The 57,671-nt window shown below is 36.1% G+C and carries 55 protein-coding genes, 1 pseudogene and 1 riboswitch (1 of these 57 running past the window's edge); of the genes and pseudogenes, 17 read left to right on the forward strand and 39 right to left on the reverse strand.

Annotated elements, in window-relative coordinates:
• The 4 genes from COE49_RS06045 to COE49_RS06065 all read right to left on the reverse strand — a co-directional run.
• Positions 1–1,569, reverse strand: a 1,569-nt coding sequence (locus COE49_RS06045; protein ID WP_098858852.1) for a Cna B-type domain-containing protein, incomplete at its 3' end; no start/stop codon positions are given.
• A gap of 561 nt (positions 1,570–2,130) precedes the next feature.
• Positions 2,131–3,687, reverse strand: coding sequence for a fatty acid--CoA ligase (locus COE49_RS06050; RefSeq protein WP_088232450.1), 1,557 nt, complete (start codon positions 3,685–3,687; stop codon positions 2,131–2,133).
• A gap of 285 nt (positions 3,688–3,972) precedes the next feature.
• Positions 3,973–5,463 (reverse strand): coproporphyrinogen III oxidase, encoded by a 1,491-nt coding sequence (locus COE49_RS06060; RefSeq protein ID WP_140417477.1) that lies wholly within the window; start codon positions 5,461–5,463, stop codon positions 3,973–3,975.
• 247 nt (positions 5,464–5,710) lie between these two features.
• On the reverse strand, positions 5,711–6,580 hold the full coding sequence (locus tag COE49_RS06065) for a Cof-type HAD-IIB family hydrolase (protein ID WP_098945763.1): 870 nt from the start codon (positions 6,578–6,580) through the stop codon (positions 5,711–5,713).
• A gap of 134 nt (positions 6,581–6,714) precedes the next feature.
• On the opposite strand from COE49_RS06065, the gene COE49_RS06070 reads away from it, so the two are divergent.
• Positions 6,715–7,329, forward strand: a complete 615-nt coding sequence (locus COE49_RS06070; RefSeq protein ID WP_088232447.1) for a DNA-3-methyladenine glycosylase — start codon at positions 6,715–6,717, stop codon at positions 7,327–7,329.
• A gap of 197 nt (positions 7,330–7,526) precedes the next feature.
• Here COE49_RS06070 and COE49_RS06075 read toward each other — a convergent pair.
• The 4 genes and pseudogenes from COE49_RS06075 to COE49_RS06090 form a co-directional block, all read right to left on the reverse strand.
• Positions 7,527–7,757: pseudogene (locus tag COE49_RS06075) on the reverse strand (glycosyltransferase); the annotation flags it as partial.
• Positions 7,758–7,780: 23 nt separating this feature from the next.
• On the reverse strand, positions 7,781–8,860 hold the full coding sequence (locus COE49_RS06080; RefSeq protein ID WP_088232446.1) for a glycosyltransferase: 1,080 nt from the start codon (positions 8,858–8,860) through the stop codon (positions 7,781–7,783).
• Between the two features lie 266 nt (positions 8,861–9,126).
• On the reverse strand, positions 9,127–9,483 hold the full coding sequence (locus tag COE49_RS06085) for a YlbF/YmcA family competence regulator (protein ID WP_016089162.1): 357 nt from the start codon (positions 9,481–9,483) through the stop codon (positions 9,127–9,129).
• A gap of 143 nt (positions 9,484–9,626) precedes the next feature.
• Entirely contained in the window at positions 9,627–10,763 is a 1,137-nt protein-coding gene (locus tag COE49_RS06090) for a DUF445 domain-containing protein (RefSeq protein WP_140417476.1), read from the reverse strand.
• Between the two features lie 129 nt (positions 10,764–10,892).
• On the opposite strand from COE49_RS06090, the gene COE49_RS06095 reads away from it, so the two are divergent.
• Together COE49_RS06095 and COE49_RS06100 are read left to right on the forward strand one after the other, a co-directional pair.
• Positions 10,893–11,945 carry a YheC/YheD family protein gene (locus COE49_RS06095; RefSeq protein WP_088232444.1) on the forward strand — a complete coding sequence of 351 codons (1,053 nt, stop codon included), beginning with the start codon at positions 10,893–10,895 and terminating at the stop codon, positions 11,943–11,945.
• 20 nt (positions 11,946–11,965) lie between these two features.
• Entirely contained in the window at positions 11,966–13,423 is a 1,458-nt protein-coding gene (locus COE49_RS06100; protein ID WP_088232443.1) for a YheC/YheD family endospore coat-associated protein, read from the forward strand.
• A 19-nt stretch (positions 13,424–13,442) separates the two neighbouring features.
• Here the strand turns inward: COE49_RS06100 and COE49_RS06105 are convergent, their stop codons facing one another.
• Complete coding sequence (locus COE49_RS06105) at positions 13,443–13,688, reverse strand: hypothetical protein (RefSeq protein ID WP_088232442.1); 246 nt, start codon at positions 13,686–13,688, stop codon at positions 13,443–13,445.
• Between the two features lie 449 nt (positions 13,689–14,137).
• On the opposite strand from COE49_RS06105, the gene sasP reads away from it, so the two are divergent.
• A complete protein-coding gene (gene sasP, locus COE49_RS06110; protein ID WP_000013349.1) occupies positions 14,138–14,341 on the forward strand; it encodes a small acid-soluble spore protein, SasP family in 204 nt (67 codons plus the stop codon).
• 50 nt (positions 14,342–14,391) lie between these two features.
• Here the strand turns inward: sasP and COE49_RS06115 are convergent, their stop codons facing one another.
• The 7 genes from COE49_RS06115 to racE form a co-directional block, all read right to left on the reverse strand.
• Complete coding sequence (locus COE49_RS06115; protein WP_088232441.1) at positions 14,392–15,126, reverse strand: amino acid ABC transporter ATP-binding protein; 735 nt, start codon at positions 15,124–15,126, stop codon at positions 14,392–14,394.
• Positions 15,127–15,154: 28 nt separating this feature from the next.
• The gene (locus COE49_RS06120; RefSeq protein WP_088232440.1) at positions 15,155–15,853 is read right to left on the reverse strand and encodes an amino acid ABC transporter permease; all 699 of its coding nucleotides are present in this window, start codon (positions 15,851–15,853) and stop codon (positions 15,155–15,157) included.
• Entirely contained in the window at positions 15,840–16,637 is a 798-nt protein-coding gene (locus COE49_RS06125) for an amino acid ABC transporter substrate-binding protein (protein ID WP_088232439.1), read from the reverse strand. Before COE49_RS06125 ends, COE49_RS06120 begins: the two co-directional genes overlap by 14 nt.
• 288 nt (positions 16,638–16,925) lie before the next feature.
• Complete coding sequence (locus COE49_RS06130; protein ID WP_088232438.1) at positions 16,926–18,926, reverse strand: ABC transporter ATP-binding protein; 2,001 nt, start codon at positions 18,924–18,926, stop codon at positions 16,926–16,928.
• Positions 18,923–20,683 (reverse strand): ABC transporter ATP-binding protein, encoded by a 1,761-nt coding sequence (locus tag COE49_RS06135; protein WP_088232437.1) that lies wholly within the window; start codon positions 20,681–20,683, stop codon positions 18,923–18,925. The genes COE49_RS06130 and COE49_RS06135 overlap by 4 nt, the downstream gene beginning before the upstream one ends.
• A 568-nt stretch (positions 20,684–21,251) precedes the next feature.
• Entirely contained in the window at positions 21,252–22,343 is a 1,092-nt protein-coding gene (locus COE49_RS06150) for a DUF3626 domain-containing protein (protein WP_088232436.1), read from the reverse strand.
• A gap of 262 nt (positions 22,344–22,605) precedes the next feature.
• Positions 22,606–23,436: a glutamate racemase gene (racE, locus tag COE49_RS06155; protein ID WP_098945764.1), complete on the reverse strand. Its 831-nt coding sequence runs from the start codon at positions 23,434–23,436 to the stop codon at positions 22,606–22,608.
• Between the two features lie 199 nt (positions 23,437–23,635).
• Positions 23,636–23,817, forward strand: a riboswitch (Lysine riboswitch).
• Positions 23,818–23,964: 147 nt separating this feature from the next.
• Between racE and COE49_RS06160 the strand changes: the two genes are divergently transcribed.
• Entirely contained in the window at positions 23,965–25,389 is a 1,425-nt protein-coding gene (locus COE49_RS06160) for an amino acid permease (RefSeq protein ID WP_088232434.1), read from the forward strand.
• A 60-nt stretch (positions 25,390–25,449) separates the two neighbouring features.
• Complete coding sequence (locus COE49_RS06165; RefSeq protein ID WP_098945765.1) at positions 25,450–26,649, forward strand: ABC transporter permease; 1,200 nt, start codon at positions 25,450–25,452, stop codon at positions 26,647–26,649.
• Positions 26,650–26,771: 122 nt separating this feature from the next.
• Here the strand turns inward: COE49_RS06165 and COE49_RS06170 are convergent, their stop codons facing one another.
• The gene (locus COE49_RS06170) at positions 26,772–28,028 is read right to left on the reverse strand and encodes an MDR family MFS transporter (protein WP_098945766.1); all 1,257 of its coding nucleotides are present in this window, start codon (positions 28,026–28,028) and stop codon (positions 26,772–26,774) included.
• A gap of 107 nt (positions 28,029–28,135) precedes the next feature.
• Between COE49_RS06170 and COE49_RS06175 the strand changes: the two genes are divergently transcribed.
• Positions 28,136–29,875 (forward strand): SgrR family transcriptional regulator, encoded by a 1,740-nt coding sequence (locus COE49_RS06175; protein WP_088232431.1) that lies wholly within the window; start codon positions 28,136–28,138, stop codon positions 29,873–29,875.
• 58 nt (positions 29,876–29,933) lie between these two features.
• Here COE49_RS06175 and COE49_RS06180 read toward each other — a convergent pair whose 3' ends face one another.
• The 5 genes from COE49_RS06180 to COE49_RS06200 all read right to left on the reverse strand — a co-directional run bounded on the left by COE49_RS06180 (position 29,934) and on the right by COE49_RS06200 (position 33,496).
• Positions 29,934–31,136 (reverse strand): MFS transporter, encoded by a 1,203-nt coding sequence (locus COE49_RS06180; protein ID WP_088232430.1) that lies wholly within the window; start codon positions 31,134–31,136, stop codon positions 29,934–29,936.
• Between the two features lie 210 nt (positions 31,137–31,346).
• Positions 31,347–31,925, reverse strand: a complete 579-nt coding sequence (locus COE49_RS06185) for a TetR/AcrR family transcriptional regulator (protein WP_088232429.1) — start codon at positions 31,923–31,925, stop codon at positions 31,347–31,349.
• Positions 31,926–32,060: 135 nt separating this feature from the next.
• Entirely contained in the window at positions 32,061–32,375 is a 315-nt protein-coding gene (locus tag COE49_RS06190) for a DMT family transporter (RefSeq protein WP_088232428.1), read from the reverse strand.
• A 2-nt stretch (positions 32,376–32,377) separates the two neighbouring features.
• Positions 32,378–32,722 carry a DMT family transporter gene (locus tag COE49_RS06195; RefSeq protein WP_088232427.1) on the reverse strand — a complete coding sequence of 115 codons (345 nt, stop codon included), beginning with the start codon at positions 32,720–32,722 and terminating at the stop codon, positions 32,378–32,380.
• Positions 32,723–33,136: 414 nt separating this feature from the next.
• The gene (locus COE49_RS06200; protein WP_088232426.1) at positions 33,137–33,496 is read right to left on the reverse strand and encodes a MerR family transcriptional regulator; all 360 of its coding nucleotides are present in this window, start codon (positions 33,494–33,496) and stop codon (positions 33,137–33,139) included.
• A 244-nt stretch (positions 33,497–33,740) separates the two neighbouring features.
• Here COE49_RS06200 and COE49_RS06205 point away from each other — a divergent pair, with 244 nt between their 5' ends.
• Complete coding sequence (locus COE49_RS06205; RefSeq protein WP_098945767.1) at positions 33,741–34,511, forward strand: SDR family NAD(P)-dependent oxidoreductase; 771 nt, start codon at positions 33,741–33,743, stop codon at positions 34,509–34,511.
• Positions 34,512–34,584: 73 nt separating this feature from the next.
• Here the strand turns inward: COE49_RS06205 and COE49_RS06210 are convergent, their stop codons facing one another.
• Both COE49_RS06210 and COE49_RS06215 read right to left on the reverse strand, forming a co-directional pair.
• Positions 34,585–35,040, reverse strand: coding sequence for an N-acetyltransferase (locus tag COE49_RS06210; protein WP_088232424.1), 456 nt, complete (start codon positions 35,038–35,040; stop codon positions 34,585–34,587).
• Positions 35,041–35,168: 128 nt separating this feature from the next.
• Positions 35,169–35,663 (reverse strand): Lrp/AsnC family transcriptional regulator, encoded by a 495-nt coding sequence (locus tag COE49_RS06215; protein WP_088232423.1) that lies wholly within the window; start codon positions 35,661–35,663, stop codon positions 35,169–35,171.
• Positions 35,664–35,867: 204 nt separating this feature from the next.
• On the opposite strand from COE49_RS06215, the gene COE49_RS06220 reads away from it, so the two are divergent.
• Positions 35,868–36,779: a DMT family transporter gene (locus COE49_RS06220; RefSeq protein WP_098252348.1), complete on the forward strand. Its 912-nt coding sequence runs from the start codon at positions 35,868–35,870 to the stop codon at positions 36,777–36,779.
• A 40-nt stretch (positions 36,780–36,819) separates the two neighbouring features.
• On the opposite strand, the gene COE49_RS06225 is transcribed toward COE49_RS06220, so the two are convergent.
• The 5 genes from COE49_RS06225 to COE49_RS06245 form a co-directional block, all read right to left on the reverse strand.
• A complete protein-coding gene (locus tag COE49_RS06225; protein ID WP_098840769.1) occupies positions 36,820–37,881 on the reverse strand; it encodes a DUF871 domain-containing protein in 1,062 nt (353 codons plus the stop codon).
• Between the two features lie 55 nt (positions 37,882–37,936).
• On the reverse strand, positions 37,937–39,301 hold the full coding sequence (locus tag COE49_RS06230; RefSeq protein WP_097904028.1) for a PTS transporter subunit EIIC: 1,365 nt from the start codon (positions 39,299–39,301) through the stop codon (positions 37,937–37,939).
• Between the two features lie 24 nt (positions 39,302–39,325).
• The gene (gene murQ / locus COE49_RS06235; protein WP_098252349.1) at positions 39,326–40,210 is read right to left on the reverse strand and encodes an N-acetylmuramic acid 6-phosphate etherase; all 885 of its coding nucleotides are present in this window, start codon (positions 40,208–40,210) and stop codon (positions 39,326–39,328) included.
• A 240-nt stretch (positions 40,211–40,450) separates the two neighbouring features.
• Positions 40,451–41,314: a MurR/RpiR family transcriptional regulator gene (locus COE49_RS06240; RefSeq protein ID WP_098357043.1), complete on the reverse strand. Its 864-nt coding sequence runs from the start codon at positions 41,312–41,314 to the stop codon at positions 40,451–40,453.
• A 149-nt stretch (positions 41,315–41,463) separates the two neighbouring features.
• Positions 41,464–42,591 (reverse strand): cation:proton antiporter, encoded by a 1,128-nt coding sequence (locus COE49_RS06245; protein WP_141524740.1) that lies wholly within the window; start codon positions 42,589–42,591, stop codon positions 41,464–41,466.
• A 278-nt stretch (positions 42,592–42,869) separates the two neighbouring features.
• Here COE49_RS06245 and bcaP point away from each other — a divergent pair, with 278 nt between their 5' ends.
• Positions 42,870–44,273, forward strand: a complete 1,404-nt coding sequence (gene bcaP / locus COE49_RS06250; RefSeq protein ID WP_098252352.1) for a branched-chain amino acid transporter BcaP — start codon at positions 42,870–42,872, stop codon at positions 44,271–44,273.
• Positions 44,274–44,426: 153 nt separating this feature from the next.
• Here the strand turns inward: bcaP and COE49_RS06255 are convergent, their stop codons facing one another.
• On the reverse strand, positions 44,427–44,630 hold the full coding sequence (locus COE49_RS06255; protein ID WP_088232485.1) for a hypothetical protein: 204 nt from the start codon (positions 44,628–44,630) through the stop codon (positions 44,427–44,429).
• A gap of 80 nt (positions 44,631–44,710) precedes the next feature.
• Complete coding sequence (locus COE49_RS06260) at positions 44,711–47,170, reverse strand: LamG-like jellyroll fold domain-containing protein (RefSeq protein WP_141552127.1); 2,460 nt, start codon at positions 47,168–47,170, stop codon at positions 44,711–44,713.
• A gap of 317 nt (positions 47,171–47,487) precedes the next feature.
• Between COE49_RS06260 and COE49_RS06265 the strand changes: the two genes are divergently transcribed.
• Complete coding sequence (locus COE49_RS06265) at positions 47,488–47,955, forward strand: S-Ena type endospore appendage (RefSeq protein ID WP_088232414.1); 468 nt, start codon at positions 47,488–47,490, stop codon at positions 47,953–47,955.
• A gap of 111 nt (positions 47,956–48,066) precedes the next feature.
• Here COE49_RS06265 and COE49_RS06270 read toward each other — a convergent pair whose 3' ends face one another.
• From COE49_RS06270 to COE49_RS06290, 5 genes are all read right to left on the reverse strand, one after another.
• On the reverse strand, positions 48,067–48,420 hold the full coding sequence (locus COE49_RS06270) for a DUF3992 domain-containing protein (RefSeq protein ID WP_088232413.1): 354 nt from the start codon (positions 48,418–48,420) through the stop codon (positions 48,067–48,069).
• A 15-nt stretch (positions 48,421–48,435) separates the two neighbouring features.
• Positions 48,436–48,813, reverse strand: a complete 378-nt coding sequence (locus tag COE49_RS06275) for a DUF3992 domain-containing protein (RefSeq protein WP_088232412.1) — start codon at positions 48,811–48,813, stop codon at positions 48,436–48,438.
• Positions 48,814–48,922: 109 nt separating this feature from the next.
• Positions 48,923–49,528, reverse strand: a complete 606-nt coding sequence (locus tag COE49_RS06280; RefSeq protein ID WP_088232411.1) for a DedA family protein — start codon at positions 49,526–49,528, stop codon at positions 48,923–48,925.
• 10 nt (positions 49,529–49,538) lie between these two features.
• On the reverse strand, positions 49,539–49,820 hold the full coding sequence (locus COE49_RS06285; RefSeq protein WP_088232410.1) for a YkvA family protein: 282 nt from the start codon (positions 49,818–49,820) through the stop codon (positions 49,539–49,541).
• Positions 49,821–50,095: 275 nt separating this feature from the next.
• Positions 50,096–50,470 (reverse strand): VOC family protein, encoded by a 375-nt coding sequence (locus COE49_RS06290; RefSeq protein WP_088232409.1) that lies wholly within the window; start codon positions 50,468–50,470, stop codon positions 50,096–50,098.
• 108 nt (positions 50,471–50,578) lie between these two features.
• On the opposite strand from COE49_RS06290, the gene COE49_RS06295 reads away from it, so the two are divergent.
• The 4 genes from COE49_RS06295 (at position 50,579) to brnQ2 (ending at position 53,183) form a co-directional block, all read left to right on the forward strand.
• On the forward strand, positions 50,579–50,794 hold the full coding sequence (locus tag COE49_RS06295) for a spore coat associated protein CotJA (protein WP_088232408.1): 216 nt from the start codon (positions 50,579–50,581) through the stop codon (positions 50,792–50,794).
• Positions 50,795–50,802: 8 nt separating this feature from the next.
• Positions 50,803–51,066: a spore coat protein CotJB gene (locus COE49_RS06300; protein WP_136699588.1), complete on the forward strand. Its 264-nt coding sequence runs from the start codon at positions 50,803–50,805 to the stop codon at positions 51,064–51,066.
• Positions 51,067–51,078: 12 nt separating this feature from the next.
• Positions 51,079–51,648 (forward strand): spore coat protein CotJC, encoded by a 570-nt coding sequence (gene cotJC / locus COE49_RS06305; protein WP_002170510.1) that lies wholly within the window; start codon positions 51,079–51,081, stop codon positions 51,646–51,648.
• A gap of 218 nt (positions 51,649–51,866) precedes the next feature.
• Positions 51,867–53,183, forward strand: a complete 1,317-nt coding sequence (gene brnQ2 / locus COE49_RS06310; protein ID WP_098840761.1) for a branched-chain amino acid transport system II carrier protein BrnQ2 — start codon at positions 51,867–51,869, stop codon at positions 53,181–53,183.
• A 43-nt stretch (positions 53,184–53,226) separates the two neighbouring features.
• Here brnQ2 and COE49_RS06315 read toward each other — a convergent pair whose 3' ends face one another.
• The 3 genes from COE49_RS06315 to COE49_RS06325 form a co-directional block, all read right to left on the reverse strand.
• Positions 53,227–54,240, reverse strand: a complete 1,014-nt coding sequence (locus COE49_RS06315; RefSeq protein WP_088232405.1) for an ABC transporter permease — start codon at positions 54,238–54,240, stop codon at positions 53,227–53,229.
• Position 54,241: 1 nt separating this feature from the next.
• Entirely contained in the window at positions 54,242–55,108 is an 867-nt protein-coding gene (locus COE49_RS06320) for an ABC transporter permease subunit (RefSeq protein WP_088232404.1), read from the reverse strand.
• An 87-nt stretch (positions 55,109–55,195) separates the two neighbouring features.
• Positions 55,196–55,930: a YwaF family protein gene (locus tag COE49_RS06325; RefSeq protein ID WP_088232403.1), complete on the reverse strand. Its 735-nt coding sequence runs from the start codon at positions 55,928–55,930 to the stop codon at positions 55,196–55,198.
• A 211-nt stretch (positions 55,931–56,141) separates the two neighbouring features.
• On the opposite strand from COE49_RS06325, the gene COE49_RS06330 reads away from it, so the two are divergent.
• Positions 56,142–57,245, forward strand: a complete 1,104-nt coding sequence (locus tag COE49_RS06330) for an efflux RND transporter periplasmic adaptor subunit (RefSeq protein WP_088232402.1) — start codon at positions 56,142–56,144, stop codon at positions 57,243–57,245.
• Positions 57,242–57,671: the 5' portion of an ABC transporter ATP-binding protein gene (locus tag COE49_RS06335; RefSeq protein WP_000609103.1), read on the forward strand. 245 nt of this gene lie beyond the right edge of the window; the window shows 430 of its 675 coding nt (coding positions 1–430); it begins with the start codon at positions 57,242–57,244; its stop codon lies beyond the right edge, outside the window. Before COE49_RS06330 ends, COE49_RS06335 begins: the two co-directional genes overlap by 4 nt.

A 57,671-nucleotide genomic window follows, 5' to 3' on the forward strand; every position in this document is an offset into this window, starting at 1 on the left:
TTCTTCTGTTGTTTCTTCTTTACCTTGCTCTTCTACTTCTGTTGCTTCATGGATCTTTACATTTGTAATATCATATCCATTAACTTTCGACTGATATCCCGATACAGGTTGTTCTTTCACTTCATACTTATGAGCTTTTCCTTCAATATCAACTGCTGGTAAATTTTCAAACTCATATTTCCAACCATTTGCCGCAGTAACTTCTTTCGTTGCAATAACTTTACCATTTTGCAGTAAATCTACTTTAATGTTTTCTGGACGATCGTTTACTTTGTCGTCTTTCCACGTTTTCGTTCCTATAACAGATGTAGTTTTTAACTTATTTGGGATCATAAGTTTTATTCCGTTTACATCATCCTTCTTAATTGTGAAAGGAATTTTGGCTTTCGGATCAAACTCTACGTAGTTCGGGGCAGAAATTTCTTGCACATAGTAATTGCCTGGAGTAAGATTCGGAGCTTCAACTATTCCTTCTTCATTTGTTGTATAAGTGCCACCAATTTTCTGTCCTGACTCTGTATACAATTCAAAAGAAACACCTGGGATAACTTTCCCTTCGTTTCCTTCAATATGCTTAACAATTTGCAGCGTTCCTTTCGCAGGTAAATCCCCTTCAGCTCCGCCGCCAAATGATATATTTTCAACCTTTACACTATTAGATTCTGAAATAGGTTTCTCATATAAAATTTGATAATCAAGTTTATAGTCATTCTGTAAATGTTTTAACTTCTTCCCACTATCAGTAATAGTTGACGTGTAGAAAACAGTAAAGGAATTAGCGTTCCCCATATGTCTATAAATTACAACTTCAAATGAATTATCACCAGTAAACTTAATATATCCATAACCTCGCTGTTGAAATTGCTCAAGAGACAAAGATTCTTTATTATTAATAGTTATCTTAAAACTATCTTTATTAAGCATTTGTCCTTCTTGTAAAGTATCTTTCAAAACAATATTGTCATGTAAATATTGTTTCTTTAAATTGAAATTTAAAAACCAACGTACTTCATCACTTTTGTTTGGCTGAATATCACCAGCTTTATAGAAAAAGATTCCCGGTTCTGTACCTCCACCTTTCGGGTGTGTAACACTTACCGTTTGTTTTTCTAAATTTGTTCCTAAATTCGTTTGTACATCTTTCGTTTTTCCTGATTCTACATTCGTACCTTGAACAGTGAAATTAAAGTTCCCTCGAATATTTTCAAGCTTCTCTACTGTATCGTTAAATGTACAAACTACATTATTTGTATTAATCTGACACGTACCAAAAACACGTCCTGATTCATCCTTTAATGCAATCGTGCCACTATAGCCCATTAATTCTGGAGGAAGCGATAGTGTTAATGTGTCCCCTGACTTCATTTTCTTTCCAGGTTTTTCACTAAAGTTTACATGTATACTAGTCTTTTCCCCATAATTTAATTTTGTTTTTTCAAATGTAAAACTATCAACAAATCCTGCCGTGTTTAACTCTTGAGCATGCCCTATGATAGGCAGAAAAACCTGCCCAATTATAACGGTAAAAATAAAACAAATTACAGATATTCTTTTTAAATATGTACTCATAACGCCTCCAATTTTAATTGTCATTTTGTTTTGTTGTTAAATCTTCTCTACCCTAAACCACCTAAAAAAGAGTTCCGACTAAAAAATATTTGCAGCATCAAACGATCTTTAATCATGTAACATACAGCGATAAAACAACACGATTCATTAACCATTCACTTACTTAGCCATATTATTCCGCTATACGTCTTTTTTGGGCAGCCAACAATAAATATTAATACTTATAAAAATATATTACAAGACTAGTTATCTAAATTATTTTTTGTTACTATGTTAGTAGTAACCATTTTTACTAGATGACTACTTTATTCATAAGGTCATCTGATGACCAACTATCTTTCTTTTCCAATATGTCCCCAACATTCTCCCCCAATTTATTTATTCAACTCATACTAAAATATGAATATATTTCATAATCACAAAACACTTCTATTCAAAACATAAAATAAAATGTATATATTTTTTTAACCAAACTACCTCACTTGATCATTCTAAAAAAACAAGGCTATCTCTCCTTGTTAAGAAAGATAGCCTCGTTTATATACGTAACCACTCTACCACTTACTTTTTCGCGCCTTTCAACGACTCTCTTAGTACAAATTTTTGTAATTTCCCACTCGCATTACGAGGAAGTTCATCCACAAATAAATAATGACGTGGACGTTTATAATCTGCTAATTCATCACTTTCTTTGCAATATGTTTCTAAATCAACTTCTGTTATTGTTTCATCTTTCTTCACAACGACCGCAACAACACGCTCTCCCCATAGTTCATCTGGCTCACCAAGTACTGCAACATCTAATACACCAGGATGGCTATGAAGGAAATCTTCAATTTCACGAGGATAAATATTAACTCCGCCACTAATCACCATATCATCTACGCGATCTGCAACGAATAAATAGCCGTCTTTATCGAAGTAGCCTAAATCACCTGAATGATACCATCCTTTATACATCGATTTTGCATTTGCTTCTTCACGGTTATGATAGCCAGCCATCATAGTTGGACCTCGTAAAATAATTTCTCCTACTTCATAAGGAGGCAATACATCATCTGGTTCTGCCGGTGCATCTTCATTCGGTTTTACAATACGAATTTCATGACTAAAACACGGCGTCCCCGCTGAACCAGCTTTCGTAATTTGATCCTCTTCTACTAGAAATGCAACAACTGGTCCCATTTCTGTCATTCCATATATTTGAACAAGATCAATATAAAGACGTTCTTTACATTCCTTCACCAGTGCTGGTGCCATTGCAGCCCCGCCATAAACACCGATCTTCATCGAAGTTAAATCATACTGTGCTAAATCTTTTTGCAGTAACATATTCCACATCGTCGGTGCTGCAAAGAAAGTTGTGATCTTCTCTTCTTGAATAGTATGTAATACTGTTTCTGTATCAAAATGATGTAAAATAACATTCTTTCCGCCAACTTGAATGCGCGGGATAATTCCAGCGTTTAACTCACCGCAATGATATAAAGGTGCTACTACAAGCCCAACGCTATCTCTATTATATTTTATAAAATACGTACAAATCATACTATGCTCCGCCATATCACGATGACGATGCAACACGCCTTTCGGATGACCAGTCGTACCGCTCGTATAAAGCATAGAACAATAATCCATTTCATCGACTACAATATCTACTTGTTCAGCTGATGCTTCATTTACTTTTTCATGGTAAGAACTAGCATAGGAAGGTGTATCGTCTTCTACATACCAAAAAGACGAATTCGGAAAATCTCGTTCAATCATAGCAACAGTTGATTCAACTGCTTTTTCAAAGACAACTACTTTCGAGGCTGCATCTTGGAGGATATACGATAATTCTTTTGCTTTTAAGCGGAAATTAATCGGGTTAAAGATCGCCCCAATTTTCGCACAGGCTAAGTAAACGTTTACAAATTCACGACAGTTATATAAGTAAACAGATACACAATCTCCCTTTCTTACCCCTTCTTCTAATAGGGCGTGCGCCGTTTTATTTATTTGTTCATCCCACTGTTTATATGTCCAGCGAATATTTTTTTCCGGTTCCACTAACGCCTCTTTATTCGGATACTTACCAACAGCTAAATCGAAAATTCTCCCTATCGTCATGTACATGCCAACATTTTCCCCCTTTTCTCTTTCATAATTCTATCATTTCGTCTATAAGTAGACATTGTCCTCTAATAATTTGACTAATTTTTCTGATTATTATCGACATAATTTTACAAACGACGTTACTTTTTCATCCACTTCTTGGGAAGTGAAATTATATCGGCGATTTTCCGGATATATCGACCGTAACTCCATTTATATCAGCGATTTTTCGAATATATCGACTTACCGACAAAAACTGACAACATAAAGAAGAGACTGTTCCAAATCGGAACAGTCTCCACCTCCTTACACAAATAGCTCTTCTAATATTTTCAGCTTATCTTCTGTATATTTCACAAAGCCATCGTTATATGATTTTGGATCTTTCGGATTCGCAAAGTGCGTAATTGCACCTGTCTTCGGATGAACGAACTTACTTGAAGCACCGCATCCAAGTCCGATAATCGATTGTACTTCTTCCATAATCACAATGTTGTAAATACTTTCTTGCGTCGGAATCGCATAACCAACGTTTTCTAAGTTACCTAAAATATTCTTTTGACGGTATAGGTAATATGGTACGTAATTATGCTTTTGCGTCCATTCTTCTGCTTCGTGCATCATCGCTGTAATTTCTTCACGACCTGCTACTTTATATTTACGTTTGTTTTGCGTCATTTCAGAAGCACGTTTAAATGATAACGTATGAACTGTTAATGACTCTGGCATTAACTTTTCAGTTTCATCTAATGTGTGCTTGAAGATTTCTAACCCTTCACCAGGAAGACCAATAATTAAGTCCATATTAATATTGTTCATTCCCATTTCACGAGCTAAATGATACTTCTCAATTGTTTCTTCTACAGTATGATGACGTCCAATTGCTTTTAGTGTTTCTTGATGGTATGACTGCGGATTAATACTAATACGGTCAATATTCCATTTATTTAACACTTCTAACTTCGCTGGCGTAATCGTATCTGGGCGACCTGCCTCAACTGTTACTTCACGCACGTTTTCCACATCTGGGAACGCTTCATACATTTCTTCATACAGCATATCCATCTCTTCTGCTGTAATACTTGTCGGTGTACCGCCGCCGTAATAAATCGTCGTAACTTTTACACCTTTTTCTTTTAAAAACTTACCAATTTTACGAACTTCATAATGTAAACCGCCTAAGAATGAATCAACTGATCCTTGGCGTCCATTAATTGCGTAAGCCGGGAATGTACAGTATGCACATTTCGTCGGACAAAACGGAATACCGATATAAATACTTACTTCCTCTTTCAAGCGGTATAAATCCGGAACAACCGCTAATTGGCAATCAACAATACGCTGAAGAAGTTCAATTTTCTCTTCATGAATTAAATAGCTTTCACGAAGTTCTTGGTGCGCTTCTTCTTTTGACATACCATTTTGAAGCATTTTGTGAAGAAGTTTCGTTGGACGTACTCCTGTTAAAATACCCCAGCTTTGTTCAAGTCCCGTTAACTGCTGAAGGACAGAAAGATATACATAAGAAACAACGTGCTTCACTTGCTTCATACGCTCTTTTTCATCTGTAAAAGCAGATAAATCTTTCGCGAATGTTTCTTCATACACATTTCCAGTAGCCACATCCGTTAAACGAGCTGATGCTTTCACATTATCTTCAATGTGAATATCTACGATAAGATTTGCTTCCTCTTGTTCAAATCCAATCGTACTATCTTCAAAAAATAAGCCGCCAATATTTTGTAGCGGACGTAAAAAACGATCATCTTGTAACGTTTTAATTGAAATTAACAACATTATCACCTTTTCATTTGCAAACTCTCTTTAGTTTACTTGAAGGGCGTTTATAGGTCAATACAGAAGCTTTTACCTTATTTCTACATCCTATTTACCACTTATTGAATGTTGATTCTTTACGCATATCCTCTATTATAAATGACTCTTGTTACAATTTAGAACGTATCGTAAGACATAAGCAGCTACATCTTTTAATCAAATGCTTAAACACAAAAAAACGTAGCCAAAAAGCTACGTTTTCCTTTTATCATCTCGGTGTATTTTTATGATTTTTCAAAAACGGAAGCGGGAATTGCTTACGGAAGTGTTCTTTAATCATATACTCTACACCATTCTCACTATTTGAACGTGTAACCCAATCTGCAGCTTTCTTTAATTCTACAGGTGCGTTCCCCATAGCTACCCCGAGTCCTACATTTTCAATTATTTCTAAGTCTTCCATACTATCCCCAATCGCCACCATTTCATTTAGCGAAATATTTAAATGCTCTCCAAGCAATTGTAATCCACGTAATTTTGATACATTTAGCGGTAAAATCTCTACTCGTTTTGAATCACACTCCACATACTCTATATCTTTGAACGCTTTTCGGAGTGTATTTAGCCCTCTTTCTTTTTCACCGTTACTATGGAAAATCACATCAATTTTTGGCGCTGCTACTGGATGATCACGAAGCGCATCACCTAACGAATCTACAAATTGAACTGGATAAAATAACGGATCTGCGCTTGATAATACAGTACGCGCAATTATGTTTGGTGTATTTCTTTCACGATTTCCTATCGAAAACCGTTCATGCGAAATACGTACGTTACAATCAAAGTGCTCTAATACTTGCACAATGTTAAACGTCTTCTCTTCGGATAATCTTCTTTGAACGTACGGCTTATCTAACGTTGCTGAAACGAAAGCACCACCATGTGTCACTAATATAGAATCTAATTTTAACGCCTTTGCTACTTTATGAGCGGACTGAAAATTACGGCTCGTAAATAATGTAACGTATACATCTTTTCTTTTCACAAATTCAATTGTTTCGCGTAATCCTTTTGCGATTTTACCGTTGTTGTATAGTAGTGTCCCATCTATATTAAGAGCTAGTAAGCGATAAATCATGTCGCACTCCCCCTCTTCGCTGTTGTACTCTATCCATAATTTATGAAATAAATGTAGCAAATAGAACGAGTTAGAATTACTACTGAAAATTTGGTTTACTATATACATATACACTTAGCAAAGGAGATAGTACAATGCAAGCACCACCTTCCTTTTATGAAGGCGATACGTTAAAAGTCGCAAAAAAGTTACTCGGACAAAAACTTGTACATGTTGTAGATGGAATAAAACGAAGCGGCATCATTGTAGAAGTGGAAGCATATAAAGGACCAGATGATAAAGCCGCACATAGTTATGGCGGCAGACGAACGGATCGTACAGAAGTTATGTTTGGCGCGCCTGGGCATGCTTACGTATATTTAATTTACGGTATGTACCATTGTTTTAATGTCATTACAGCGCCAGTCGGCACCCCGCAAGGTGTTCTCATTCGTGCACTTGAGCCTGTAGATGGGCTAGAAGAAATGAAACGAGCGCGCTACAACAAAACCGACATTACAAAAGCGCAGTACAAAAATTTAACAAGCGGTCCTGGCAAGCTATGCCGTGCACTTAGCATCACTTTAGAAGAACGCGGTGTATCATTACAAAGTGATACGTTGCATATTGAATTAGTTCCAGAAGAAGAACATATGTCATCACAATATAAAATAACAGCAGGACCTCGTATAAATATTAACTATGCAGAAGAAGCTGTGCATTATCCGTGGCGATTTTATTATGAGGGACATCCTTTTGTTTCAAAATAAAGAAGCCATCCTATAAGTCATTAAAACCAACCTTATAGGATCGTTCTTTTTCTGCATACAAAATCGTACGACCCTATATATTTGCAAGTAATCATTTCATAATTCATTACACGTCAAAAACCGAAATCCAATCTTAGATTTCGGTTTTGTTTCATTGCCAAATACAGTTCCTCTCCAAAGAGAAAATCTTACAAGCATTATTTTTTTAATGCATTATAATCATCCAAATTAAATTTCGACATAATGAAAGTCCCTGTTGGTGGTAAAAGTTGTGAAATAGATTGTATGACATGAGGTAATTGCGCTAATAGAATGTACTGGAATTTTTGATCTGTAAATATCTCATGTAACTTGTCATACGCAACAGAGGTTGTAGGAGCTGTCCGATTTGAAAAAGCTGCTGCTTTTTCATTCATTTCCGCCCCAAATCATTATCTATTATTATTAAATACTATTTTTTGAATACACTCTCAAAATATTTTCTATTATATTCAATGCTTGGATTATTAGGTATGAACTTTGCAGCTTCTTCATTGTGATAAATCGCCTTTTCATATTCTTTTATTCGATCATAACAAATACATAATTGAATATGCGGCAACCACGTATGACACTCTTCCCGAACAAATGGAGAATCTTTTGGTCTTGGTCCGTCAATTGCTGCATGGTACCAATATATTGCTTTAGAATATTCGCCTTGTTCCAAAAACACACGTCCTAAGTGACAACACAGTTCTCCTCTCGGAATGTCGTACGTAAAGGATTGTAAACAAGAATCGATAGATTGTTTAAGATTCTCCAAGGCTAAATAACATTCGGCTCTTTTTAAACAAGCTTGAATATTATCTTCAACCCAACCCTTTCCTTCATCTAAAAATTTGGTATACCCCTGAATAGCTTTTTCATATAATCCGTGATCCTTACATTCATTTGCATAATAGTACACATCACGAGGGCTAAATTCTTTTCCACTTTCAAGATGTTTTTCGTACATTTGTAAATTACGATTAGTGTATACTTTTACTTTTTTATGACTTACCCCAATATCACTATTTATAAGGTTTCCATACACCTCTAAATATTCGTGAATAAATCCATGCCATTGAAAATTTCTACTTCTTTTGACTAATCGATATCTCCTTAACGAATGTGTTGGTTTTCCTTCTGCATCAAAAGCTAAGTAATAATTCATAGATACTGCATCCGTACTACGATGTAACGTATTTTTTAACTGCAAGAATTTCTTTCCATCCTCCGTAGCTATTATGTCATCTGCGTCTAGCCAAAGAATATATTCTTTTGTAGCTTTAGAAAACGCAAAATTTCGTGCTGCTGAAAAATCTTCAATCCATTTAAAATCATATATTTTCGCATCATACTTCTGCACAATTTCTTTTGTAGCATCTGTGGAACCTGTATCTACAATAATAATTTCATCCGCAATACCTTTGATCGATTCTAAGCATCTTGCTATCGTTTGTTCCTCGTCTTTTACAATCATACATAAACTAATAGTAATGGAGTTTCCCATCATATCCCCCCTATCCTTTTGATGTATATGTTTAGAGAGAAAATTATATTTCCTTTGCTTTACAGTTGCGTTTTCATTTGGATAGAGGAATTTTATGAGGAGATTACGCAGCAATAAAAAATGCCCTAATCACTAGACATAGTCTAATTATCAGGAGCACTTCAAAATAGATAGCTTTATTGCACAATTCATCCACAATACGTAATAAAGTCTTTTACATACAACTAAACAAAAAAACGCCCCCATAAAAGGAGCGTCTTCCACTATTACGCTTGTTGTTGCGCGTTATATAAATCTTCAAGTGGCTTCATGATAATTTTGTTAACGTCAGTGATAACGATGTTTAAACGTTGCTCAGTTTCCATTAACTTTGTAATTTTAGCATCTTGTTGAATGCGAACTACAACTTCTTGTGCTTGTTGGTTGTCTTCTTCAGTGATTTCTTGACCTTGCATCATTTTTTGTTGTAGACCAAGTTGCATTGTGCGGAACTCATCGAATAAGTTCTTTGACGCTGCATCAGCTTGTACTGCTGCGTAACTTTCTTTTAAAGTTTTGAAGTCTTCGTTTTCAGCGATTGCTTTTTGTAATTCATATGCAACATCATGAATGTTTTTTGTCATTTTATTTTTCCTCCTTTAGAAGGCTCGTGCTTTTCGTACGCACTGCCTTTTAAGTACGTTTTCATACGCACCTCTTCTTACCATATCAAACTATGCGAAAGATGTGAAGGAATTTCACTTTTATTTCTATGTATATGCCTTTATTACCTAAGAACTAGAAGTAACAACCCTTGCACGAGTCCGATCATGCCGCCTAATAATGCCCCTAAATACGTAATCATTTTCAGTTCATTTTTCGTAATGGACAGAACTAGGTCTTCTAGTCTTTCTGTTGAAAATGTAGATACTTCTTGCTGGACAATTTCCGCGAGATGTAGATTGTTTAGTATGCTCTCTACATTTTCTGTTCCCCACTTCAAACCTTTTTGCACTAAGCCCGGAACCACCTTTTCAATGATTGTTTCTCGAACCGGCTCACATACTTGCTGAACAGACTGATTTAAAAATGTACTCACTGTTTCTTCTACTTTAATTGCTGACAGCACGGAGCTTACAATCATTTCTTTCTCTACAAATACTTCTACTTCTTTAACATCTCTTCCTTTTAGCTTTTCCCACTCTTTTTGCAGTACGTCAATTAAAATTTGCTTCGTACCATCTTGGCCTAAAAACTTAATGACTTCTGGCTGCACACGATCTACTACACTTACATTTCCTAAAAACATCCCGACTAAGTTAAGCAGCGTTCCGCGAGAAGCGAAGAAATCATCAATCATTTTTGAAAGACGTGCTTTCCCTTCTTCACTTTCAAAAAATTGAATTCCTCGCTTTAAAATAAACGCTGAGACATTTGGGATTACATGCTCTATTTTTTCATGAACAGAATGAGGTAAAGCTTGTTCCCATGTATATGTATAGTACTCCGCTAAAAATGACTCTATTTTTTCTGTAATCACACGTTCGATTTTCCCGGTTGCTTCTTCTTCTACATGCGCTACATTCCATTTTTCTAACATATGTCGTAGTGACTGTTCATTCGTAATTACTTTATCCACTTCTACTTGTGCCCAGTGAATGAAACTTTTTTGAAATTCCTCATTTGTTAGCTTTTTTCCGATTCCTTCTGGCGTTAACAAATGCTCGACAACCATTTTCCCTAATTGTACAGCAAGCTCATCTCGGCGCTTCGGAATTAACCCCGGCGTAAATGGAACTTGAAACTTCCCGAAATAAATAGGACGATGCGGACGAAATAACATTTTTATCGCTAAATGATTTGTGAATCCTCCAATAATCGCTCCGAGCCCTGTCGTCGTTAACATACTTAACCATATATTCATTATAATCAACCTTTCGCTTCTCCAAAACTATAGCATATCATCATACGGACAAAAGTATAATGGTATAAAAACGTATTTGCAATATATAGCTTCGCCTATTATGCAAATGTTTGTAAAGGAGTGATTTCGTTGGTTCTTGGTCTTTTAACTTCTCAAATTCATTATGAGCAAACGTATTACACCGAAATCGCTAAACGCGCTCGGCTTTATCATAATGTCGTTGCCCAGTTTACGCCATTTAGTATTGATCCTAAAACAGACCTTGTTTCTGGTCTTATTTATGATACAGATACAGGAAAATGGAAAGAGCAAACATTCCCGATTCCTTCTTATATATATGATCGTTATTCTTTTCATGAGGAAACAGACTTTGAAAAAGCAAAACCAATTATTCAATCGTTACACAACCGTCCTACAACTACCTTTTTAAATAACACACTCATTGACTTAAGCGAACTACATGATTTGTTTCTCACTAATAAAAAGTTATCTCCTTATATACCAAAATTTGAAATAGCAACGATACAAAATATTTTCAAACTATTATTAAAAACAAAAGATATTATTATACGCCCTACTAATGCACATTCCAATGAAAGTTTGTACCGGGTCGCTTACAAAAATAAAACATTTTATATCGATACAATACATGAAACATATCATACCTCTACTCAATTCAAGCGGACAGATGAATTTATATGTTGGTATAAATCTAACGTACATTCAGCACGTTACATCACACATACGATGCTACAACCACCAAATCAATTAACATACCCACTCCACATTCGAACCATTTTACAAAAAAGTAAAGAACAGACTTGGAACGTTATAGGTCAATTTATACAAACAAGCTCCTTTCCAAATCAATTTTTACTTTCAGCAACAGAAGATTCCTCGTTGCACTCATTTTCAAAAATTAAATATGTACTATCTAGTACTGGCGTTCAACTATTACAAGATGCTTTACATGACATTATAAATGAAGTATTTCAAACACTAGATCGCTCTTACACTTCCTTATTCGAACTAGAGCTTTCCACAATTATGGATCAAAAAGGAGCCATTTGGCTTATGTATGTGAACACAATTCCCCCTTATGAACGTTACATTCGTCATAGTGATGCATTAGCTGAAAAAATCTTTCACGGACCACTAAAGTTTAGCCGGTTTACACCATAGCGAAAGGAGGTAAACTCATTTTGAAAGAGCACATATATACATTAAACATTTCAGATGAACATCCAAATAGTATTACTTTACCTTACGTTTTCTCTATTACACCACCTATTACATCCCTCTCCTTCGGCATACGTCATGTTGCAAGTGAGGATGTAAAAATTCATTATTCCTTTACTCGCGAAATTATGATTGGAAAACATATTGCCGAAAAACTTTTACTCCCTAAGTCCACTACTATTCATGCATTCACACAAAACCAAACGATTATTTTCGGACCATTAATCGGCATTTTCACAACCGGATTCAACGATGACTCACCTATTCCTTTAGGAAATCGATCAACGTCTCTCAGTGAGTTACTGACACCACCATTTACATTACAACCGTTCGTATTCGTCTTTGGCGTTCAACATATAAACTGGGAAGAAGAAACAATTGAAGGATATTTCTTTCAAGAAGGAACATGGCGAAAGAACAAAGTCCCTTTACCAAATGTCATTTACGATCGATTACCAAATCGTAAAGCAGAAAATTATAAACCAATCGTCAGAGCAAAAAGAAAATTAGAACATGACTACGCTATTCCGTGGTTTAACCCAGGGTTTTTTAACAAATGGGAAATTCATCAACTTCTTATGAAAGACGAGTCAATTATGCCCTTATTACCAAACACAGAAGCATTTCAACACTTCGAACAAGTTGAACGATTTCTCGGTACGTATAAATCCATTTACATGAAACCGATACATGGCAGCTTCGGGCGAAACATTCATCAAATATTTTATTCTCAAACAGAAAATTGCTACTACTGTCGTTATCGTGAAAATGAGGAAAATAAACTAAGAAAGTATCAGTCATTAGAAACACTTCTGAACCATGTGTTAAAAGGACATGATTTAAAGAAATTTATCGTGCAGCAAGGTATTTCGTTACTCCGCTTTGACGGGCAACCTGTCGATTTCCGTATTCATACAAATAAAAATCATTTCGGCAATTGGGTAGTCAGTGCCATCGTCGCTAAAATTGCTGGAAAAGGTAGCTTAACGACTCATGTAAATAGCGGTGGTGATACAAAATTACTGCAAGAGCTCTTTCCAGATTCAACGAAACAAGTTCAAATTGAAAATAAATTAAAACAAACAGCCTTGCAAATCAGTTATGCACTTGATAGGCAAGTAACTGGAAACATTGGCGAAATCGGTTTTGATATCGGTTTAGACAACGAGGAAAATCCGTGGCTATTTGAAGCAAACTCTAAACCAGGGCGAACTGTATTTCAAGATACAAAGTTAAAAGAGCAAAGTGAACTGACGCGCCAATTATTTTACGAATATGCCATCTACTTAACTGAACATTCTTTGCGCGATACGAAAGAAAAAATGTCTCAAATGAAATTAGAGACTTCGTCAAACACCGAACATATCCCTTCCCCTATGATTCACTCACAAATACGAAAACAAAAACTTCCGCCTAAGTAATAAGGTGGAAGTTTTCTATTTACACGAGCTTTACTACAACCTCAGTTTCCACATGACACACACCGCAATAAAAAATATGTTTGCAGTATTCTTGTGAATGATTATGTGCTAAACCATCCACTGCACTTAATAATTCTTGATCCATATACGCACTATAATCGTCTATGTAATCTACAGCCTTTCCATAATCTTGGAGTATACTTTGGCAATTTTGACAAGAATATGTTTGTGATTCTAATGCGTTGCAAAGCGGGCAAATCCCCATCATGATTCCTCCTAAAAATATCGCTTTTTTAGATTGAAGAGAGCATCTAGCCATGCGTAATTGCGGTCAGTTCCTTTTTCTACCCCATTCCTGTTTAAAACAGAACTAGGAAGTTGGTGCCGATTTCATTTTTATTTTAATGAATAAGAAGCTAAGTATTAGCCCCAAAATAGCGGGTTACAAAGAGAAAACTCTATCTCATATCGCTCTTAGTTTAGCCTTCTTTCTTAAAAATACAACGATTACTCTTATTTCATAATTTACGAAATCACTAATATTTTTTTTACAAAATTTACAAATTATTATTTCGTATATCTTTCTAGGTAACATCCATACTATGAGTACAAACTTAATTACCGATGGATTAGCGCCAAACGGGGCGATAATCTGGTTCAAATCCAGCTAGTCCAACCAAAAAAACTTTTATACTCTAAGGAGGATATATTCCTATGGCAAACCAAAGTTCTTACAATCAATTAGTAGTACCAGGTGCAACAGCTGCAATCGATCAAATGAAGTACGAAATCGCTCAAGAATTTGGTGTACAATTAGGAGCAGATTCTACGGCTCGCGCTAACGGTTCTGTTGGTGGAGAAATTACAAAACGTCTAGTTGCAATGGCTGAACAAAGCCTTGGCGGATTCCAAAAATAAATATATATGGCAAAAAGGTCTCAAGGCATATGCCTTGAGACCTTCCTTATTTACTGCAACATTTGTAAGAACCTTTTCGTGCGTTCTTCTTTCGGATTTGTAAATACATCTTCTGGTGTCCCTTGCTCGACAACGACACCACCATCCATGAAAATAACACGGTTCGCAATTTGATGAGCAAAACGCATTTCGTGCGTTACAATGACCATCGTCATACCTTCGTTAGCAAGTTCTTTCATAACCTTTAAAACTTCTTGAACTAGCTCAGGATCGAGTGCTGAAGTTGGTTCATCAAATAGTAACACTTCAGGTTCCATCGCAAGCGCGCGAGCAATTCCAACGCGCTGTTGTTGTCCACCTGATAATTGGAATGGATATAAGTCTACTTTATCCGCAAGACCAACTTTTTCAAGGAAATAGTTTGCTTTCTTCTTCGCTTCTTCTTTCCCCATCTTTTTCACTGTAACGAGCCCTTCCATTACATTTTGAAGTGCTGTTAAATGCGGAAATAAGTTATGATGTTGGAACACCATTCCTGTTTGCGTACGAAGATTTACAATATCTTTCTTTGTTACTTTTTGCGAGAAGTCTAGTGATTCCCCGCCGATACGAATCGTACCAGCATTCGGTGTTTCTAGTACGTTAAGACAACGTAAGAACGTCGTTTTACCAGATCCAGATGGCCCGATAATAACAACAACTTCACCCTTCTCAACTGTTAAATCTATATGTTTTAGTACGGTATTATCTCCGAAACTTTTTTGTAAGTGCTGAATTGAAATCATAAAAACAAAAACTCCTTTTGTAAAAGGATTATTTTAACGTATAGCGTTCTGAACGTTTCTCTAACATCTGTTGTATGATTGATAATAAGAAACAAATAACCCAATAAATAAGACCTGCTTCAAAATAAACAATTAAAAACTCATAGTTCATCGCCGCAATCTCCTGCGCTTTTCGGAACATTTCTGTTACTAAAATTAACGATGCTAATGAAGTATCTTTCACTAAGCTAATAAATGTATTCGAAAGCGGCGGGATGGATACACGCGTTGCTTGCGGTAAAATGACACGTTTTAACGCCTGTGGATATGTCATCCCAATTGTGTAAGCTGCTTCCCACTGTCCTTTCGGGATAGAAAGGATAGAAGCACGAATAATTTCAGATGCATACGCACCGACATTTAATGAAAATCCAACAATTGCTGCTGTATATGGCTCAACTTCAATATTAAGAGTTGGAAGGCCATAGAAAATAATAAATAATTGTACAAGAAGTGGTGTTCCGCGAATGATAGATACATAGATACGAGCAATCCATTGTAAAATACGACTACCTGAAATACGTGCAAGTGCTGTTAACGTCGCAAGTATAATCCCGATAATAAACGTAATTAGCGTTAATGGAATTGTCGTAAAAACAGCTTCCTTCAGCATAGGCATGAAGGAAGACTGCATAATATCTATCCAAGTAGACAATCGATCTGAAACTAATGCGCTACTTAGATACATTTTCACCGAACCATTTTTTCGCTATTTTATCGTACGTACCGTCTTTTTTCATATCTTCTAACGCTTTATCTACTTCTTGTACAAGCTTATCGCTACCTTTACGGAATAAGAATCCACTTTGTGAAGCTTCTTTTTCTGTATCTACAATTTTAATTTTTGCATCTTTTTTCGTTTCTAAATAGTTTAGTACAGATAATTTATCATTGATTGTGAAGTCAACACGGCCAGAACTTAATAATTCTGCTGCTTGGCTGAATCCTTCTACACCCTCAATTTCTGCACCGTTTTTCTTAGCGATATCTGCATAGTTACTCGTTAAAGATTGTGCTCCTTTTAATCCTTTTACATCAGCAAATGTAGCAGGCTTATCTTTATCTTTTGCGATAACTAATGCCGCTGAAGATGAAACGTATGGTTGAGAGAAGTCATATTTCTTTTGACGGTCTTCACGAATACCAACTTCGTTTGCAACCATATCGAAACGTTTTGCATCTAATCCTGCAAGTAAGCTATCCCATTGTGTTTCTTTAAATACAGGTTTTACTCCTAAACGTTTTGCAACTTCTTCAGCTAATTCAACATCAAATCCAGTTAATTTATTGCTTGAATCATGGAATGTGAACGGCGGGTATGTACCTTCTGTTCCAATTACAATTTCTCCACTTTGTTTAATCTTTTCTAAAGCGTCTTGACTAGCTGTATCTTTTTTCTCTTCTTTACCGCAGCCAGCTACAATCCCGATTGCTAATGTAGTTACTGCAAGCACTGAAAATAATTTTTTCATGATGGTAATCCTCCAAGTATTCTGATAGGAATTTAAAAACTATATTGATTGTATGCAATCTTGAACAATTTTTCAATGAAAATGTTCTTATTTAGTTTATCCTTTTTCTTCATAATCAAACAAAATAGAAAAATAACGTCACATACAAAAAATAAGTAACATTTTTTAATATAGCATTTATAAAGAAAAAGGTAAAACAATACTTCTTATTTCATCATTATGATTTATCGAAAACCGATATGTTCACCAATACAAAAAGAACTTGCGAAAATCGCAAGTTTTTCCCTATTAAGCACTTTGATTGCCTTCCATTTGCGTTTTATACATATCGTAATAACGCCCGCGCTTTTTCATGAGTTCATCATGAGAACCTTTTTCCAATATCGTACCTCTGTCGAGTACAATAATTTGATCTGCGCTTTTAATAGTTGAAAGACGGTGAGCAATAATAAATGTCGTTCTCCCTTTCTTCACAACTTCCAACGCTTGTTGAATCATCGCCTCAGTTTCTGTATCGATACTGGAAGTCGCTTCATCTAAAATTAAAATGGCCGGATCAAAAGCAAGCGCCCTTGCAAACGAAATAAGCTGACGCTCTCCCGTAGAAAGCGTACTTCCCTTTTCTGTAATTTCTTCATTTATATTGTTCGCAAACCTTTCAGCACCAACATCACGTAACGCCTTTACAATACGCTCTTTTGAAATTTTTTCATTTTCTAAGCTAACATTAGACGCAACTGTTCCGCTAAATAAAAATGGATCTTGCAATACAATACCCATATGCTCACGAATGGCTTGTTTTGGCATCTCTTTTATATCGTGTCCATCAATCGTAAGCTTCCCTTTTTCAAACTCATAAAACTGAAAGAGTACATTCATAATCGAACTTTTCCCCGATCCTGTATGACCGACAAGTGCGACCGTCTCCCCTTGTTTCGCTTCAAAAGAAATGTTTTTTAACACTTCATCTTTTCCATTATAAGAAAACGACACATTATCAAACTTCACATTTCCGTTTAAGCGAGGCATACGTTCTTCTTCTACTGCCTCTCCTTTTTCCTCTAACAATTCGAAAACACGCTCGGATGCAACGCGCGCTTGCTCCAAGTTCGCCAGCTGATTCACCATATTCGTAATTGGCGAGAACAATCTTGTTAAATAATCAACGAACGCATACAATACCCCAAGTGAAATAATACCTGTAGCACTTAATGACGCACCGCCGAAATACCAAATCACACCTGTGAAAGCAATATTTCTTAATACAGACACTAAATTATGCGAAGTTGCTGCATTTAAATTTAAAATTTTATTTTGATATTTAAAGTAATCGCCATTTAATTCTTCAAACTCTTTTTTCGTTTCGTGCTCTTGGCGGAACGCTTGAATAATTGGCATACCTTGAATCGATTCATTCACCGTTCCGTTAATATCAGATAAACGGGAACGCATTTTATGATTGTATACAGACGCATACTTTCTATAAAGAATCGCCCAAACAATTAAGATCGGGATAATTAATAAACAGAACGACGCAAGCTTCACATCGAGTAAAAATAGCGCTGCAAAAATCCCAATAATGTAAATAATACTCGAAACGAATGTGGCCAGCACCGTTACGTACAAATCACGAATGGCCTCTGTATCATTCGTTACGCGCGAAACAATTTTCCCCGCCGGTAAATGATCAAAGTACCGGATTGGCAACGTTTGAATATGAGAGAAAACGTCTTCCCTCATAATTTGAATAATTTTGTTCGCTGCCTTCTGCAAGAAGAACTGCTTTCCATACGCAAACAATGATACGACTACTAATAAAGCAAAATAGCCACCACCAAGTAATAACAGTCGATTTATTTCTGGCTTATAAAACGCAAACACTTCTTCCTTCGTTAACGCTTTCGCTTTATACACTTGTACTGCCTTACCATTTTGAATGGTAATCATATCATCTTTTACAGTACGTGACCCTTCAATATTCACTTTATTCGGTACAAAGTAGTATTGAAAACCGACTTGCATCACGCGCACTTCTTTTCCTTTTGTCTCACCCTTTTCAAAACGATCACTTCGCTTATAAAAGGCACCATTATACGAAACAGCCTCTTCACTCTTTTCTGTTTCATACCAAGGTTTCTCTATCCCAACGATATGATCGTCAATCATCGTTTTCGCGACGAAAGGACCAGCAAGCTCTGCGATGACGAAAATAAATAACATTAGCATCGCTGCAAAAATCGTCCCTTTCACTTTCATCGCGTATTGAAACAATCGCTTTGAAACGCTCATATTTTCACCCCACTATCCGCACTTTCACTTTCACCTTGTTGTCTGTCAAACTGCTCAGCATACCAGCCATTATTTCTAAGAAGCTGATCATGCGTACCCTCTTCTATTACTTCACCTTCATCCATAACGAGAATCCAATCCGCATGCTGCACTGCAGATAAACGGTGCGTCGTAATAATCGTCGTCTTTCCGCTTCTTTCCGTTCTTATATTTTCAATAATTGCTGCTTCCGTACGCGCATCAACAGCTGATAATGAATCATCCAAAATTAAAATTTCTGGATTTTGAATGACAGCTCGCGCAATCGAAATCCGTTGCTTTTGCCCACCTGATAACGAAACACCTTTCTCTCCAACGAGCGTTTCTAACCCTTCAGGTAAAAACTCTAAGTCCTTTTTAAACGCAGCAATTTCAATCGCCTTCTCGAGTTCCTCTTCTGTCGCTTCCCTATTTCCGAATAAAATATTTTCCCTCGCTGTTTTTGAGAATAAAATATGTTCCTGCGGTACATATCCAATCCACCCGAGTACATTTTCATTCGTCATTTTATCTAAATTCACATCAGAAACTGCAATATCCCCATCTCCAAGCGGATATTGACGAAGAAGCTGACGTACAAGCGTCGTTTTCCCGCTTCCTGTTTTCCCGACAACCCCAAGCGTTTCTCCTTGTTTTAATGTAAAAGAAACCTTTTTTAAATTTTCTTCAGTTGATGAAGGATATGAAAAGGAAACGTCATCAAACTGAATATAGTCCGGCTCTTGTACAAGCTTTGGATTTTTCGGATTCTTAACATCCGGTTCATACGCTAACGTTTCATTCACACGGTCTAGCGAAGCATTTCCTCTTTGCATAACATTGATTAACTCACCAATTGCAAACATCGGCCAGATCATCATCCCTAAATACACGTTGAAAGAAACGAGTTCCCCAAGCGTCACCTTTGATTGAAATACAAGATATGCACCATACACTAAACCGATTAAATAACTCAGTCCGACAAGCATTTTCACAGTTGGTTGGAATAATGCATCGATTCTTGCTACCTTCATATTTTTTTCGTAGACGTCATCTCCTAAATGATGAAATCTTCCTTCATCTGCATTCTCTTGTACATACGCACGAATAACGCGCACGCCAGCGATCGATTCCAGTACTTTATCGTTCATATCACCAAACGCATCTTGCGCAACTGTAAATCTTTCATGCAATTTCTTTCCATATATATTCATCGCATATGCCATAATCGGAAGCGGGATAAGTGCCGCGAATGTAAGCTCCCAACTAATTGTAAACCCCATCATACAAACGATTGTAAGCATATATAAACTAGAATCAACGAGCGTCAATATACCAAAGCCCGCTGTCATAGCGATTGCTTTTAAATCGTTCGTTGCTCTCGCCATTAAATCGCCAGTACGATTTTTTTGATAAAACGTCGGCGTCATTTTAAGTAAATGCCCCATAAATTTAGAACGCATCGTCTTCTCAAGTACGAATGCACCACCAAACAATTGATGTTGCCAAACGAAAGTAAGACCATATCCAACTATCGTGACCCCTATTAAAATAAGAATAGATTGTATAATTGCTTCGTTCGATAACGTTCCTGTTTTTATATTATCAATCGTAACCCCTAACACTTTCGGAGGAATGACTTCAACTATATTCACAATTAAAAGAGCCCCAATGGCGATACTATATCTCTTCCAATGTTCTTTAAAAAACCATCTTAACTTTAGTAATACTGAAAACAATGTAATCTCTCCCTTCTCGTTCTCGTTTCACTCTCATTTCGTTATCCACTATCCAAATCCAGCACATTTACATTTCGCAACCCATACAATCTCATCACATTTTTCCACCTTCCAACGATTTTTTCGTAATCCTACAAAGGAAACACGGAAAATAAACAAAAAAAAGCATACCGTCGCTTGACGATATGCAAAAGAAATGCATAAAAGCGTACGTTACGATATACGCAACGTACGCTTCTCATAAGACAAAAAGGTCCTATATATCCGCACGGGTTGCGTAATGATATGAATGTTTTCTGCCATTTAACAGAGCTAAACTCATTACATTTACGATTACAATCATTACGCACACCCCTTTTATTTATTTTCCATTTATAATCTTATAACTTTATTAAGTATTCTGTCAATTGTTTTTTTACATATAGAAAAAAAACACAATGAATCCATTTGAAAATATTATCACCCCTACAATCACCTTATACTCACTCTTACAAGTTGCTATTTTAGAAGGACTAATCATGCCAACTAGCAAGACGTACAAATTTTATGTAAACGGAGAATGGAGTATTTAGTTCAATTTTCGATTTGGTTTCCCAAATCGAACTAACACATGCCATAATAATTTTAATTCCTGAAGCACTTCTTCATAAGTTCCACGATCACGCCAAGATAGTGGATTACGTTTCAAATCCACTACAGCAGAGCCAATTATATTTGCATCGATACAATTATTTTGCGCAATGCGTCTTGCCAAAGATGGCATTTTTGAACCCCTAAAGTCCATTGGAACTTCATCTACCATAAGTAAAAAACCCATGTGCCAATACAAATTAATAGAATACTTCAGGCAAATTTCTTCTAAAGTTCTTCCTACATCCGTACCCTTAAATGAAGGATCTACAACAAGCACTTCCACATCTTCTTTAAGAGAAATATCTCCATGAACTTGCGCTTCAATATAATGGTTAAGATTACGGGCTGACTCTTTATTTACTAAATCTATAAACGGCCTTTCCAGGTTAGCCAGTAAATGATTAATGAATCTTGTTGGAGTCAAATTCCCTTCACCAATTGCAAAATCTCTTACGAATACCTCTTCCAAAAGAGCAGCTAAAATCATATCAAACTCTTCATAAGTGCCCTTTTCTTTTGGATCTTGATGCGAATCTAAATACGTATATGTAGAGCGATAAGAAACCTTTGGAGATAAAAGAAAATAACATGACCCAAAACGCGGAGCAGGCCCATCTGGATGTAACATCAAATTTAGCGCTCCATACTTTGGCCGTTGGTTATTCGTTACTCCCTCCAATTGATATGCTCCTCCAAATATTCTCTTTTCCCAAAGGTCACGTTCACCACCAGGGTAAGCAGATACGCTTCCATTAGATAGCAATGTTTCAAACTGACTTTTATATACTCCTTGCTCAAACAGCGCTTCGGCAACATTTTTCATATTCGAATCTATTCTGTCTGGATGAAAGTGTAATGCAATCCTCGCATGGGACTTTACATTAGCGACAGCTTCTTCAAACATTTCATCTGTAATATTAGACATTTTAAGTATATGATTAATTGTTTCTTTAGCCTCACGTTTTTCGTTCTCTGCATATTTTGAAATATACTCTAAAGCAAATAGTTGAGACCTTGATAATTCCATAATCCAATCTCCCCTTTAATTGAACTGACCTTAAACACTTCAATTAAAAGCTTATTCTTTCCTTCTTATGAAACGAACCTGATTTATTAAAAAAGCAATTTAATAAAGTGAAACTTTAATCAGTGGGGGTTTTCTTCATCCCCCACTGATTATTAGCCTTCACCAATCGGACTTTTATGGGCAGCCCGACCCCCACCTAAATTCTTTGCTTTCGCTGAATTTTAAGGTGGGGGTCTTACTGCCCATTAAAGCGGGATAAATCTTAATTATACATACGCGCATTTTTAATCGGCAAATGTACACATTCTACAGAAATTTGATACCCTAGCCATCTCTCAGCAATATGTTCAAATGAAGAAACAGAGCCTGTTGTAAAAAACCGATGCTTCGGATTCAAATTGTCAGACAGGATTCCTTTGTGCTGTAAAATTGTACTTAACTCTATCGCTGTTTCTTCTGCAGAACTAATAATCGTTACATCCTCTCCTAGTTCCTCTTTAATATAAGACTCTAAAAGTGGATAATGCGTACATCCGAGAATTAACGTATCTATATCTTCTTTCGTTAATGGCAGTAAAGCTTGTTTCACTTGCTGCGCTACATATGCTATATCTTCTAATTGATTTTCTACAACTGTAGCTAAAGTCGGACACGCGTGACTATGCACTTCCAAATATGTATCAAGCTCGTGTAATGCTTTTTCATACATATTAGACTGGATCGTACCTACAGTTCCAATTACTCCGATTTTCCCTTTCTTTGTCACTTTAATTGCCGCTCTTGCTCCTGGATGTATAACGCCAATAACCGGAATGGACAGTGCTTCTTGCAGCGCAGTCAATGCAGCTGCTGCACCAGTATTACATGCTACAACTAGAGCTTTTAACGGAAACTGTTGGAGGAATTCAACCATTTCAAATATGAAAGATTGTACCTCCTCTACACTTCTTGGTCCATACGGACAACGCTTATTATCACCAATATAATAAATGCTCTCTTTAGGCAATTGTCTTATAATTTCACTCGCAACTGTTAATCCCCCAACTCCCGAATCTAGCACACCTATTACGGAATTTTTATGACCTGTAGACATATACTTCATCCCCTTCTCAATCTTCTAGCTCTCATAATATTTATTATATTATGAAAGTTCGATATTACATAATAATCCCTTCCCTTTTAATCACAAACTCTTCTCTATAATCTGATTATTGCTATATCCATTGACGTATAAAAATTCATTTGTTACTCTTAAATACGTTAATTTAATATTTAAATCCTCATTCGTATCTCGGTGAGGTAGAGGTTGCAATCATTAAGAGTATCATTTCAGGAGATGTAGTGGCATTGATGAAGAAATGAGAAAGGAATGGTTGCCGAAGTAAGTCGTGTCCACCATGCACGCTTGCTGGGTCTGCATTTAATAAGTGCAGAACTGTCACAAACGTTTCGTTTGTGGAGAGCTATCGAGAGGTATGTCGTGGGTTTCTTATAAGATAGAAAGCATGTAACGGCAAATTACGTGCTTTTTTTGTTTTGTTTGGGACTTCTCTTCCTGACTTGGGAAGACATACATATCTCCTCGCTTGACTTGGTTATACTAACTTTGGAGGTATTTTCTATGCAACAAAAAAAATGGGGCTTTTGGGTACTAACAGCTTTCGTTGTCGGTAACATGGTTGGCGCTGGTATTTTCATGGTGCCAAGTACGTTGGCACAAACAGCAAGCCCTCTCGGTGTCACTTTAGCTTGGTTAACAACAGGGTTTGGTGTTTTAATGCTAGCTCTTGTTTTCGGTAATTTAGCAATTCGTCGTCCTGATTTAACGACAGGACCACAAAGTCATGCATATGCTTTATTCTCATCACCAAAAAAGAAAAAAATGGCTGGTTTCAGTATGGTATGGGGATATTGGGTTGCAAACTGGGCAAGTAACGTTGCCATCATTACATCATTTGCGGGATACTTATCACTTTTCTTCCCGATTATGAAAGATACACGACTACTATTTTCAATCGGCTCTTTCAATGTAGAAGTTGGAAAACTTATTACATTTACTATTTGTTCCGCCTTACTATGGGGAACTCATTTAATTTTAACAAACGGTGTAAGCGGAGCTGGAAAACTAAACTTCATAGCAACTACAACGAAAATAACTGGATTCCTTTTATTCATCGTCGTTACTTTATTTGCATTCGAAGCTTCAAAATTTGGACAATGGTACACACCGATGATCGATAAAGAAGGCGTATCACACGGCCTCCTTTCACAAGTAAATTTAGCTGCTCTTACAACGCTTTGGGCATTTATAGGGATTGAATCAGCGGTTCTTTTATCAAACCGAGCTACCTCTCCCAAAACAGTAAAACGTGCAACAGTTGCAGGATTATTAATTACAGTTGCCATTTACTTAGGAATTACAATTTTAACAATGGGTGTACTTCACGTTGATAAATTACAAGCTTCTGAACGTCCATTAGCAGATGCACTAAACGCTGCAATGGGTCATGGCGGCGGGAAACTTATGGCATTACTTGCTCTTACTTCCCTATTCGGTTCCATCTTAGGCTGGATTTTATTAAGCTCAGAAGTACCTTATCAAGCAGCAAAAGAAGGTTTCTTCCCTTCCTTCTTCGCAAAAACAAACAAAAAAGGAAGTCCAATTTACTCATTACGATTAACAAACATTATGTCGCAAGTGTTCTTATTCTCAACATTATCAGGAACCATTGCGGAAGCTTATACATTCGTTATAACCGTCTCAACACTGGCCTACCTTATTCCATATCTCGTTTCGCCAATCTTCCAGTTAAAACTAGTCGCAACTGGTGAAACGTATAAAAATGAAATGAGTTCGAGAATTATGGATGGCATAGTCGCAGTCATCGCACTTTGCTATGCACTATGGGTTATTAAAACAGGCGCATCTGATATAAAAACGTTCCTTCTCGGAATCGGATTATTCGTAATCGGTTTTGCCTTCTATCCATTAATGAATCGTGATCAGAAAAAAAATGACGAAAAGAAAAACGAGCAAGTTGCATAACGCAATTTGCTCGTTTTTTCTTTTATAAAACATATATAATAGAACAAAGAGGTGAAAAACATGTCAATCGAATCATTATGGAGCAGTCGCTTCCAACAACATATTCAAAATATCATTACATACTTTGCACGTATGATTAACGGTTTACTATATAGCTTCATCTTCGCTTCCTGTATAGGCGCTTACTATTACGCAAAGTTTCTTAAAACAGCTCCTTCTAAAGGAGTATCCTTATTGTTTATTACAATCGTCCTAACCGGGGTTATATCGAGATGCCCGATACGAACATTTATCCAAAAGCCTGATGCTGTCTATTTACTGGCACTAGAAGAGAAGTTAACTTCTTATTTCAAAAAGTCTCTTCTATATAATTACATCATTCAGCTTTTCCCATTATTATTTACGTTCCTCATTCTCGTACCAATTGCACTGCAAGCATTGCAATTAACTGTACCTTTTTTATGTACAATCTTTATCGTTTTAATGATTACGAAAGCTTGGAATATGTACATACATTGGATGTGGCGTGATAGTGATGAAAAAAGCATATGGTTTATCATTCGTATTGCTTGTAACGCACTTATCATTTACATGCTGTTTTATACAGCAAATGTAATCATATTAGGTGGATTACTTTTACTTCTCGCTTTCTTACTTCTATATACGAAAAAACAACCGACAAAACGAATACCGTGGGAGTACATAATCGAGCAAGAAGAAAAAATGGACATACGTTTTTATCAATTCGCTAGCATCTTCACCGATGTGCCGCAACTAAAAAAACAAGTAAACAGCAGAAAATGGCTTACGAATTGGATTGAACCTTTACTACATAAAAAACACGCTACTTTCTTCTATTTACATACACTATCGTTTTTACGTGGGAATGATTATTTCGGTATATATATTCGTTTAAGTATAATCGGTGCCTTCGCCTTATATTTTATACCGAACATATATGTAAAAGGTGCTATCGCTTATATCGTCCTATATATGATTTCCATGCAGCTTCGTTCTCTGTGGAAATATTTTTCAGGAAATATTATTGTAGCATTGTATCCAATTAATACTGAAGAAAGAATGAAGCAATTTCTTAGCTTAATTTTCATATTAATAAGCATTCAATTAATTGTTTTTTCAGCTGTTGTACTCGTTGCTACAGGACAAGTTCTACATAGTGTTATCATTATGATTGCCGGATTACTCTGGATCAAATTTATTATTGTACCAAAAACGAAGAAACGAATTTCCTCGTTTTAACGAAAAGGAGGCTGTACATAGCAGCCTCTTTTTTTCGTCGCCAAATTTAGCTGAAGTTGATCCCTTTTAAAAATCATATAAAAAGCGAGCCCCATTATCACCGATTCGCTTTCCATATAGTTTTATCCAATCTGAGAAATCTCCCCCTCATACTTCTCTTTCCCTATCGCCTTCATAAATAATACAATACTGCTCATACCCACGATAAAGTACAGAGCACTCATGCCCCAAGATGCAAGAAACGAGCCAATCATAACACCTAATGCACCGTTCATTTTGGCCACTTGAAAGACCATCCCATTAATCGCCATATAAGAACCTCGCGCCTCGTTTGGCACCATATCTGCCATAATAGATTGACGTACTGGTACATACATCATCTCGCCTACCGTTTGGAAAAGCCCTGCGACTAATAAGATCCATAAACTATTGCTCGTTCCGAGTATTGTAAATCCAATTGTATAAATGAATAAGCCTACATATAAAATTTTCAAATCATTGAAGCGTTTCAGCATTTTAATAAGAAGCGCTGAACATAACACAACTAAAATTGTATTCTCTGCAGAAATCCAGCTCAGCATGCGAATACCTGTTAAATCAAACGTGAAACCATTCCCAAATAAAAAGTGCACCGTTTCAAATTCCTTCTGCAAACGCACCCCTAAATAATTATTTATTTGAAACTCTAACGATAATGTACATATACTCGCTGCACAAAAAATTAAAAACGCCCTGTCTTTCATCACAACCTTATAACTATCTGCCATATCTTTTAATACGTTCTTCTTCTCTACAGTTTTTCGCGCTACATACACTTCTTCCATATACACAGCCATCACATATAAAGTAATAACTGCAACAAGCGTTAACACGATAAACAGTTGTAATCTATAGTTCTCAAATAGTAGTCCACCAAATATTGCTCCAATCGCAATTGATAAATTAATAGCCCAGTAATTAATGCTGTACATCACTTTTCGATTTTCAGGCGTACTCACATCAATTAACATTGCCTCTGTCGCTGGGTTCATAAGTCCAGATCCTAAACTATTCACTAACATAAATACAAATGTTAACCACGGGGAATCTACATAGTCTGAGTTTGCAATCCCCATACAAGCAATGGAAACGACTTGTATACTTTGGCCGATAATCATCACTTTTTTACGACCGAGCCGATCTCCAACATACCCACCATATAAGCCAATAATTAATGAAGCTAACACATTGATTAGCAATAAAGCACCAGCAAGCGCACTACCTAACTTGATTGAAAAATAAATCGCCATAAATGGAAAAATCATTGTGGACACAGTACGTGTTAAAAATGAAGTTATAATTCTAATTTTTATATTTCGATGCATACTCCAAAATCCCATTGTTTCCCCCTCCTTATGCTTACTTATTTTACTTTGAAAAAGAGGAAGAAAAAGGTTAGAATATTCTAAAGAGTTTCCCCTTTTATGAAAGAAGGAAGTGTATACGCATGAAGATTATGGACTATTACATTCGTTTACGATTACATGCACAAGATCAACAACATATACGAATTAGCTTACAAGAATTAGCGGATATTTTATATTGCAGTACGAAAAACGTAAAAATTGTATTAAGGAAAATGAGTGAAGAACAATTAATTCGCTGGACTCCAGGGCGAGGTCGTGGGAATAAAACAGAAATTATATTTATACATAGTTTCATAGAAGCAGTTGAATCTTATACAGATGAACTATTGGCACAAGAAAAATTAAAGGATGTCTTTCTTCTTTTAAAGGAGCCCCTGCCTCCTACACTTCACAAGAACATTGAAGGTAAACTCCATCATCATTTTGGCTATGAACCTTCAAATGATATGTACGACATTTTAAAAATTCCAATATCAAGAAAAGTAATGCCGCTGGATCCCGCTTTTGCGGCTGTTACAACAGAGAGCCATCTTACGAGTCAAATTTTTGATACATTAGTCGTTTATAACGATATTACCGAAAAAATGGAGCCACACATTGCACATACGTGGGAATTAAGTGCAGACAGGCTTACATGGACGTTCTATTTACGAAAAGATATACATTTTCATAACGAAACAGTTTTAACTTCTAAAGATGTTCAATTTTCATTTGAAAGATTAAAGCAAGTTCACTCTCCTTTCGAATGGTTAACAGAAGAGATTGTTCAAATTGAAACACCATCACCACTGCAAATTCGATTCCATTTAGCAAAACCGAATTCATTTTTCTTACATTATGTAAGTTCCATGCAGCTCGCCATTTTACCGCTTGATGCGAGTATTCAAAATCACCACTACATAGGGACTGGACCTTTCAAACTTGCTCATTACTCTGAAGATAATATCGTACTCGAAGCATTCACCCATTATTTTAAAGAGCGTGCATTATTAGACCGTATTGAATTTTGGGGTATTCCTGATCACGTGCAAGTAGATGCTGATTATGAGCTGCCAAATGAAGAGGAAGATGACAGACACGACATACAAATAGAAGAAATAGGCTGTATTTATGCTGGCTTCAACTTTACAAAACCTGGTCCGCATCACGACATTTATTTTCGTAAAGCTTGGAGAGAAATATATGATGTTGAAACGATACTTCATAACATAGAAGGCAGACGAACAATTGCTGCTTCAAGCTTTTTCCCTGAAAGAAGCCGCCAAACTCCTAAAAGATCCTACTCTTTAGAAAAAGCGAAAGAGTATTTGAAAAAGAGCAACTATAACGGAGAGACGATACATATTTATTTCTTCGCATTTAAAGATAGTGAAAATGATGCAGAATTCCTAAAAGAACAGTGCGAAAGTTTAGGTATACAAGTAGAACTTCATCCATTTCTCGTTTCCGATTATACGAATCGTTCTATCGATCAACATGCCGATATTATTTTAATGGGAGAAGTATTTGCTACCAATCATGAAATTGCATTCTTAAATGTATTTAAAAATAAAAGCTGCTTCGTAAGCCGGTTCATGGACCCGCACTATGAAAAACAAATTAACTGTTTGCTAGATACATTTTTACTAGAAGAAAATAAAGAAAAGCGTTATGAACTCATGTATGAGATTGAAGAGTTTTTACAAGAAGAACACATCATTTTATTTAACTATCACGTTTTAAAAAGAAAAACATATCCTTCTTCTTTGAAAAACGTAACAATTGATTCATTCGGTTGGGCGAATTTTGCGAAGTTATGGATACAACCATCTCTGCAATAACATACAAAAAAGCCCCTTACAAAAAGGGGCTTCTCGCTAATTATTTACTCTCATCTCATTACTTCGCTAAACTTTCAGCTAGCTGCTTCTCTCTCCACATAAATGTAATTCCGAGACCAACTATTAAAACAACGCCTGAAAAAGCGTATGGGTAATGAATATTTATATCAAATAATATTCCGCCCATCGCTGGTCCTGCGATATTTCCTAAACTCGTATACGTCGAGTTCATACCAGCAACGAACCCTTGCTCTTTTCCAGCTGCTTTTGATAAAAACGTCGTTAACGCTGGACGTAGTAAATCAAATGCTAAGAAAATAAAACAAGTAACGAGAAGTACAATCCAATAATTAAAGACTATAGTTGATACGAACGCTAACACTGCACCTACAATTAAACATATTTGAATTAAAACTTTTTCGCCAAATATGTCTACCAATTTTCCAAACATAAATACTTGCACAACTACCCCAAAGATGGAACTAATCGTAATAATTGCCGCAATATCTTTCGGTGTGAAACCAAATTTATGATCAGAAAACAGACTAAATACCGTTTCATATGCTGATAAACCGAATGCGAGTACAAATACAATAATAAATGCGATTGCATACATTGGATTTAATGATTTCTTTAAATCTCCAATAAAACTCGATTCTTTCGTATTAGAAGAAATTTCTGCAATTTGTTCTTTCGTTAACGGCTCTTTCAAAATAAAGATCGAAATCACACATGCTACAAAGGCTATAATTGCTGCTACGAAGAACGGCACACGTATACCGTATTCTGCAATAAACCCGCCGATTCCAGGTCCTATAATAAAGCCGGTACTAATAGCCGCAGATAAATATCCCATCGCCTTTGGACGTTCTTTAATAGATGTAATATCCGCAACATACGCCGTAACACCAGGCATAATAAACGCAGCACTAATTCCGCCTAACACCCTCGCTGCATAGAGCATCCATACATCTTTTCCTAATCCAAACAGAAGCTCTGAAACACCAAAAATAAATAATCCAATGATGATCATTTTCTTCCTACCGTAAAGGTCAACCCATCGGCCTGTAATAGGTGAAGCAATAAGCTGAGCCATTGCAAAAACTGCAACGAGATACCCCATCGTCTTCCCTGTTAAACCCATATCATTCATAAAGGACGGCATAACCGGAATGATTAATCCAATCCCTAAAAAAGCGATAAATATATTACTCAAAAGAATGACCAATACCATCTTTTGTTCTTTTATCGGTTTATTCACTTTTAACACCTCTTCCCGCAAGTTCCTCTCAAAATAATGCCCTAGAAGTTTTTTCTTTACCCTGTTATTCGTGGGCTCATAATAAATGGAGACGGCTCTCACTTATTAAAGTTTCACTCTCTCCTTCAACACATACATAAGTATTAGATGAATGACTATCATTCAGTTTTCCTCAAAAATGAACCCACCTTTTCAGACAGGTTCATCCCACTATTTCTTTATATGTAGTGCATGTGTTAAAAAATCTAGTACTTCTGCCTTTTGTAGTTCGACTTGCTCATCATCTTTATGATCATATAAATACACTTGTTCTGCTGCTGATTCAACAAGGGCGATAAATAACTTCGCTGTTCGCTCTGCGTGAACCGAATCACGAATTTCACCAGTTTCTTTCGCCTCACTTAAAAATTCGCTTAGCCACATATAGAGAGGCTCATACACAGCTTCCCATTCTTTTATATGTTCTGTAGATGCAAGACCCGCATACATTAAAGCTTGTATTTCACGATATTCCGCTATAAAGTTAAACACTGCATCTATTACTTGCGCAACTTTACTTGAAAAAGGTGCATCGTTCTGTACTTTTTCTTTCACTGCAAGTATCATCTTTTCAACCATCACTTCTGCTATTGCAGGCATAACAGATAACTTAGAAGGAAAATATAAATAGAAAGTTCCTTGTGCAATGCCAGCCAATTTCACGATATCAGAAATCTTCGTTTTTTCAACACCCTTTTCCTGAAACACTTCAATAGCTGCATAGACAATTTTTTCTTTTTTATTCATCATCTAAACCCTTTCACACACGTATTGAATGACTGTCATTCATTTTATAAAATAACTAGCTGTACTGTCAATTATTGTGCACTTTTCATACGAAAAATCTCCCAACAAATCGTTAGGAGATACAGTGAAATTATATCTTTACGAAAGAGCCTTTAATCCCGTCACACCGCATACAATAAGAGCGACACTAATAATACGTGCCTTACTTTTCGATTCACCAAATAAGAACATATTTAATAAAACAGCACCTGCTGTTCCAATACCAATCCAAACCGCATACGCAACACTTACTTGTAAAAATAAGAAAGATGTGTACAGGAATCCGAAGGAAGTTGCAAATCCACCTATATAAATCACCCCGTTGGCTAACGTCTTATCTTTACTATACATTTTAAGTCCTATCACACCGACTACTTCACTAATTGCAGCACAAAATACGAAAAACCATCCCATCTTTAAGCAGCTCCTTCCATAGTTTCTTCTTTATTATCAGCTAACTTTAAACCAATAACGCCAGCTACAACCATCACGATAAAGAATAGTTTTCCTACACTGAAACTCCCGCCAAAAAGGAATACATCCATTAAGAAAGTGCCTACCGTACCAGCTCCGGCAAAGACAGCATATACCGTCCCTGTTGCAATATGTTCGCACGCTTTAGAAAGAAAGTGAAAATCAACAGCGATAACTCCTACAATAATGACCCAATGCCACCAAGTATCGGCTTTATTAAAACCAAACACCCAAAAAATTTCAAAGATACATGTTAATATGACATATAACCAAGCTTTGTTTTTCATACTACCACCTCTTATGACTGAATATCAGTCATTTTTATTTTGAAAAATATACTCTTTCATCACTACTATATAAAAACAACTATCAACCTCATTTACCATTTTATTTATTCAATTACTAAACTAACTACATCCTTTTACATAAAAATGACTGAACGTCATTCATATATACTGTACACAAATATTTTACAAACTGTCAACGCCAAAAGATTCTTTAAAATTTTTTCATCTGATTGTATATTCCCTAATAATCTGTCAATAATGCTAGTAACATAATATTTTCTCCATTCCCCCTTGGAGAGATCCCTTAAAAAGAGCAGTTAGCTTTTGCTAATCGCTCTTTTTAATTTGTCCGTACACTACTCATAAATCAAATTCATTTTTCATTACGTAACAAGGAACGGATGATTTTTTTATCTATTTATTTTCCAAAGCAGCTTTATATGCAGTAATTTTATTTTCAAGCATCTTCTCTGTAATTACTAAGTTTTCTCTTTGAGTTTGAATAGATTTTTTATGATCTTCTAGCAATTGCAAACGAGCCCCGGCTGTATGCTCCCCTTCTATATATAATCTAGCGTATTCTCTTATTTTCGCTATCGGCATTTGTGTTTGTTTTAATTTCATTACAAACTGCAACCACTTTATATGTGACTCTTCATACATTCGATTCCCATTTGTATCGCGATTTGCAATTAATATATTTTCCTTTTCATAATAACGTAATGTATGTGTGCTCATTCCTAATAATTTAGCTACCTCACTAATTGTGTACATACTCATACTCCCTCCGCATGCGATTTATCCTCATATCTTTTACTGCCCTATCAAATTTATAAAAACATTTGACTTAGAGTATACTCTAACAAATACAATCTAACCATAATAAAGTGAAACTTTAATCAGTGGGGGTTCTCTTCATCCCCCGCCTAACTTCTTTACTTTCACTGATTTTTGAGGTAGAGGTCTTACTGCCCGGCAAAAAGCTTGATAAATTAATTTGAATTTAGGAGGATTTTATATGAAATATACTGTTATTACTGGCGCTAGTTCAGGGATTGGCTATGAATCAGCTTTAGCCTTTGCATCTCGTGGAAAAAATTTAGTACTTGTCGCTCGAAGACAAGAAGAATTAAACGAATTAAAATCGAAAATTAACGAAATGCATCCGGAGTTGGATGTTGTCATTCGAAGAACCGATTTATCCGTCACTGAAAATGTTTATAAACTTTATGAAAGCCTACAAACTTTTCAAATTGAAACGTGGATTAACAACGCAGGTTTTGGTAATTTCGCCTCAATTGCTGAACAAAATTTAAATAAAATAGAGACGATGCTGCATCTAAATATAGAAGCACTAACTATACTCTCTTCTCTTTTCATTCGAGATTATTCAATGGTTGATGGCACACAACTTATTAACGTTTCATCGGGCGGTGGATACACAATTGTTGCTGATGCTGTTACGTACTGTGCTACGAAGTTTTATGTAAGTGCATTTACAGAAGGGCTATCTCACGAACTAAAAGAACAAGGCGCAAAACTGCAAGCAAAAGTTTTAGCTCCTGCTGCTACTGAAACAGAATTTGCGAAACGCTCATTGGATATTGATGAGTTCCAATACGATAATGTTGTACCGAAATTCCACACTGCAAAACAAATGGCACAATTTATGCTCGACCTTTATGATAGCGATAAAGTTGTAGGAATTGTCGACGGTTATACGTATAACTATGAACTTAAAGACCCACTTTATAATTTTGCCGTGAGACAAACGAATTCAAATTCTTAATAACCTCTCATTTCTTATGGAAATATAGATGCCCACTATTATTTACATAATAGTGGGCATCTATATACATTTTTCATCCAACATACCGAACCATCGCCACCTCATCACAATAATCAACTTTTGGACAATGTCTACAATCAATCCATACTTTCTCTGGCAATGCTTCTTTATTTACAAAATCAAATCCACACTTTTGAAAAAATACTGTTTCATACGTTAAGGAAATCACTCTTTTCACATGTATTTTCGTAGCTTCCTCCATCACATGATTTACGAGCATGCGCCCTATTCCTTTCCCTGCATATGTATGTGAAACGACTAACGATCGTATTTCTGCAAGATCTTCCCCTAACACATGCAATCCAGCAACTCCAACAATTTCCCCCTCTTCTTTCATCACATATAAACATTGCAAATATTGATAGAGAGACAAAAGAGAACGCGGTAAAACAACTCCCTCTTTTGCGTAAATCTCAATGAGATTATAAATTTCTTGCACATCACTTGTGACTGCATTAAAGATTTTCATATTCTATCCCCTTGCCCCCGATATTAATATTTATAACTTAAAATGAATTTTAATACATAATTTTATATAATAATACATCTCTCTTTTCTTCCCGTCAATCACTTTATACAAACAAAAAACCAAGCAATCTAATCTATGCTCGGTTCCTCATTTCGTATCGGCAATACCGTCGAATATTTAATTTCGCGAAGTGCTAAACTCGTCTGTATACGTGTAATACCAAGCTTATTCAGCTTTCTAATAAACTGTTCCAGCTCTTTGCGATCACGATTTGCAACCTTTAATAAATAATCGTACTCTCCTGTTAAACAGTGACATTCTAACACTTCCGGCATCGATTCTAATTCTTTCTCCAACACTTCTAGCTTATCGGATTGATGAATATTCGTACTCATAAAAATAAAACATAGTAAATCAAACCCAAGCTTTTCTTGATTTAAAATCGCAACTTGCTTATCAATGAAACCTTCTCCATCTAATCTTTTTATTCTTGCATGCATCGCAGCTGGTGATAAATTAACGCGGCGTGCTAGCTCTGCATTACTTACTTGTGACTCCTTCTGCAATATATCTAAAATTTGTACATCTAAATCGTCCAACACTTTAATAACAGATGACTCCACCAAAATCCCCCCTTTTTACTACCGATGATTATTCGAAAAAACACCTTATAATTTATATAAAACTGAATGTTTTTCTGTGAATATCATTTATAACTAAACATTTTATTGAGTTTTTACCATTATACAAAATAATATATTACACAATAAAGAAAAATGCTAAAATTATTTACAATTCACATTGATTACAACAAAGGGGATTTTAGCATGCCTTATTTTTATGTCTTTTTATTATTACTCACGAGCTTATTATGGGGAGGAAATTTTGTCGTTGGGAAATCACTCGTCGATCATGCCTCACCGATGACACTGACAAGTTTGAGATGGATCATTGCCATTGTTTGTTTATTGCCGATGGTATGGTTTAAAGAAAAGAAAATCATTCCACCACGTGCTGCAATACTTCCGTTAATACTGATGGGAATTTCAGGGGTCGCTCTTTTTAACATCTTTCAATTTTTAGCATTAGAAAAAACATCCGCAACGAATGTAGGGCTTATTTCTACATTGAACGCAATTTCAATTGCACTATTTTCAGTATTATTTTTAAAAGAAAAAGTAAATACACTTCAAATCCTATCCATGATTCTTTCATTCTTTGGGGTGGTTCTCGTACTTTTAAAAGGTGATTTCTCACTTTTATTTTCACTACATTTTAATAGCGGAGATTTATGGATGATGGCGGCAGTTTGCATTTGGGGAATGTATTCTGTTTGCAGTAAATGGGCAACTAAAACAACGACACCACTTATGGCGACGTTATATTCTGGTATTTTCGGCGTTATTTTATTACTGCCATTTAACATAGGGAACTTTACTGTTACAAATATAAATACGTCTTTCATTACATCACTTTTATATACAGGGCTTATTTCTACAGTTCTTTGTATGGTGTTTTGGAATATTGGCGTACAAAAATTAGGAGCTACAACATCCGGGATTTTTCTAAACTTCAATCCAATTTTCACAGCAATTTTAGCATTCTTTTTCCTCGGAGAAGAATTAACGTGGATACAAATTTTAGGTACAATGATCGTTGTGACAGGATGTTATTTATTTTCTCACTTCAAAACTGTTGCTGTTCAGCCAACTAGAGCTTTAATACGAAAGCACTCCTAACAAAAAACATTATCCTCTTTATGGATAATGTTTTTTGACTTTAATCGTTAGAAATAAGTTTAAATTTCTGTCCCGCATGAATAAAAGGCAGTAATGAAATATCCTCTTCCACAACCATTCCAACAACATTCACTTTCTCATCTACAGGTAAATCATGTACAACAACTTGCATCTCCCCAGCATATCTGCCGTACAATTCATTATCAATTGTAATGCTGCCTTTCTTTCTTGCAATTGTATGCATTGGCTGTAACACAACTTTATTTCCTTCTCTTGATTCTACAGAGCGAATGACATCACGCGCGGGATCTAATCGATTCGTATGCACTCTCTCTACCATTTTTAATACTTCTCTATCAGTTATAAGTGATTTATAGCGCAGCGGAATAATCCCTCTACTCGCACTCGCTATCTCTTGTACACTTTCTAGACTTCCGCTTATATCTCCAATTAACACCTTATCGACACCACAATCTTGTACAAGTTCTAAATACGCTTCAAGCGGGCGCATATTGCGATGCTTTTCTAACGTCGGTAAACCTTCATATAACGGACCACGTTTTTCCCCATCTCCCTGAATAAATGCCATCGTTTTTATTCCGCACTCATGTAAATATTGATTTTGCTTTTGTAAGAACGACTTTGCTAGTCCTGTTTCGGGACGCGGGTAAAAATTATGCCACGCTTCTACATTTTCTATCCGTATCTTTTCAGCGATTAACTCTTCCCAAAAAGATTCTGTAATCGTACTCGCATTTAAAGCCACTTTCATCTTATGGGACACGCGCGCAATTTCTTTCGGCGCAATGCCATAGTCCATTCGTAAACCAGTAATGCCAAAGCCCAATAACTCTTCCACATTTTCATACGATATTCCTAAATGATGTAACGATTTCGGAGAGACATCAACCATTAACTCCATTTCATTTTCGAGAGCTTGTTTCCCAAGTATTTGAATTAACTCTTTATACGTACCCGGATCATCTTCTGGAATATGAAGTGATGTAAAAATAGATGAAAACCCGTTTTCCTTCGCTACTTTTAGCCACTCTTCTTGTTTCTCTACTCGCTCTTTTGAAAGATAAATTGAAACTCCTATCATATAAATCTCCCTCTCTATGAATAGAAAAAGAGAAAGGAAATCCCTTTCTCTTTTTCTATATATTTTCTGCCATTTCTTCTTTGAATCCGAAGAAGTACGTAAAGATGAATCCGAAAGTATATGCCACTACTAATCCAAGGAAATATAATAAATATTTATTATCAGCAATTAACGGAATTAAAGATAATCCTGATACGCCAATTCCGAGTGCGGCTGTGTGCATAACTGCTTGGAATGCACCGCCAACTGCTGCGCCTAAACAAGCAGTAAGAAACGGTTTCCCAAGTGGTAATGTAACCCCGTATAATAACGGTTCGCCAATTCCTAAAAATCCAACTGGCAATGCACCTTTAATTACGTTACGAAGTCGTTTATTTTTTGTTTTTACATAAATCGCAATCGCTGCTCCTACTTGCCCAGCGCCAGCCATTGCGAGTACCGGTAATAAAGGCGTTACTTGCGTTTGATTAATAAATTCCATATGAATTGGTGTTAAACCGTGATGTAGTCCGACCATAACGAGAGGTAAAAATGTTCCGGCCAGCACTGCTCCAGCAAACGCTCCACCAATATTTAAAATAGCATTAATTCCGCTTGTAATTCCTTCAGATAAGAAACCTGCAACTGGCTGAATTGCTAACATCGTTACGATACTTACCACTAATACAGTAATGAGTGGTGTCACAATAATATCAACTGCATTTGGCACAGCTTTTCGAACTTGTCTTTCCACTACAACCATAAGCCACGCTGCAAAAATAACTGCAAACAATCCGCCCCGTCCGGGTACGAGCGCTTCACCGAATAACTTTACGTTCGCCATTGCCGGGTTGAAAATTAAAATACCAGCAATTGCCCCAAGAACCGGTGTCCCGCCGAATTCCTTCGCTGTATTCCAGCCGACTAAAATTCCTAGGAATGTAAAGATACCTCCGCCAATAAGTAGTAACATTTGCAGCCACGTAGCATTCGGATCAGCACCTGCGTTTTTCGCGAAGTTAGCAACCCCGTTTATAATTCCTGACGCAACAAGACCGGGAATTAACGGAATGAAAATACTTCCTATTTTTCGTAAAAAGTTTTTCACTGGTGTATTATTTTTCTTCTTAATCTCTGACTTCATCTCTTGCCCAATATCCTCAAGATGATGATCTGCCACCTCACCAATTCGCAGTCCCGTTAAACCTTCCATTTCAGCTGCTACTTTATTTACTGTCCCTGGACCAACGACAACTTGGAGCGTCTCATCTTCAATGACCCCCATAACCCCTTCAACCTTTTTCAAAAGGTCCATATTCACTTTACTTTCATCATGAAGCGTTAATCGTAGCCTCGTCATACAATGAGCAATGCCACGAATATTTTTTATTCCCCCAAGTTGCTCCGAAATTTCTTTGGCCATTCTCTCTTCTTTCTTCATAATAGAACCCCCCTCCCTATTATTTTATAATGCCTTCTTCACAAACCCTTTCGTGCATTTTAATTTCTCCAGTGCTTCCCCATGCTCACACTGCAATAGCACCATAACAATCGCAGCTTTCACGTTACGTTCTGCTTTTTCATAATACTCTGCTGCTACTTCATAACTAATGCCTGTTGCTTCCATAATAATTCGTTTTGATCGTTCTACTAACTTTTCATTTGTAGATTGAACATCTACCATTAAGTTTTTATATACTTTCCCAACACCAATCATGGAAGCTGTTGAAATCATATTCAGCACTAATTTTTGTGCTGTACCAGCTTTTAAGCGCGTTGATCCTGTTAAAATTTCTGCACCTGTTTCTACTTCCACATTTAATTTTGCATATTTACTTATTTCAGCATGTTTATTACAAGAAATACTAGCTGTACTCGCTCCCACGCTACCCGCGTATTTCAAGCCGCCAATTACATAAGGAGTTCGACCACTTGCTGCAATGCCAATTACAGTATCTTTCTCATTTAATCCAATACTTTTTAAATCTTCTTCTGCTAACTCTTCGCGGTCTTCAGCACCTTCCACCGCTTTAGTAAACGCTTTCAATCCACCTGCTATAAATCCTTGCACCATTGTGTCATCTGTACCAAATGTAGGCGGGCATTCCACCGCGTCCAAAATGCCTAAACGACCACTCGTACCAGCCCCAATGTAAATTAATCGACCCTCTTCTTCAAAGGATTTAATAACAATTTGGACAACTTTTTCAATCTGTTCTATCTCTTTTTCAACTGCTAACGCAACAGTTCGATCTTCTTCATTCATACTTTGTAGAACTTCTTTTATGCTCATCTCATCTAAATTCATCGTCTTCTCGTTGCGATGTTCTGTAGATAAATTTTCTAACATGTTGTCACCTTCTCTGAAATTTAATTTCATACTTTCATTATAACTTCAAGAAATTTAAAATCAATATTACTTTATTATTTTATGAAATTTAATTTCTTTTCATGACGAATTTATCCCACTTTAACTGGCAGTAAAAGTCCGATTGGTTCAACTAATAATAAGTGGGGGATGAACAAAATCCCCACTTATTAAAGTTTCACTTTATGTCAGTATGCAAAAAAGATGGGTTTCCCCATCTTTTTATTTTAACTTCCGTAACCGCAGCGCTTCTTCTCTCGTCTCCATAAATTGATCCAGCACTTTATTACCAATACGATTAAAAGTAATCACATATAAAGCATCAATCATATTCAGCTGTGTCATTCTGGAAGCAATACTCGCGATGCGATGATCTTGCTCTACATCTGGCATACAAAGACGAATGTCTGCCTCTTTATATAAAGGTGATGATTGATCAAGCTTCGTAATTCCGATAACCGTTGCACCTTGCCTCTTCGCATATTGCGCCATTTCAAGCACATCTTTCGTTCGACCAGATGTTGAAATCGCAACAAATATATCGCCCTCTTTTAAATTCGTCACGAGTGGCAACATCATATGAAAATCAGATAGCATCATCGCTGTAAATCCGAGCCTTGTAAATTTATAAGCCCCATCCATCGCCGGAGTAGCTGATCCACCTACTCCGTAAAATATAATTTTATCCGCATTGGCAATAAGATCCGCTGCTTTCTCCAGCTCCTTCTTATCTATAGCCGTAACGCTCGCCTCAATTGCAGCTTTATTCACATACGTAACTTTATTAAACAAATCGTACGGTCCATCTTCTGTATTCATCACTGAAAAATCATTAATATTATAATCAGCAATCGTTAATTCACGAACGAGCGCTATCTTAAATGCTTTAAAGCTCCCAATCCCAATTGACTTACAAAAGCGAACAACACTCGCTTCACTTGCGCCTGCATTCATTGACACTTCTTTCGTCGTTAAGTTCGGGACAATCTCTGCATTCTCCATTATGTACATGGCAATCTTCTTTTCAGCTGGTGAAAATTGATCCATATTACTTTCAATTTTAAATAGTAATGTTGAAGCTTTCACTATTTAACCTCCACTTCGTAATCTTCACTCTTCCCTCTCCTTGTCATCACATACATAGATTTTACCATACTTACAAACCCTCCATGCCACATAACCATTGCTTTTTGCAATACAAAAGAGCTTACCTGCATCAGATAAGCCCTTCCTCTCTATACGAAATATTTCTTCAAAAGCGGCGGCGTAATAATTGTCGTTAATATAACAACAATAACAATCGCTGTGAAATTTTCTTTCGCTAATAAATTCGCCGTAAGTCCATTTGCAGCGATGATAAGCGCTACTTCCCCGCGCGACACCATCCCTGCACCGATACTAATAGAAGATTGAAGGTTGAATCCTGTTAATCTTGCTCCTAAACCTGATCCGATTAACTTTGTGAAAATCGCAATAAGCGTCATGATGATAATGAACCAAAGTTGACTTCCAATACCTTGAAATGTAATTTCCATTCCGATACTTACGAAGAACACCGGCACAAATATCGCATAAGCAATTGGTTCAATTTTATGTTCTACTTCATGCTTATACTCTGTTTGCGAAATGGCAATCCCTGCTGCAAACGCTCCAATAATACCTGCAATCCCCATCATCTCACTATAATACGAAAAAGAGAAACAAATGATAAGTGCCGCACTAATTAACGCTTCCGATACACGAAGTGGGACAAGCATTTTCATAATCCACGGAACAACTTTCCATGCGATAAAAACAATACTGACAAAGAAAATAAGTTTCTTTACGATAACAAGCGTTATATTCACATCTTGCGTTCCTAAAAAACTCATAACAAACGCTAATAAAATAACGACAATGACATCATCAAATACAGCAGCACCTAAAATGGTCGTACTTTCTCTCGTATTCATTTTTCCTAAATCACGTAACGTTTGTACCGTAATACTAACTGACGTTGCGCAAAGTAATAAACCTAAAAAAATTGCATGGGATTGCATTAATCCAAACAGCAATCCTGTTACATAACCACCGATGAAAGGAAAAATAATTCCACCAGCCGCTACTGCAAATGATGATTTTAAATTCCGATTTAACTCTTCTAAATCTGTTTCAAGGCCAGCCATAAACATGAGTAACAAAACACCAATCTCACTCAGTTCATCGATCAATTCAGAACTATTAATAATACCAAGCACAGCCGGACCGATAATAATACCAACAATTAATTTACCAAGTACAGAAGGCTGGCCGAGTCTTACGCTAATATCACCAGCTACTTTCGTACAAAGTAAAATGACGACAAGTTCAAAATAAAATAACATAACATCTGCTCCTACTTTAACTTTAATCAGGGGGTTTTCTTCATCCGAAGTAGATTGGTAACCCCCGTCCATTTCTGCAAGTAGTTTCCCCTATTCATCCGCATTTTATTTGTCATATTTTTATTTGACAAAATATTCTGAATTATAATAAAATTAATCCAGCAATTTTAAAAAACTACATACCATAACTGCACCTCCATTTCCTTACATACTCTTTTCTAGTGGGCTCATACTATAGTCGCAGTTATGGAAATGAAAAAACGGGGGGAGAGTCCAAAGTGAAGTCATTATTGCGAAAAAAAGCACTTAGTACCGAATCACCACGGCAACTAGATCGGACATTAACGGCACTCGATTTAACCTTTTTAGGAATTGGCGCCGTAATTGGAACAGGGATCTTCGTATTAACAGGGATTGTTGCAGCAAAACATTCTGGTCCTGGTATTATGCTATCATTCCTCATTGCTGCATTTACTTGTGCTTGCGTAGCCTTTTGTTATGCTGAATTCGCTTCTTCTATACCTGTCTCAGGAAGTGTGTATACTTACGCATATATGACAGTCGGAGAAATCGTCGCCTTCATCGTTGGTTGGTGTTTAATGCTCGAGTATTTACTTGCCGTCGCAGCGGTAGCTGTTGGATGGTCTGGTTATTTGCAATCATTACTTCAAGGGTTTAACATACACCTTCCCGCCATTATTGCTTCGGCCCCTGGCGTCGGAAAAGGTGGGCTGATTGATTTACCAGCTGTTTGTATTTTACTACTCATTACGGGCCTATTAAGTTTTGGTATACGCGAAAGCGCACGCATTAATAATATTATGGTTCTTATAAAATTAGCTGTTATTATCGCCTTTATCGTAGCAGGTGCAAAATATGTAAAACCTGAAAACTGGACGCCGTTCATTCCGTTCGGATACGACGGTATTATTACTGGAGCGGCCACTGTATTCTTTGCCTTTTTAGGTTTTGATGCAATCGCAACTGCTGCAGAAGAAACGAAAAAACCACAGCGTGATTTACCAATTGGCATTATCGGTTCCCTTCTTATTTGTACTGTTTTATACATGATCGTATCTTTCGTTTTAACAGGCATGGTTCCTTATACACAATTAGATGTTTCTGATCCAGTTGCATTTGCACTGCATTTCGTTGGTGAAGATACAATTGCAGGACTGCTCGCTGTTGGAGCCATGACGGGAATGACAACCGTTCTTTTAGTCGTTATGTATGGACAAGTTCGCGTTTCGTATGCGATGAGCCGTGATGGTTTACTTCCAAAAGCATTAGCGCGTGTAAATAAAAGAGTAAAAATCCCTTTATTAAATACGTGGATCACTGGCGTTGTTGCCGCTTTATTGTCAGGATTTTTAGACTTACACTTACTAGCAAACTTAGTAAACATCGGTACGTTAACAGCATTCACGTTCGTTTGCTGCGCTGTCCTTATTTTACGAAAAACACATCCTGACTTAAAACGAGGATTCCGTACACCTTTCGTACCTGTATTACCAATTGTTGCGATTCTTTGTTGTTTATATTTAATGATTAATTTGTCTAAAACGACATGGATTAGCTTTATAGCTTGGCTTATAGCCGGCTTATGCTTCTATTTCTTCTACTCTAGAAAACATAGTCATCTAGCTACTGAAAAAACAAATGATGAAAAGAAAAAAGCATAACAAAATAGCTCGCCTATAAACTGGCGAGCTATTCTTATGCTTTTCGTTAACGATTGTAAAATGAAACATATGCCCAATTTCCTATTGGTGTGGAACACTTCAAAATGCCTATTTCGGTCATACACGAGTTCCACTTTTGCATACATATCTCCTTTACTTCGTTCCCTTCTTTTTCTTCTTCCATGCATTCACACTATCAAAGAAAAAGTTAATAAATAACGTGCCTAAACCCGCTAATAAGAACGTCATTAAAAATAGAATCCAAATACTTTTATCTTCTAAGAAATAATATCCTACAAGGAGCACAACCGCGATCCATACATATTCAAGAATTCTTTTTAGCTTTTTCTGTTCCAAATTATTCGCTCCCTTTTTCTATGCTCCTTTTAGTATAACAAAAAAGAAGCCTATCATGATAAGCTTCTTTTTCTTATACCTTACTTGTTGATACTTTTTTCAACGAGTGAAATCGCATGCTCTAATGTACGATTCATCATTTCTACCTGTGCATCTTTTACTTTCGCATCTTTTAATACAGCCTCTGCAACTGTAATTTTTTGCTGCAATGATTTCACTGCACCATCCGTTACATTCGCATCTTGTGCTTTCTTTACGACAGCTTTGGCAGATTCAATGTTCGCTTGTAATTTTTCTTTCGGTGTTTTCGGTTGTTCTACTACTTTAGATTGTACAAATGTTTGATGTGCAGTTTTTAATTCATTATACGTTTGAACAAATTGTTCCCCAGCACTTGCTACATTTTCAAACACTTGCTTTGCATTATTATAGCTTTTCTCTAATTCTTGAAATGCCTCTTTTGAATATTGACCTGGCTTATCACCAAATTCATACGTACCAGCTAACACTTCTTTTACTTTTCCAAGCTCTTCAAATAACGCATTTACTTGCTCTAACTTCGTACGATTAGAAAACTGATTGTACGCTGCTAATACTTCTGAGGAACTTAATGCTTTACTATATAATTTCGCTAACGCAATTTGTCCATTTAACGGAATACCACCATTTCCATTGCTATCAGGATCAGCTCCAAATGCAAATGGTACGTTCGGATGATACACTTTCCCTTGAGCTGGTAGACTATTTACTTTTTTACCATCTACGTAAATTGCTACTTCACTTCCATTATACGTTCCTGTTAAGTGATACGTTTTATTAGCTTCTAATTTCGTTCCAACACGTTTATAACTACCACCAATATGAGCCCATAATTCTACATTTCCATCGCCTGTAGATTCAAAACCAATTCCGCCGCCCTCTGTATTTTGCAAAATACCTTGCCCACGAATTTCATTCATTGAAAATACAGTTTCTAACGTAAACGAATTTGCTACTTTTTCTTTTTGCGTCGCTGAAAATGGAAGATACCCAAATGTATTAGCTTGTCCATTCAATTTCATTACATTTGTTTTTAAAGCTTTATCATATGCAATCGATACATTCCCTTTCACATCACCCTTTGTACCAAATGGTGAATTATCTTTAAATGTACCATCTAAGAAATTCACATCGAAAACATCAGCCTGTGGCACTTTTACATTCGGGTCAATATCATCTTTTTTCGTAGTAATTTCTGCCGTTAACGGCTGCACACTTTCATTGCCAAATGAATCAATTGCAACGACTTCAAGTAGATATGCTTTCCCGCCATCTAACCCTGCAAGCGTAAACGTAAGATCTTTTGGCACTGGGTCACGGTAAAACTCTGAGAATGCTAATAATTTGTTTTTAATCTCGCCTGTTTGTTTATCCTTTGCTTGTACGCGATAAGAATGAACAAGCAAATTATCCAACGCTTGCGGGAATGTTACTGTTGCCGCATTTTCTGTTACATTTGATACAGCAAGCTTTGCATCCTTAGCAAAGTATGGCTTTTCTTTATCACGATCTTCTACATGTGTAAATGTGTCTTTCTTTGCTGGCAATTTAATTTTCCAAGGCTCGCCTGTCCAAGAATTTGTATGGAAATCACGGCGATTAATCGTTACTTCTTCATCATCTACTTCTACTAATAAACCTTGGCTTAATGTACTAGCTCCTGGCGGGATATTTCCTTGTACTTTACCGCCTTCAACTTCCATATAACTTACTGAAGATGTACCAACTGATGTAAAGTCTTTTTGATGAATCGATCTCGGATCATCTAACGGATAATGTGAATGACCTGAGAATGTAATCACTTGCGGATATTCTTTTAATACCTCATTAATTTTCGCACTATCTTTTGTTCCCCACTCTTGACTACCGTATACTGTATCTTTAATATGTTGATGTAAAAATACGAAAATCGGTTTTTCTGGATCATCTTTTTGCGCTTTCGCCATCTCTTCTTTTAACCAATTAATTTGCTTGTCTGAATAATACCCATGCGTTGTCCCATCTTCTGGCGACATAACAAGGAAATGATAGTCTTTTACCACTTTATGGTAGTAAATCGATTCCATTCCTGTCTTTTCTAAGAAACGCTTCTGCGCGCCTTCTGCAGATAAACCGTTCCAGTAATCATGATTACCAAGAGAATTCATTCGCACGGCATCTTTATTTGCATTTTCATTATACACTTGCATGAAACGATCATATTGCTGCACTGATCCTGTATCCGTGAAATCACCTACAATAACAAATGCATCCTGCTTCGGTGCTAGTGTATTGAACTGTTCAATCGCCCTTTTCCAGCGAAACGTATCATCTGTTCCACTGTTTTTAATATGCACATCACTTACAACCGGAAAAACTAACTTCTTCTCACTCGCTGCCTTTTCTTGCTTTTTCTCTTCCGCTTTGACTGATGTACTCCACGGAATTGATACAAACGCTAATACAAAAACCATTAATAATCCAATAAGGCCTTTTACTTTTCGTAAAACAGTTCTGTCCACGTGAATCCTCCTCATATAATGAATTAATTACAATGATTATTGTACTGAACGTATATTAATTTCGTTTAAATTAAAAATAAAATTTATTTCACTTTTGTAAACATACAGTCAATTTCATATGAAATTCCACATTTATATGAAACAGACCCTCTTTGTCTAATAGACACCGATTACTTCTCGATACCGACAAATCATACCGTTTTCTCTGCCTAGTAAACTATTTAAATTTTTTATTTTTTTGTCCATTTATTAACAACATCTTCCGTGTTGTTACATTTAATAATAGTAAACAATCTCATGAAAAAGGAGGGATTCTATTGAAACCCCATAAAAACATCGGATGCTTTGCTCCTTTATCTATCATTTGTCAACCCATTTGTCCCTGTCCTCCTCCTATCCCCCCGCCTGAACAATGCGATGCTGAACTCATTACAAATGAATTTGCAGGTAATATTTTCATTTCAAATGATTTTATTTCTGTTGCTCAAAGACAATCAAAACAAATTTATCCAACATTAACTATTTGGAAAGATGATGGAAGTATTTCAGCATCTGGAACTATCTCTGTATACAACAGCAAAAACAGTACAGATGCTTTAACTGTACAAATAGTAAGTAATAATTCTAGTACTTTCACTGTTCTACCTGGTAATACCATTTCATACACAGGATCAAACTTACAATCTGTTTCTATAATCGATATTCCAACTGATCCATCTACTTATATCGAGGGTCGCTACTGTTTTCAACTCACTTATTGTAAATCAAAGCGTGATTGCCTATAAGTATATTCTGTTTACAAACAACTATTACCTTTGAAAAAGGCTAAAGGTCCACAAAAAACCGTGCAAACGAATACATAGTTTGCACGGTTTTTATCGAAATATTGCAATATTCTATGATAAAGTATAACGAATCGTCATACAAAACTCTCCTGTTTCTGCCGCTGCCGTTCCAAGAATTGTAACCGTATCAAAACGACGAACTGTAAAGGATGCGCTACTTCCAGATGCAACAACAATTGTTTCCACCGGAGTCCCCGCTATCCCGCCACTATAAAACACAATCGTAACAGGTCCTGTTCCAGTCGTTACTTTTAAATACCCAGATGCGTAAATATCTTGAGAAATATTATCTGCATAAATAACTTCTGCTGTTGCCGACGCAGTCCAGTCAATGCACACTTTATCTTGCACAATTGTTTTTTGTGAATTTGCACAACATGAAAGATTAGTACTACAATTCCCCATTTCATTTTCCCCTCTCTATGAAATTAAATATCTTGTCGTAATACAAAATTCTCCTTGATACGTTCCTATCGGAGCTGGTGTCGTAATTTGAATAATATCAAAACGGCGGAACGTAAACGAAATACTTGTTCCTTCAGAAACGGTGAATGTTTGAATAGTTCCTCCGCCAGGACCTAGTACTGCTACTGTAATTTGGTTTGCAGGGCTAACGCCTGGACCTACATCGTAAGTTAAATAACCTGTTCCAACAATATTTTGGTTCACATTATTTGTATACACAGTAAACGTACTAGCAGCAGCACTAGACCACGGATTACAAACTTTATCTTGGACAAAATTATTACTATCATCCGAACAACACGTTAAAACTGTTCCTGAGCACTCACAAGACATAGTCTTTCCCTTCTTTCTTTTTTATTCCTTATATGTGTATGTCCTTCAGAGTCTTTTGCCTGTACTATTCATCCATTTTCAAAAAATATGCAAACTTCATTACTACTAACTAGATAGATTCCGTTTTGTTTCTTTTTTTCATAAATTTATAGATAAAGATACTAGCCACAATAAGAAGAACGCCCCCTAATATTGGTAGCATATACTCTCCAACAACATCCGCCGCTTTTGCCCAATGCGGACCTAATTTCATTCCAAAATAGACATATAAAGTCGTTAACGGGAACATTGCAACAAATGTATATATGATAAATTTCCATATGTTCATTTTCGCCATACCACACGGAACGGAAATAAGCGTTCGAACTCCCGGTACAAAACGTCCAACGAATGCTACAACTGGCCCATATTTCTCAAAGAAATCATCTGCTTTTTGAATTTGTTCTTCTTTAATAAAGAAGTATTTCCCGTATTTTATTAATAGAGGACGACCACCGTAATAACCGAGTGCATATAACGTTAATGGTCCTGTCGTTCCACCTAGTGTTCCAGCTAATACAGCTAGCCAAAAATTCATATCACCCTCGTATACCCAATACCCAACCATGGGCAAAACTACTTCTGCTGGAATAAATTCAAACGTTAATGCTAATACAACTCCAAAATAAGAAAACTGCTTTAAAAACTCGATTATATCTAAAATAATTTGCTCCATACTTTAACTCCTATCCTATATTCATATTATGCTTCTCTTGTAATTGCACTGGTGCCATTTTTACAATTCGGTTCAAAATGAATAACACGATTCCAATGTCATCTAGAATACCGATAAATGGTAAGAAGTCTGGAATGAAATCGAGTGGCATCGCAACATACCCAACTAAAAAAGCGATAGATAAAATTTTCTTCTTTATTGAAACCTCTTTTGAAGTAAAAAAGTCAAATAGGAATGGAACAAACTTGCGAACATGAAATACAACTCTTAATCTACTTATAAGTTTTTTCATTTTTATATCTCCTCTCTTTGTATACAAAAAGGACCCTACCAAATATGGTAAGGGTCCTAAAAAAGACAGAAAGGGGCCTTCACCATTGCTGGTAAAGGTCTCACTAACAACGAAACGTTGCCAATAAAGCCGAGGGTTTCTCCCTGTAATGACGACTTTACTGTAATAAGTTACTCCCCTTTATATACACAATTTTATACAATCACATTAAAATATTTACTTAGGCTTGTCAATATTTTTTTATTTGTATTCATACCATTACATGATAGAAGACTCTATTCCCCATTCTTTTTCGAAACAATTTGGAGCTTTAAACGATCGGGATCATAGAAGGTTATTCTTACTTCTTCACCATCGTATTCCTCCACAAATGATATACGATAAAATGCCAATTTTTTCTTTATCCGCTCGATATTTGTAGTTTTTAAAAATAGTTCCTTCACTGATGATGTGACAGTCTCTCTATACTCTCCCAGTCCCCTGTTTACAACAAAACAAATTCTCGTTGAACCAATATCATACCAAACACCTGTTACACGTAATTGTGGTCTCTCCTTACTCGGTTTAAAACCTAGAATCCCTTCATAAAAATATAATGTTTCCTTTAAGTTTTTAGATTCTAATACAACACTTGTTGTAATCCTTTCCATCCGCACTCCTCCTGTCTCTATTAGTTTTCTATATGAGTCATAATTTACAATTATGTACGAATACAATACATAGTGATCAATATTTCATTAATAAAGGAGGAGTGTAACATGGATAAATACATGAAATCCTACATACCTTTTCATGGACCAAACGATCCTTGCCCTCCAATTGGAAAAAAATATTACTCAACTCCCCCACACCTATTTATAGGCTTTCAACCACCTAACTTACCACAATTCCCACCAAAAGAAGCTTTAAGAAAAGGAACTCTATGGCCCGCTTTTTATGATTTTTATGAAAATCCTTACAAAAAAGGACGGTGAATAAAAACGTGACACAAACATTGCCGGATGAATATTACAAATGGATTGAAGAACTACAAGAGCTAGACTTCGTATTAGTGGAACTTACCCTCTATTTAGATACGCATCCCGATGATACTGCGGCTATAAATCAATTCAATGATTTCTCCTATAAACGAAGAGTATTACAGCAAAAAATTGAAGAAAAATACGGGCCACTTCAGCAGTTTGGAAATAGTTATTCTAACGCTCCATGGGAATGGAGCAAAGGACCTTGGCCATGGCAAATATAAAGGAGAGAAAATATGTGGATTTATGAAAAAAAATTACAATACCCTGTTAAAGTAAGTACCTGTAATCCCGCACTCGCCAAATTATTAGTTGAACAATATGGCGGTGCGGACGGTGAATTAGCTGCTGCTCTTCGTTACTTAAATCAACGTTATACAATTCCTGACAAAGTCGTCGGCTTACTAACCGACATTGGCACAGAAGAATTCGCACATTTGGAAATGATCGCGACAATGATTTATAAGTTAACAAAAGATGCAACACCAGAGCAAATGAAAGCTGCTGGATTAGACGCACAGTACGCTAATCACGATAGTGCTTTGTTTTATCATAATGCCGGCGGTGTTCCCTTTACTGCTACTTATATTCAAGCAAAAGGAGACCCTATCGCCGATTTATATGAAGATATTGCCGCTGAAGAAAAAGCACGAGCAACTTATCAATGGCTCATTGATTTATCTGACGATCCCGACATAAATGATAGCTTGCGATTTTTACGCGAACGAGAAATTGTCCATTCACAACGTTTCCGGGAAGCAGTGGAAATTTTAAAAGAAGAACGCGATCGAAAAATTTATTTTTAACACACGTATCCTAGCGATATGTGTTTTTTTTGCGTTTACAGTTAAATCCTTCCTATTAAACATATAAATAGTATATTTATTCGATTTAATGCATTATTTTTTAATATTTTCAAAATTCCCTATTGCTTTCTAGTCATCAGACCTTTAAAATAGTAACAGTTACTCGACAAATTATTTGAATTTTCGACAAAAACACTCATTAGGAGGATTTTCTTTATATGCGTACAACTTTAAAACCAGCGCAAATACTTTCGATTAGTTTATTACTATTCGCAGTTTTCTTCGGTGCTGGTAATATGATTTTCCCACCACTCCTTGGACTTTCTTCTGGAGAAAACATGTGGGTTTCCATTACAGGCTTTATTATTACAGACGTCGGTTTATCTTTACTGGCTATCGTCGCTGTTGCTCTTGCCGGTGGTAGTTTCAACACTTTAGCGAGCCGTGTTCATCCAAAATTCGCAGCAGTATTCGCTATCATCATTTATCTTTCTATCGGCCCACTATTTGTTATTCCACGAACTGGATCTGTATCTTATGAAATTGGGATTGCACCACTTTTCCCTGATCAATGGTATTCTATGTTAATCTTTAGTGCGATTTTCTTTACAGTCGTCTACTTCTTATCATTAAACCCATCCAAATTAGTAGATCATATCGGTAAAATCTTAACGCCAATTTTACTCGGAATTATTGCAATTATGGCAACAAAAGCGATTCTTTCACCAGGATCATTCACTGAGCCTATCGGTGACTATAAAGAAATTCCATTTTTCAAAGGATTTCTTGAAGGATTTTTAACATTAGATGCAATTGGAGCACTTGTATTATCAACGATTGTTGTAAATGCAATTCGTCAAAACGGTATACAAGATAAAAAGTCCATTGCAAAATATACAATTATTTGCGGAAGCATTGCTGCTCTATTCTTAACAATTGTTTATTTCTTACTCGGTTATATCGGCGCTTCAAATGGAAACTTAGGACAATTCGAAAATGGTGGTCAACTATTAGCGGTCATTATGTACCAATTCTTTGGGACAAGCGGGAATGTTTTATTAAGCATCGCTATTATCTTCGCTTGCTTAACGACAGCAATGGGCGTTGTAAGTGCATTCGCAAACTATTTCGCAACAGTCCTAACAAATGTATCGTACAAAAAACTTGTTTTATATGCTTGTTTATTTAGCTTTGTTATTTCAAACTTAGGATTAAGCTTACTAATAAAAATTACATTACCTGTATTAATCATTTTGTATCCAATTACAATCATTTTAATTTTCGTATCCTTTATTGATAAATATACGAAACGTAAACCTTCTGTCTACATCGGAGCGATGATTGCAGCATTTATTGTTAGCTGTGTTCATGCACTTGATAATGTGGGAATGATACCAGGATTTATTGCTAATATCGTACACACAATTCCGTTTTACAACTTAGGAATCGGTTGGATCGTTCCAGCAATAATCGGTGGTCTAATCGGATACTGTATTCCGCAAACAGAAGCTGAAGGTGAAGTTTCTGCAAAATAAAGAAAAGAAGCAAGCATTGATTATGCTTGCTTCTTTTTTATTTTCACATCGTATGTTTAAATGTAAACAGATCCTCTTTTGACTGTACAGCAGACTGTTCCTCTTTTACATCTATCTTCTTTATCTCTCCCCCTAATCGAACTTTCCTCATCGCCTCTTCTATACTTTTTACAATCATATTTCCTGAAAAAATAGTAAGCCCGAAAAATGTAATTGGGACAAGAGGAATCCATGGATGCACTGTTAAAGATCTAAAGTATACTCCAATTAAACCTGACCATTCATGTGTATAAGAATCTATTTCTTTCATCCCTGGAATCGGTCCACCATACTGGACCGTCCCACCAAAAAACACCTCAAGTAACCCTAAATGAAGTAAAATGGTCAAGGTTTGAGTAAACTGTTGAAGAAATACGAGTATAAACGTCATATTGAGATGTGGAAAAATATGCTTTATAACTATGTGTCTTCTTGATCCGCCTAATATGCGCGCGGCATCAATAAATTCTTCCGTTCTCAATTTACGAACTTCATTCGCAACATATAGTGCAATAACTGGCATCGCAAGCGCTACAAGTAATACCACTTGGAATGAAGCCCTTTCAAAGAAAGTTGTTGTTTCCTCTCCACTTCCAAATCTATTAACAGATTGAAGAAAGAAATACGCAATCATAACTGTTGGAATGACTGTAAAACTATCAAAGAAAGCCTCAATCTTTGCAAAGCCTCTTTTTATGTATGTTCCGAGCAGAACACCGAAAAACACACCCATTACCATTCTAAGTAATGCGATTAAAAACGATATTCCAATCGTCCACTTTGCTCCCTCAATTACTAAATGTAAAAGGTCATATCCATTCCGGTCTGTCCCAAGTAAAAATTGTGATGAAGGTGAAAACGGTGGCACTTCTGGGTTTCCAGCCGCATCATATTGTAGTGTAACTTTTCTAATCTGCCCATCATTCCATATCGTATTTCCGATGCTCAAAAGAACTAATATGAGAAAAAATCCAATACTTATCCAAAACCTTTTATCACGTTTTATGTACATCCACATATTATAATCTCTCCTTCATTGCAGCTGGAACGAGATAATGAAACAGTTTAAATAAAATAAAAATCGGAATATAAATAAGTAGTACACTAACGATGAAAACCTCAACCCTAACATCCGGATACGATTTCAAAAACATAAAAATACCTTTTATATTAAAAATCCATTCTATAATATATAAATTTGATAACATGAACCATATATTCGTTTTTGCAAAGAAAAGTGTACTAAGCAACACATTTCGTAAAATATGGCGATTTAAAATATGAAAGCGATTCAGCCCCTTTGCCTTAGCAAATAATACATAATCTTTTTCTAGTTCATTTTCAAAACGAAGCACTAACAGTTTCACAAACATAATCGTAGTCGGGATGCTCAAACAAAATATCGGCAATCCTCTAATGGACTCGCCTCCAATTGTCGCAATTTTAAAAGGTAAAAAGCCTGTCTGCTTAAAAAACCATATAACTAAAAGTTGTGATCCTAAAATAAGAAGAATGTCTGGAATGGATTCTAGAAAGATGAGAAACGATTTAATTCGATGTTGTATACGCGGTGAACTAATCATAATCATATAAACAATACAAAATGCTACCAACAATGAAATGCAAAATGCAGTCAAGAAAATAATCATTGTTTCTTTATAATGAACAAACAACTGTGGAAATAAAAATTTATCACTTGCATATTGCAAATTGGAAATATCCATTAATTTCGCAAATACTTCTTTTAGACTCTCTATGTACGCTGATACATTCAGCTCAAATCCATAAAATAATTTCGGCAGTGCCCCTAAAAAAATAATACCCAAAATTGAAATGATAAATTGAATTGTCATTTCCATCCCATTCAAAAAAACTCTCTTTACCATTTTCTCCCTTCCCTCTCTATAATTTACTCTTTAATTTTATTCTTAATTTTCCGAATTGTAAATATTTACAACAAAAAAATCACTAGGTTATGATCCTAGCGATTCTTTATGCACATGCTTTTCACTTTTGGAAAACGGCATATACAAAATGAAACATCCAATAAGCGCTACAACTTCTAATGAAATAATATAGTAAGGATGCGGCCCTAACATATCGAGTAATGAAGCTGTTTCTGGCTTATGGGCTAAAAACATATAATTACCGCCTGTTTTATAATTTACGAATGAAACAATTGGAATTAATATGTTTAAAAATATCATTGTGCGTTTAATAGATTGCAATGTAGGACGATATCCTTCTACCCAAGTCATAAAGAGCGGTGCCCAAATAAGTAATACATGTGCAAGGAAAAATTCTATAAAGCGAAAATGCGGAAAAGCATACTGCAAGTTTGGTGTTAAAATAGCTTGTGATGCACCGATAATTCCTGTAAAAAAGACAATCTCGTATATTCGATAACTTTTCATTACAATCATAATCGATGCTAATAATAAACTTATTGTACATAACTCAAATGGCAATGAAGTGCCTAGCTCAAAAATCCCTGCTTTCCACTCCCACATATGAAGTCCAATTTCACTCCCTATAAATAAAAATGCAATCGCGTATCGAACCGTTATATTCCACTTACTTTGACGTAATACATTTTGGTATTGATACAGAAAAACGATCCCTACCAACATAATAAATAATATAATGGCATGTTGCCTTGAATATGGAATAAATGGTTTTAATGGATGCGCACTAAAATAAGCTTCCATCTTCCTTCCTCCTCTCCTTCATCCAATATTATTGTAAGAAAGAAACAACGAGTCAATTCATTTGCTTAGGCTGGGACAACCTCTACCTTACATCTACATATTCATACCTTACAAAACTGTAAGGTTATTGTAAGCTAAAACGATTTGTCAGATTCCTTCCCTCTTCTATACTGAATGTAGATACTAAAACGAACGAAAAGGTGATAAATAGATGAAGAAGAAAAATAAAGTGTTAATTACTAGTGTAGTAGCAATCGGAATTGCAGCTGGATCATATTTTGCATTTGCTGGTGGCGGTTCAGAAGTAGCGATGGCATATAGCGGTTATAAAGTTACAGAAAAACAAATTGAAAATGCACAAAAATTTGGCGGCGAAGTTATTCCAAACGGAATTGAAACCATTTCATTCGATCCAACAAAAGGTACGTACGAATTAGCTGTTAAAAAAGGGGATGAAGTGAAAAAAGGTCAGCTCCTGTTTAAATATAATGATCCTACAGCTAAACAAGGTGTAACGGAAGCAGAAATGCAAAAGAAAATCGCACAAAAAGAAGTAACATTGTATCAAAAACAAATTGATGCAGCGAAGCAAAAATTACAAAAAGATAAAAATGCTGGTCTTCCTCAGGAAGCATTAAAAGCATCGGAAGTCGAAGTGCAGCAATTAGAATCACAACTTGAAATGAAAAAGTTTGAAGTTGAAAAATCTGATGAAATGATTAAAGCAGCAAAAGAGAAAGTAAATACTCTTACTGTAACAAGCCCCGCTGATGGCGTAATTGATGATATCGTGAAAACTGCTGATGAAAAAACCGGTATGAGCGGCATTACACTTCGTCACGCTGGTCCATTTAAAGTAAAAGGTCAAATTTCTGAATATGAGCTTGCTAGTATGAAAGTTGGGCAAGAAGTAACTGTTTCATCAAAAACGGTTGCTGGTAAGACTTGGACAGGAAAAGTAACAGAAATCGGCTCTACTCCATTAAAGAGTATGGACGAAAACAAAACAGTTTCTAACTATCAATTCACTGTCACTTTAGATAATAGTGAAGAATTACAAAACGGCTTCCACGTTTACGTAACGAGTAAATCAGGCGAAGCAACTGGTACGGTTGTTCCGAAGAGCAGTATTGTGAAAAAAGGAGACAAAAATGTTGTCTTCGTTGTAAAAGATGGTAAAGCGAAAGAACAAGCTGTTACGGTTGAATTCGAGACAGATAGCGAAGCAAAAGTTTCTGGAGTGAAAAAAGGAGAAGAAATTATCTCTAAACCTGAAAAAGACTTAAAAGATGGTATGGAGGTTGTCACTCAATGATTAACTTAAAAGGCATCACGAAATCTTTCCAAAACGGTGCTGAATCAGTTCAAATACTACACGGAATTGACGTAACACTAAATCAAGGAGAATTTACTTCTATTATGGGGCCATCTGGTTCTGGTAAATCAACTTTAATGAACATTATCGGTTGTTTAGATAAACCAACGACAGGTACGTACGAACTAGCTGGTCAAAACATTTCAAACATGTCTGAAACAGAACTTGCACGTGTTCGTAATAAAGAGATCGGATTTGTATTCCAAAACTTTATGTTACTACCAAGACTTACAGCACTTCAAAATGTAGAGCTACCTCTTATTTACGCCGGAGTCGATAAAAAAGAAAGACGTGAACGCTCATTAGCTGCTTTAACAAAAGTTGGTTTAGCTGATCGTGCTACTCACTTACCGAACGAATTATCCG

This window comes from Bacillus sp. AFS029637 (assembly GCF_002584985.1).
Taxonomy (GTDB): domain Bacteria; phylum Bacillota; class Bacilli; order Bacillales; family Bacillaceae_G; genus Bacillus_A.

Coding starts and splice junctions, on each gene's coding strand:
- COE49_RS06050 (WP_088232450.1), bottom strand. CDS start 3,687: ATGTACATGACGATAGGGAGAATTTTCGATTTAGCTGTTGGTAAGTAT.
- COE49_RS06060 (WP_140417477.1), bottom strand. CDS start 5,463: ATGTTGTTAATTTCAATTAAAACGTTACAAGATGATCGTTTTTTACGT.
- COE49_RS06065 (WP_098945763.1), bottom strand. CDS start 6,580: ATGATTTATCGCTTACTAGCTCTTAATATAGATGGGACACTACTATAC.
- COE49_RS06070 (WP_088232447.1), top strand. CDS start 6,715: ATGCAAGCACCACCTTCCTTTTATGAAGGCGATACGTTAAAAGTCGCA.
- COE49_RS06080 (WP_088232446.1), bottom strand. CDS start 8,860: ATGGGAAACTCCATTACTATTAGTTTATGTATGATTGTAAAAGACGAG.
- COE49_RS06085 (WP_016089162.1), bottom strand. CDS start 9,483: ATGACAAAAAACATTCATGATGTTGCATATGAATTACAAAAAGCAATC.
- COE49_RS06090 (WP_140417476.1), bottom strand. CDS start 10,763: ATGAATATATGGTTAAGTATGTTAACGACGACAGGGCTCGGAGCGATT.
- COE49_RS06105 (WP_088232442.1), bottom strand. CDS start 13,688: ATGGGGATTTGCCCGCTTTGCAACGCATTAGAATCACAAACATATTCT.
- sasP (WP_000013349.1), top strand. CDS start 14,138: ATGGCAAACCAAAGTTCTTACAATCAATTAGTAGTACCAGGTGCAACA.
- COE49_RS06115 (WP_088232441.1), bottom strand. CDS start 15,126: ATGATTTCAATTCAGCACTTACAAAAAAGTTTCGGAGATAATACCGTA.
- COE49_RS06120 (WP_088232440.1), bottom strand. CDS start 15,853: ATGTATCTAAGTAGCGCATTAGTTTCAGATCGATTGTCTACTTGGATA.
- COE49_RS06125 (WP_088232439.1), bottom strand. CDS start 16,637: ATGAAAAAATTATTTTCAGTGCTTGCAGTAACTACATTAGCAATCGGG.
- COE49_RS06130 (WP_088232438.1), bottom strand. CDS start 18,926: ATGAGCGTTTCAAAGCGATTGTTTCAATACGCGATGAAAGTGAAAGGG.
- COE49_RS06150 (WP_088232436.1), bottom strand. CDS start 22,343: ATGGAATTATCAAGGTCTCAACTATTTGCTTTAGAGTATATTTCAAAA.
- racE (WP_098945764.1), bottom strand. CDS start 23,436: ATGTCTACAGGTCATAAAAATTCCGTAATAGGTGTGCTAGATTCGGGA.
- COE49_RS06160 (WP_088232434.1), top strand. CDS start 23,965: ATGCAACAAAAAAAATGGGGCTTTTGGGTACTAACAGCTTTCGTTGTC.
- COE49_RS06165 (WP_098945765.1), top strand. CDS start 25,450: ATGTCAATCGAATCATTATGGAGCAGTCGCTTCCAACAACATATTCAA.
- COE49_RS06170 (WP_098945766.1), bottom strand. CDS start 28,028: ATGGGATTTTGGAGTATGCATCGAAATATAAAAATTAGAATTATAACT.
- COE49_RS06175 (WP_088232431.1), top strand. CDS start 28,136: ATGAAGATTATGGACTATTACATTCGTTTACGATTACATGCACAAGAT.
- COE49_RS06185 (WP_088232429.1), bottom strand. CDS start 31,925: ATGATGAATAAAAAAGAAAAAATTGTCTATGCAGCTATTGAAGTGTTT.
- COE49_RS06190 (WP_088232428.1), bottom strand. CDS start 32,375: ATGGGATGGTTTTTCGTATTTTGTGCTGCAATTAGTGAAGTAGTCGGT.
- COE49_RS06195 (WP_088232427.1), bottom strand. CDS start 32,722: ATGAAAAACAAAGCTTGGTTATATGTCATATTAACATGTATCTTTGAA.
- COE49_RS06200 (WP_088232426.1), bottom strand. CDS start 33,496: ATGTACACAATTAGTGAGGTAGCTAAATTATTAGGAATGAGCACACAT.
- COE49_RS06205 (WP_098945767.1), top strand. CDS start 33,741: ATGAAATATACTGTTATTACTGGCGCTAGTTCAGGGATTGGCTATGAA.
- COE49_RS06210 (WP_088232424.1), bottom strand. CDS start 35,040: ATGAAAATCTTTAATGCAGTCACAAGTGATGTGCAAGAAATTTATAAT.
- COE49_RS06220 (WP_098252348.1), top strand. CDS start 35,868: ATGCCTTATTTTTATGTCTTTTTATTATTACTCACGAGCTTATTATGG.
- COE49_RS06225 (WP_098840769.1), bottom strand. CDS start 37,881: ATGATAGGAGTTTCAATTTATCTTTCAAAAGAGCGAGTAGAGAAACAA.
- COE49_RS06230 (WP_097904028.1), bottom strand. CDS start 39,301: ATGAAGAAAGAAGAGAGAATGGCCAAAGAAATTTCGGAGCAACTTGGG.
- murQ (WP_098252349.1), bottom strand. CDS start 40,210: ATGTTAGAAAATTTATCTACAGAACATCGCAACGAGAAGACGATGAAT.
- COE49_RS06245 (WP_141524740.1), bottom strand. CDS start 42,591: ATGTTATTTTATTTTGAACTTGTCGTCATTTTACTTTGTACGAAAGTA.
- COE49_RS06270 (WP_088232413.1), bottom strand. CDS start 48,420: ATGGGGAATTGTAGTACTAATCTTTCATGTTGTGCAAATTCACAAAAA.
- COE49_RS06275 (WP_088232412.1), bottom strand. CDS start 48,813: ATGTCTTGTGAGTGCTCAGGAACAGTTTTAACGTGTTGTTCGGATGAT.
- COE49_RS06280 (WP_088232411.1), bottom strand. CDS start 49,528: ATGGAGCAAATTATTTTAGATATAATCGAGTTTTTAAAGCAGTTTTCT.
- COE49_RS06285 (WP_088232410.1), bottom strand. CDS start 49,820: ATGAAAAAACTTATAAGTAGATTAAGAGTTGTATTTCATGTTCGCAAG.
- COE49_RS06290 (WP_088232409.1), bottom strand. CDS start 50,470: ATGGAAAGGATTACAACAAGTGTTGTATTAGAATCTAAAAACTTAAAG.
- COE49_RS06295 (WP_088232408.1), top strand. CDS start 50,579: ATGGATAAATACATGAAATCCTACATACCTTTTCATGGACCAAACGAT.
- cotJC (WP_002170510.1), top strand. CDS start 51,079: ATGTGGATTTATGAAAAAAAATTACAATACCCTGTTAAAGTAAGTACC.
- brnQ2 (WP_098840761.1), top strand. CDS start 51,867: ATGCGTACAACTTTAAAACCAGCGCAAATACTTTCGATTAGTTTATTA.
- COE49_RS06315 (WP_088232405.1), bottom strand. CDS start 54,240: ATGTGGATGTACATAAAACGTGATAAAAGGTTTTGGATAAGTATTGGA.
- COE49_RS06320 (WP_088232404.1), bottom strand. CDS start 55,108: ATGGTAAAGAGAGTTTTTTTGAATGGGATGGAAATGACAATTCAATTT.
- COE49_RS06325 (WP_088232403.1), bottom strand. CDS start 55,930: ATGGAAGCTTATTTTAGTGCGCATCCATTAAAACCATTTATTCCATAT.
- COE49_RS06330 (WP_088232402.1), top strand. CDS start 56,142: ATGAAGAAGAAAAATAAAGTGTTAATTACTAGTGTAGTAGCAATCGGA.